The sequence below is a fragment of the Chryseobacterium angstadtii genome (assembly GCF_001045465.1).
GTDB classification, from domain to species: domain Bacteria; phylum Bacteroidota; class Bacteroidia; order Flavobacteriales; family Weeksellaceae; genus Chryseobacterium; species Chryseobacterium angstadtii.
The window spans coordinates 346,030-403,700 of the sequence record NZ_LFND01000003.1 but is presented as its reverse complement, the minus strand read 5'-3'; the positions used below and the strand labels follow the sequence as shown (position 1 = coordinate 403,700).

General features: G+C 37.6%; 53 protein-coding genes (2 of these 53 only partly in view). 20 read left to right on the top strand and 33 right to left on the bottom strand.

Going from position 1 to position 57,671, the window contains the following annotated elements; all coding sequences use genetic code 11:
• Nucleotides 1-49, bottom strand: the 5' end (the start) of a protein-coding gene (locus ACM46_RS09965; RefSeq protein ID WP_048506500.1) for a hypothetical protein. The gene continues 323 nt to the left of window position 1, outside the view; only the first 49 of its 372 coding nucleotides appear in the window; it begins with the start codon at nucleotides 47-49; the stop codon falls past the left edge of the window.
• A gap of 233 nt (nucleotides 50-282) precedes the next feature.
• On the bottom strand, nucleotides 283-435 hold the full coding sequence (locus ACM46_RS23345; RefSeq protein WP_157859441.1) for a hypothetical protein: 153 nt from the start codon (nucleotides 433-435) through the stop codon (nucleotides 283-285).
• A 728-nt stretch (nucleotides 436-1,163) separates the two neighbouring features.
• Between ACM46_RS23345 and ACM46_RS09955 the strand changes: the two genes are divergently transcribed.
• Nucleotides 1,164-1,712, top strand: a complete 549-nt coding sequence (locus ACM46_RS09955) for a BfmA/BtgA family mobilization protein (protein ID WP_048506498.1) — start codon at nucleotides 1,164-1,166, stop codon at nucleotides 1,710-1,712.
• 3 nt (nucleotides 1,713-1,715) lie between these two features.
• On the top strand, nucleotides 1,716-2,675 hold the full coding sequence (locus ACM46_RS09950) for a DUF5712 family protein (protein WP_048506497.1): 960 nt from the start codon (nucleotides 1,716-1,718) through the stop codon (nucleotides 2,673-2,675).
• Between the two features lie 106 nt (nucleotides 2,676-2,781).
• On the opposite strand, the gene ACM46_RS23870 is transcribed toward ACM46_RS09950, so the two are convergent.
• Nucleotides 2,782-2,883 (bottom strand): PLDc N-terminal domain-containing protein, encoded by a 102-nt coding sequence (locus tag ACM46_RS23870; RefSeq protein ID WP_083997369.1) that lies wholly within the window; start codon nucleotides 2,881-2,883, stop codon nucleotides 2,782-2,784.
• A gap of 397 nt (nucleotides 2,884-3,280) precedes the next feature.
• Here ACM46_RS23870 and ACM46_RS22960 point away from each other — a divergent pair, with 397 nt between their 5' ends.
• The 6 genes from ACM46_RS22960 to ACM46_RS09915 all read left to right on the top strand — a co-directional run bounded on the left by ACM46_RS22960 (nucleotide 3,281) and on the right by ACM46_RS09915 (nucleotide 8,340).
• The gene (locus ACM46_RS22960; RefSeq protein WP_083997368.1) at nucleotides 3,281-3,592 is read left to right on the top strand and encodes a helix-turn-helix domain-containing protein; all 312 of its coding nucleotides are present in this window, start codon (nucleotides 3,281-3,283) and stop codon (nucleotides 3,590-3,592) included.
• On the top strand, nucleotides 3,576-3,866 hold the full coding sequence (locus ACM46_RS09940) for a helix-turn-helix domain-containing protein (RefSeq protein ID WP_048506496.1): 291 nt from the start codon (nucleotides 3,576-3,578) through the stop codon (nucleotides 3,864-3,866). The genes ACM46_RS22960 and ACM46_RS09940 overlap by 17 nt, the downstream gene beginning before the upstream one ends.
• A 210-nt stretch (nucleotides 3,867-4,076) precedes the next feature.
• A complete protein-coding gene (locus tag ACM46_RS09935) occupies nucleotides 4,077-4,742 on the top strand; it encodes a nucleotidyl transferase AbiEii/AbiGii toxin family protein (protein WP_048506495.1) in 666 nt (221 codons plus the stop codon).
• Between the two features lie 46 nt (nucleotides 4,743-4,788).
• On the top strand, nucleotides 4,789-5,106 hold the full coding sequence (locus tag ACM46_RS09930; RefSeq protein ID WP_048507128.1) for a DUF6922 domain-containing protein: 318 nt from the start codon (nucleotides 4,789-4,791) through the stop codon (nucleotides 5,104-5,106).
• Nucleotides 5,107-5,549: 443 nt separating this feature from the next.
• Complete coding sequence (locus ACM46_RS09920; RefSeq protein WP_048506493.1) at nucleotides 5,550-7,106, top strand: type I restriction-modification system subunit M; 1,557 nt, start codon at nucleotides 5,550-5,552, stop codon at nucleotides 7,104-7,106.
• Nucleotides 7,107-7,152: 46 nt separating this feature from the next.
• Nucleotides 7,153-8,340: a restriction endonuclease subunit S gene (locus ACM46_RS09915; RefSeq protein ID WP_048506492.1), complete on the top strand. Its 1,188-nt coding sequence runs from the start codon at nucleotides 7,153-7,155 to the stop codon at nucleotides 8,338-8,340.
• Nucleotides 8,341-8,405: 65 nt separating this feature from the next.
• Here the strand turns inward: ACM46_RS09915 and ACM46_RS09910 are convergent, their stop codons facing one another.
• Nucleotides 8,406-9,560, bottom strand: coding sequence for a restriction endonuclease subunit S (locus ACM46_RS09910; protein WP_048506491.1), 1,155 nt, complete (start codon nucleotides 9,558-9,560; stop codon nucleotides 8,406-8,408).
• Nucleotides 9,561-9,641: 81 nt separating this feature from the next.
• Between ACM46_RS09910 and ACM46_RS09905 the strand changes: the two genes are divergently transcribed.
• Nucleotides 9,642-10,568: a tyrosine-type recombinase/integrase gene (locus tag ACM46_RS09905; RefSeq protein ID WP_048506490.1), complete on the top strand. Its 927-nt coding sequence runs from the start codon at nucleotides 9,642-9,644 to the stop codon at nucleotides 10,566-10,568.
• A gap of 96 nt (nucleotides 10,569-10,664) precedes the next feature.
• A complete protein-coding gene (locus tag ACM46_RS09900; RefSeq protein WP_048506489.1) occupies nucleotides 10,665-13,541 on the top strand; it encodes a type I restriction endonuclease subunit R in 2,877 nt (958 codons plus the stop codon).
• Between the two features lie 81 nt (nucleotides 13,542-13,622).
• On the opposite strand, the gene ACM46_RS09895 is transcribed toward ACM46_RS09900, so the two are convergent.
• The 20 genes from ACM46_RS09895 to ACM46_RS09800 form a co-directional block, all read right to left on the bottom strand.
• On the bottom strand, nucleotides 13,623-14,873 hold the full coding sequence (locus ACM46_RS09895; protein ID WP_048506488.1) for a site-specific integrase: 1,251 nt from the start codon (nucleotides 14,871-14,873) through the stop codon (nucleotides 13,623-13,625).
• Between the two features lie 258 nt (nucleotides 14,874-15,131).
• Nucleotides 15,132-17,072: a S9 family peptidase gene (locus ACM46_RS09890; RefSeq protein ID WP_053082689.1), complete on the bottom strand. Its 1,941-nt coding sequence runs from the start codon at nucleotides 17,070-17,072 to the stop codon at nucleotides 15,132-15,134.
• Nucleotides 17,073-17,150: 78 nt separating this feature from the next.
• A complete protein-coding gene (locus tag ACM46_RS09885; RefSeq protein WP_048506487.1) occupies nucleotides 17,151-17,765 on the bottom strand; it encodes a PH domain-containing protein in 615 nt (204 codons plus the stop codon).
• 33 nt (nucleotides 17,766-17,798) lie between these two features.
• On the bottom strand, nucleotides 17,799-19,187 hold the full coding sequence (lpdA, locus tag ACM46_RS09880) for a dihydrolipoyl dehydrogenase (RefSeq protein WP_048506486.1): 1,389 nt from the start codon (nucleotides 19,185-19,187) through the stop codon (nucleotides 17,799-17,801).
• 352 nt (nucleotides 19,188-19,539) lie between these two features.
• Nucleotides 19,540-19,800, bottom strand: coding sequence for a hypothetical protein (locus tag ACM46_RS09875; RefSeq protein ID WP_048507126.1), 261 nt, complete (start codon nucleotides 19,798-19,800; stop codon nucleotides 19,540-19,542).
• Between the two features lie 207 nt (nucleotides 19,801-20,007).
• Nucleotides 20,008-22,677, bottom strand: a complete 2,670-nt coding sequence (locus tag ACM46_RS09870) for a glycoside hydrolase family 3 N-terminal domain-containing protein (RefSeq protein WP_048506485.1) — start codon at nucleotides 22,675-22,677, stop codon at nucleotides 20,008-20,010.
• The gene (locus ACM46_RS09865) at nucleotides 22,677-24,119 is read right to left on the bottom strand and encodes an alpha-L-fucosidase (RefSeq protein ID WP_048506484.1); all 1,443 of its coding nucleotides are present in this window, start codon (nucleotides 24,117-24,119) and stop codon (nucleotides 22,677-22,679) included. The genes ACM46_RS09870 and ACM46_RS09865 overlap by 1 nt, the downstream gene beginning before the upstream one ends.
• Before the next feature lie 118 nt (nucleotides 24,120-24,237).
• The gene (locus ACM46_RS09860; RefSeq protein WP_048506483.1) at nucleotides 24,238-26,964 is read right to left on the bottom strand and encodes a reprolysin-like metallopeptidase; all 2,727 of its coding nucleotides are present in this window, start codon (nucleotides 26,962-26,964) and stop codon (nucleotides 24,238-24,240) included.
• A 124-nt stretch (nucleotides 26,965-27,088) separates the two neighbouring features.
• Entirely contained in the window at nucleotides 27,089-27,979 is an 891-nt protein-coding gene (locus tag ACM46_RS09855; RefSeq protein ID WP_048506482.1) for a TIGR01777 family oxidoreductase, read from the bottom strand.
• 51 nt (nucleotides 27,980-28,030) lie between these two features.
• On the bottom strand, nucleotides 28,031-28,735 hold the full coding sequence (locus ACM46_RS09850; protein ID WP_048506481.1) for a YqjF family protein: 705 nt from the start codon (nucleotides 28,733-28,735) through the stop codon (nucleotides 28,031-28,033).
• Between the two features lie 258 nt (nucleotides 28,736-28,993).
• A complete protein-coding gene (locus ACM46_RS09845; protein WP_048506480.1) occupies nucleotides 28,994-29,776 on the bottom strand; it encodes a fatty acid desaturase in 783 nt (260 codons plus the stop codon).
• Nucleotides 29,777-29,787: 11 nt separating this feature from the next.
• The gene (locus tag ACM46_RS09840; RefSeq protein ID WP_048506479.1) at nucleotides 29,788-30,600 is read right to left on the bottom strand and encodes a hypothetical protein; all 813 of its coding nucleotides are present in this window, start codon (nucleotides 30,598-30,600) and stop codon (nucleotides 29,788-29,790) included.
• Nucleotides 30,597-30,965, bottom strand: a complete 369-nt coding sequence (locus ACM46_RS09835; protein WP_048506478.1) for a hypothetical protein — start codon at nucleotides 30,963-30,965, stop codon at nucleotides 30,597-30,599. Before ACM46_RS09835 ends, ACM46_RS09840 begins: the two co-directional genes overlap by 4 nt.
• A gap of 76 nt (nucleotides 30,966-31,041) precedes the next feature.
• Nucleotides 31,042-31,443, bottom strand: a complete 402-nt coding sequence (locus tag ACM46_RS09830; protein ID WP_048506477.1) for a hypothetical protein — start codon at nucleotides 31,441-31,443, stop codon at nucleotides 31,042-31,044.
• 7 nt (nucleotides 31,444-31,450) lie between these two features.
• Nucleotides 31,451-31,786, bottom strand: a complete 336-nt coding sequence (locus tag ACM46_RS09825) for a hypothetical protein (protein WP_131707569.1) — start codon at nucleotides 31,784-31,786, stop codon at nucleotides 31,451-31,453.
• Between the two features lie 77 nt (nucleotides 31,787-31,863).
• A complete protein-coding gene (locus tag ACM46_RS09820; protein ID WP_048506475.1) occupies nucleotides 31,864-32,367 on the bottom strand; it encodes a GbsR/MarR family transcriptional regulator in 504 nt (167 codons plus the stop codon).
• Between the two features lie 246 nt (nucleotides 32,368-32,613).
• Nucleotides 32,614-33,534 (bottom strand): hypothetical protein, encoded by a 921-nt coding sequence (locus ACM46_RS09815; protein ID WP_048506474.1) that lies wholly within the window; start codon nucleotides 33,532-33,534, stop codon nucleotides 32,614-32,616.
• Nucleotides 33,534-34,967, bottom strand: a complete 1,434-nt coding sequence (locus tag ACM46_RS09810; protein ID WP_048506473.1) for an MBOAT family O-acyltransferase — start codon at nucleotides 34,965-34,967, stop codon at nucleotides 33,534-33,536. Before ACM46_RS09810 ends, ACM46_RS09815 begins: the two co-directional genes overlap by 1 nt.
• Before the next feature lie 234 nt (nucleotides 34,968-35,201).
• Complete coding sequence (locus ACM46_RS09805; protein WP_048506472.1) at nucleotides 35,202-37,682, bottom strand: vWA domain-containing protein; 2,481 nt, start codon at nucleotides 37,680-37,682, stop codon at nucleotides 35,202-35,204.
• A gap of 11 nt (nucleotides 37,683-37,693) precedes the next feature.
• Complete coding sequence (locus ACM46_RS09800) at nucleotides 37,694-38,212, bottom strand: RNA polymerase sigma factor (RefSeq protein WP_048506471.1); 519 nt, start codon at nucleotides 38,210-38,212, stop codon at nucleotides 37,694-37,696.
• 220 nt (nucleotides 38,213-38,432) lie between these two features.
• On the opposite strand from ACM46_RS09800, the gene ACM46_RS09795 reads away from it, so the two are divergent.
• The 3 genes from ACM46_RS09795 to ACM46_RS23335 all read left to right on the top strand — a co-directional run bounded on the left by ACM46_RS09795 (nucleotide 38,433) and on the right by ACM46_RS23335 (nucleotide 40,216).
• Nucleotides 38,433-39,635, top strand: a complete 1,203-nt coding sequence (locus ACM46_RS09795; RefSeq protein WP_048506470.1) for a C1 family peptidase — start codon at nucleotides 38,433-38,435, stop codon at nucleotides 39,633-39,635.
• 170 nt (nucleotides 39,636-39,805) lie between these two features.
• Nucleotides 39,806-39,964: a bacteriocin-like protein gene (locus ACM46_RS23340; RefSeq protein ID WP_157859440.1), complete on the top strand. Its 159-nt coding sequence runs from the start codon at nucleotides 39,806-39,808 to the stop codon at nucleotides 39,962-39,964.
• A gap of 90 nt (nucleotides 39,965-40,054) precedes the next feature.
• Nucleotides 40,055-40,216, top strand: a complete 162-nt coding sequence (locus tag ACM46_RS23335) for a bacteriocin-like protein (protein WP_157859439.1) — start codon at nucleotides 40,055-40,057, stop codon at nucleotides 40,214-40,216.
• A gap of 226 nt (nucleotides 40,217-40,442) precedes the next feature.
• Here the strand turns inward: ACM46_RS23335 and ACM46_RS09790 are convergent, their stop codons facing one another.
• Nucleotides 40,443-41,504 carry an NADH:flavin oxidoreductase gene (locus tag ACM46_RS09790; protein ID WP_048506469.1) on the bottom strand — a complete coding sequence of 354 codons (1,062 nt, stop codon included), beginning with the start codon at nucleotides 41,502-41,504 and terminating at the stop codon, nucleotides 40,443-40,445.
• Nucleotides 41,505-41,626: 122 nt separating this feature from the next.
• Here ACM46_RS09790 and ACM46_RS09785 point away from each other — a divergent pair, with 122 nt between their 5' ends.
• Nucleotides 41,627-42,013, top strand: a complete 387-nt coding sequence (locus tag ACM46_RS09785; protein WP_048506468.1) for a winged helix-turn-helix transcriptional regulator — start codon at nucleotides 41,627-41,629, stop codon at nucleotides 42,011-42,013.
• Between the two features lie 92 nt (nucleotides 42,014-42,105).
• Here ACM46_RS09785 and ACM46_RS09780 read toward each other — a convergent pair whose 3' ends face one another.
• A complete protein-coding gene (locus ACM46_RS09780; protein WP_048506467.1) occupies nucleotides 42,106-44,538 on the bottom strand; it encodes an alpha-ketoacid dehydrogenase subunit alpha/beta in 2,433 nt (810 codons plus the stop codon).
• Nucleotides 44,539-44,671: 133 nt separating this feature from the next.
• Here ACM46_RS09780 and ACM46_RS22955 point away from each other — a divergent pair, with 133 nt between their 5' ends.
• Both ACM46_RS22955 and ACM46_RS09770 read left to right on the top strand, forming a co-directional pair.
• Nucleotides 44,672-44,968 (top strand): hypothetical protein, encoded by a 297-nt coding sequence (locus ACM46_RS22955; RefSeq protein WP_241485987.1) that lies wholly within the window; start codon nucleotides 44,672-44,674, stop codon nucleotides 44,966-44,968.
• A 160-nt stretch (nucleotides 44,969-45,128) separates the two neighbouring features.
• Entirely contained in the window at nucleotides 45,129-45,920 is a 792-nt protein-coding gene (locus ACM46_RS09770; protein ID WP_048506465.1) for a hypothetical protein, read from the top strand.
• Nucleotides 45,921-46,490: 570 nt separating this feature from the next.
• Here the strand turns inward: ACM46_RS09770 and ACM46_RS09765 are convergent.
• The 5 genes from ACM46_RS09765 to queA all read right to left on the bottom strand — a co-directional run bounded on the left by ACM46_RS09765 (nucleotide 46,491) and on the right by queA (nucleotide 51,844).
• Complete coding sequence (locus ACM46_RS09765) at nucleotides 46,491-47,468, bottom strand: polyprenyl synthetase family protein (RefSeq protein ID WP_048506464.1); 978 nt, start codon at nucleotides 47,466-47,468, stop codon at nucleotides 46,491-46,493.
• Between the two features lie 73 nt (nucleotides 47,469-47,541).
• The gene (locus tag ACM46_RS09760; RefSeq protein ID WP_048506463.1) at nucleotides 47,542-48,420 is read right to left on the bottom strand and encodes a hypothetical protein; all 879 of its coding nucleotides are present in this window, start codon (nucleotides 48,418-48,420) and stop codon (nucleotides 47,542-47,544) included.
• A gap of 271 nt (nucleotides 48,421-48,691) precedes the next feature.
• Nucleotides 48,692-49,612 carry a sterol desaturase family protein gene (locus ACM46_RS09755; protein WP_173426475.1) on the bottom strand — a complete coding sequence of 307 codons (921 nt, stop codon included), beginning with the start codon at nucleotides 49,610-49,612 and terminating at the stop codon, nucleotides 48,692-48,694.
• A 76-nt stretch (nucleotides 49,613-49,688) separates the two neighbouring features.
• Complete coding sequence (gene rlmN, locus ACM46_RS09750; RefSeq protein WP_048506461.1) at nucleotides 49,689-50,723, bottom strand: dual-specificity RNA methyltransferase RlmN; 1,035 nt, start codon at nucleotides 50,721-50,723, stop codon at nucleotides 49,689-49,691.
• Between the two features lie 71 nt (nucleotides 50,724-50,794).
• A complete protein-coding gene (gene queA, locus ACM46_RS09745) occupies nucleotides 50,795-51,844 on the bottom strand; it encodes a tRNA preQ1(34) S-adenosylmethionine ribosyltransferase-isomerase QueA (protein ID WP_048506460.1) in 1,050 nt (349 codons plus the stop codon).
• A gap of 181 nt (nucleotides 51,845-52,025) precedes the next feature.
• Between queA and ACM46_RS09740 the strand changes: the two genes are divergently transcribed.
• The 4 genes from ACM46_RS09740 (at nucleotide 52,026) to ACM46_RS09725 (ending at nucleotide 56,194) form a co-directional block, all read left to right on the top strand.
• Nucleotides 52,026-52,718, top strand: a complete 693-nt coding sequence (locus tag ACM46_RS09740; protein ID WP_048506459.1) for an AIM24 family protein — start codon at nucleotides 52,026-52,028, stop codon at nucleotides 52,716-52,718.
• A 155-nt stretch (nucleotides 52,719-52,873) separates the two neighbouring features.
• On the top strand, nucleotides 52,874-54,271 hold the full coding sequence (locus ACM46_RS09735; RefSeq protein ID WP_048506458.1) for a Gfo/Idh/MocA family protein: 1,398 nt from the start codon (nucleotides 52,874-52,876) through the stop codon (nucleotides 54,269-54,271).
• Nucleotides 54,261-55,166: a sugar phosphate nucleotidyltransferase gene (locus ACM46_RS09730; protein ID WP_048506457.1), complete on the top strand. Its 906-nt coding sequence runs from the start codon at nucleotides 54,261-54,263 to the stop codon at nucleotides 55,164-55,166. Before ACM46_RS09735 ends, ACM46_RS09730 begins: the two co-directional genes overlap by 11 nt.
• Nucleotides 55,157-56,194, top strand: coding sequence for a phosphotransferase enzyme family protein (locus ACM46_RS09725; protein ID WP_048506456.1), 1,038 nt, complete (start codon nucleotides 55,157-55,159; stop codon nucleotides 56,192-56,194). The genes ACM46_RS09730 and ACM46_RS09725 overlap by 10 nt, the downstream gene beginning before the upstream one ends.
• A 360-nt stretch (nucleotides 56,195-56,554) precedes the next feature.
• Here the strand turns inward: ACM46_RS09725 and ACM46_RS09720 are convergent, their stop codons facing one another.
• A complete protein-coding gene (locus ACM46_RS09720) occupies nucleotides 56,555-57,049 on the bottom strand; it encodes a DNA-deoxyinosine glycosylase (protein ID WP_338151991.1) in 495 nt (164 codons plus the stop codon).
• Nucleotides 57,050-57,173: 124 nt separating this feature from the next.
• Nucleotides 57,174-57,671, bottom strand: the 3' end of a protein-coding gene (locus ACM46_RS09715) for a S9 family peptidase (RefSeq protein WP_048506454.1). Its footprint extends 1,497 nt past the window's final position; the window shows 498 of its 1,995 coding nt (coding positions 1,498-1,995); its start codon lies off the right edge, out of view; the stop codon is at nucleotides 57,174-57,176.

Below are 57,671 nucleotides of genomic sequence, written 5' to 3'. Positions count from 1 at the left end.
CTTTGGACATATCCATTTCCTTATGGTCTTTATTAATCTCCTGTTCCATAGCCTTTTATTTCAAAATAAGGCATTTGGGGATATTTCCCTCACACTAGGCATTGGCTGGCATTATTTGGCATTCGTTAGTATACTTAGGCCTAATTCTATAAAAAAACACAGTTTTCACTCCCATTTTAGATGGATATAAAGGGAATAAATAGTCCCAAGAGATTTTTATATGCCGTGCCTGATGATTGTTTGCCTTTTGGCGGGTCTTAGCGCGTGGAGGGTAGCCAAGCTTCATACTTCCGGGCTGTCGGTCATCCATACTTCCATATGAGCGTATATTCTTGAAGACTGCTTTTCCAGCCTGCAGGCCTGATCGACCTCCTGCTGACATTCCTGCCCGATCTTCAAAAAGGAAGCATGCTGGAAAGCAGACCTCTTTACCATTCATCTCAGCTATTTTTATTAGAAGTCAAACTCGAAGCCTTATAAAAGCACTTAACAGACTTATTACTGGTCTTATAAAAGCAGGCTACAATACAGATATTAACTTATATATTTTTATACTTTTAAAAGTACATACATAAGTAGCCACGTAGCTACGACTATTTCCTCAGATAAAAGTAAATAGATACTCGTCGCAGCAGCCTTGGCTCCTTACCCTCTCGAATATAATTTTGTACATTCGTACCAAGGTTTCTCTTTTGTAATGTCTTTTTTATCTGCTTTTACCAATTATTAGGGAAATTCCATTATCCTTAGGAGGGGCTTATTTATATCTGACAGACTAGACTGATTACTAAGTGATTTTTTCAGCAGATATAGACTTTCCTTTAAATAGCCTGATGCACAATACTTTCTTTTTAAATTCCCAATAGCTTACCTTCCAAAGCCAAATACTGCCTTTAAATTCCAACCGTATATCTCATCATCTTGTAAAAGATAATATTGCCTAACAGTTTTTATGGGTATCCAGTTAGGTTTTGAAAAAAGCAAGCGGGAGTTGGGCAGTGGCCCTACTCGCTTGCCCCCGGCTGGTGCCAGGAGAATTTATGGTATACGCTGGGTATACTGGCCTTCATTGGAACGGCCTACGGGAACGAAACGGGTATACCGGGGGGTATACAGAGATCAAGGATTAATGGAAATATAAGGTTAACCACAAAACAGCGACGATGGTAGAGAAAGACACCAACAGCATACGCTATCCAAAGGAAACGGACGTTAAAATGGACAAGCTTGCAAAAAGCCTCCGAAGGAGCAAAAAAGAAGTGTTCTGCCAGATGGTGGATTATTTCTACCGGAGCACAAAGGACCCTTCAGATCCGGGAGACGAGATGCTCAAAAGGGAACTTTCATCGGGAATCAGCCGTATACTGTCTTTTATCCGCCAGCAGGAGAAGGATTTCTTCCTGCCGCTGTTTACAGATGTTGGTACTCTGAAAACAATATCGTCCGAACATAAGAAACTATTGGAAGGGGTAGCAAGGCATATTCTGGCCGAAAGTGAAAAAGCCGCTATTATTGACAAACGCAGTGAAAACCTAATGTCAGGAATCAAGCTTGTTCTTTCAAAACAGAAAGAGAAGGATGTTCTAAAACAGCAGTTCAGCGAAGTTTTGGAGTATTACATTGCACAACGGGAAGAAATGGGCTGGACGACCACAGCCGTAAAGAAAGAGGAGCTTATGACCCATGTGAGGCAATCACTTAAAAACCTGTAGCCCATGTATATCAATATCACGGATTCGGAAACGGGCGACAACAAAGGAAGCTGCGCCAGGTTGGTGGAGTATCTGGAAAAGGAGAACCAGCTGCTGTCTAAAGAAAACAGCGAACCGGAACGATGGTTTAACGGCGGGCGTCTGGATATTATCCCACAGGAGGTCAGGATAAAAATCGACAATAATATTGCCAAGCTGGGGAGGGACGATCCAAAGTTCTTTCTGGTCAATATCAGTCCAAGCGAAAAGGAAACTGTTTTTCTTAAAGAAAGGTTTGGGGAAAAGGGAGCGGAAGACCTATTGAAAGATTTTGTGATGAGGGTCATGGATGCCTATGCCCAAAACTTTAAACGTGCAGGCATTAATAATAACGAAGACCTCTTATGGTATGGCAAGCTGGAACATTACCGTTATTACAGCCATAAAGATCCGGAGGTTGGGCAGGGACTGGCGAAAACTGGCCAGCGAAAAGAAGGGGAACAGATGCACGTACAGGTCATTGTAAGCCGAAAAGACATCACCAATAAGATTAAGTTAAGCCCCATGAACAACTCCCGCGGAAAAAATGAGACCCATTCTGCCAAATTGGGACAGTTCGATCGAGTAACTTTTAAACAGTCCGGAGAATTGCTCTTTGAAAAAATGTTCAGCTTTGACAGGGAATTGAAAGATACCATGAACTATGCGCTGGCCATGAAGAATGGCAGCATAGAAGAAAAACAGAAGCTTTATCTGTTGGAGCAGGCAGAAAACAAAAGTACTGATATTGGCAAAGCTCCAGATTCTGTTAAAGAGGCTAATATTTTTGATTCGTTAGGGGTTGGTCCATCGGTAGATATTAGCAGCTCTTCTTTGAGCGGGCTTTTCGATATTATTTCTCTATCAGATCCATTTGCGACTGAGCAAGCAGATGAATTAATTCCCGTTCAAAGAAAGAAAAAGAAACGAAAATACCCAAAATAATGAACTACGATTTGTTTTAGAATATAAAATAAAATATAAAAGGTGTTACCCAGAGGTAACGCACTTTTATGTTTATGTCAATCCATCCCTCAGGGCAAAAAACTGCTTACCTAATTTTTGTTCCGAATAAGAAAACATACCTGCTATAAACTAAGTATATTACAGAACCCAAGAAAGGAAGTAGCACAATCAGAAGAATCCAAACCATTTATTTAATATTGGATTAAGATACTTTCCATTACAAACCGGGAAAAAGACCGCTAAGGTGCAGCAGACTGGCCCTAAGCTCCACCCCTCGCATACTTCCAAAAGCTTCCGGCATAAACACATGCCGATTCCCTTTACTCTTCCCCAAGACATCGGCATTTTCCCCCTCCTCTGTCCCTCATTTATTCCATTTCCTTTTGGAAGTATTGTCCGTCTGCCGCTTTGTACTGCTTTCTTTTTTCCGGTTTTTGTTTTGGAAAATATTTGGCGGGCCTTCTGTATGAATAGAGTACAGAGTACGGCTATACATCGCCAAAAGAGGCCAAATAACGACTTAAAAGGCCATTATAGGAGAAAAAGAGGATGTAGCGTCTAATTTGCATTTCAAACAGAATGCTATGGGACTCGTTTTTTTTGAAAAAGTATTGTTCTCCGCCCTTGGGAAAGAGCTGGGAGAACTCACAGAGATAATGAAGGAACTTATCGAGCCGTATGGCTTTTTGGCCTGTAGGACAACATGGCTCGATCATCAGGAAGTATGCCAGATACTTGGGGTCAGCAAGCGAAGCTTGCAGTCACATAAGGACAAGGGGCTTCTGCCCTGTACGAAGCTTAACAGGAAAAACTATTTTAAGCTTTCGGACGTGCAGCTACTGTTGGAACAAAACAGAAAAACAAAAAAAAACAAAGATTATGGAACAGCCGACTGAATCCTCAGGCGAAATTATTTCATTGCTGGAAACCATTGTACAGCTCAAAAAGCAATTGCTTGTCATCAAGGAAAGCTTTCGACCTGTCCTTGGTGGGGAAATATACCTTTCAGGGGAAGAGCTGTGTGGGCTTTTGCATATTGGCAGACGTACCCTTCAGCAATACCGTGACGACTGCATTTTGCCCTATGTTCAGATAGAGGGCAAGATACTATACAGGGAATCCGATATACTGAAGCTGCTAGAGGAGAATTATAGAAAGAGACGGAAATAGGCAAATCAATTACTAAAGCTAATACAGTTCATCTGTAACACCGAGGCTTTCTTTTGCTACTTTTTTTGATACCGTATCCCAGTACGAAAAAGCAGTTCCACAGGCATTCCCGTGCCTTCAACGGCCAAAGAACGCCACGGAGGGCCAAACCACCAGCTCCGGCATAACAGGCAGATATCTTCGCAGTTCACACAAAAAACACTGCTAGTTATGCTGTACAAAGAAACCGTAAGCCGAGAGATGTGGGAATTGCTGCAAAGGCTGATGAACGACGAGGAATTTAAGGACTTCAGTCTAGTGGGAGGCACTGCCCTTTCCCTGAGAATAGGTCACAGGCTGTCCGTTGACATCGACCTGTTCACAACCAGAGACTTTGATGTCAATGCCCTTTCAGAATATCTGAAACGATCCTACGGTGCCCAAATAGAAGAACAGTCCAACAACACCATAATTTCATTTATCGGTGATATCAAGGTGGATGCGATTGCGCATAAATATCCAATACTGAAGCCTGTTGAAACCATAGAAAATGTCCGCCTGGTTTCAAACGAAGATATTGGTGCTATGAAACTTCATGCAATTCTACAGAGTGGAGAGAGATTAAAAGATTTTGTAGACATGTACTTTCTGTTGGACCATCATCCACTAAAAACCTACCTTCAGGCCTATGAAAGAAAGTATAACATGAGCGTAGCAATGGCTGTATATTCACTTACGCATTATAACAATATCAGGAAAGAATACGGTGTTTCGTTGATTAAAGGAAAAGAGAAAAGCTGGCAAAAAATGACAGTACGCCTGAAAAAGTCAGTTTTGAACCCTCACCAGACCTTTGAACCGGGTGTTTCTTCAAAGAACAAAAGAAGAGGAATTTAACAAGTGTATTTCTTGTCTATTCCCACAAAATTCATTAAATTTAGATATGAAAAGAAATTGTGCAAACAAACGTATTCCAAACCTTCATCCAAAATTCTTTTGGGATACTAATGTTGAAATGCTGGATTGGGAAAAGGCCTACCATTCTGTTATTGCACGGATAATCGAGCGTGGCGGCCAGGAAGAGATTGATGAGATTGTCTTCTTTTATGGCTACGAAAAAGTCATTGATACACTCCGAAATAAGGTATACTTTCTTCCCAATTATGCCATAGACAGGGCAGTCAGATTTTTTCCCGAACTCAAGAAAGAGGAAATGTACTGCTACCTGAACAGAAAGGACAAACCCTACCACTGGATCTGATTTCAGTATGGTGCCTTCCGCATTTATTCGGTAATGGGAAAAGGAGCGGAGGATTTTCAGAATCCATTATAAAGACGGATCAAAAAAGGAAACGGAACCAATCGTCCCGTTTCCTTTTTTTTGTCAATCCACTATTCATATAAACAGCTGAAGTATACTGCATGTTTTTGGGAATTTTTTCATTTCGAGTTTGGCAGGGGCAAGGTTGGTGCAAAAATACTACCTGAAGAGTAGGGATTTTTGCGCCTTCTTCAAGATCCTTACCTTTACTCTGCACAAAAACCTGCAAATATCTTTGCAATAATATGCTCGCCTTGTCTAGATGCTTTAATAATATTCAAATCAACTCAGTTTTGGTTTTAGGGTGATTATATAACCAAAAAGAATTATTTTAGCATTTTTTTAAGATTATTAATCTCTAATCTAATTCAACGAAATATCAAATGTCAGAAGAACAAAAAAAGATGCTGGAACAACAGCTTTGGAATATAGCCAATACTTTGAGAGGAAAGATGAATGCTGATGAATTTCGGGATTATATCTTAGGTTTTATATTCTATAAATATTTGGCAGAAAAAATGGAAATCTATGCCAACTCCATTCTAAAACAAGATAAAATACAATTTAGGAATATACAAGAAAATACTGTAAAAGGTAAAGAATATATTGAAGCAATCAGGGAAGAAGCTCTCGAGACATTAGGTTATTTTTTAAAGCCCTCGGAACTTTTTAGTGAAATTGCCAAAAGAGGGAGCAGTGATTCAAATACTTTTATTCTGGAAGATTTACAAAAGATTTTGATAAATATTCAGTTGAGTACAATGGGAACACAAAGCGAGGAAGACTTTGATAATCTATTCGAAGATATGGACCTCAATAGTACTAAACTTGGTAAAACACCTGAAGCAAGAAATACAATCATAGTAAAGGTACTTGTGCATTTAGATGAAATTGATTTTAAGTTAGAACATACCGAACTAGATGTACTAGGTGATGCTTATGAATATTTGATTGGTCAATTTGCCAGTGGTGCAGGTAAGAAAGCTGGAGAATTTTATACTCCTCAAGAAGTTTCCAAAATTTTAGCAAAATTAGTAACAACGGGGAAAAACAAGCTTAAATCAGTATATGATCCTACATGTGGCTCGGGTTCATTATTATTAAGGGTTGCCAGAGAAGTCAAAGATATAAACAACTTCTATGGTCAGGAAATGAATCGTACTACATATAATCTCGCTCGTATGAACATGATATTACATGGAGTACATTATCGAAAATTCGATATTAAGCAAGAGGATACATTGGAACATCCGCAACATCTTGGCCTACAAGCAGAAGCCATTGTGGCCAATCCTCCTTTTTCAGCAAACTGGAGTGCAAATCCTTTGTTTATGAGTGATGATCGCTTCAGTCAGTATGGAAAGTTAGCCCCTTCTAGTAAAGCTGATTTTGCCTTTGTACAGCACATGATTTTTCATTTAGCAGAAAATGGAACTATGGCAATAGTATTACCGCACGGTGTCTTGTTTCGGGGATCAGCAGAATTACATATACGTAAATACCTGATAGAGCAAAAAAATTACTTAGATGCGGTGATTGGATTACCTGCTAATATTTTCTATGGTACAAGTATTCCAACTTGTATTCTGGTGCTCAAAAAATGCAGAGAAACACCAGACAACGTTCTATTTATTGATGCAAGTAAAGAGTTTGAAAAGGTGAAAAACCAGAATATACTGAGAGAAGAGCATATAAATAGAATTGTTGATACTTATCGTAATAGAGTTTCAGTAGAAAAATATAGTCATCTTGCATCCTTAAAGGAAATAGAAGATAACGAATATAATCTAAATATTCCTCGATATGTGGATAGTTTTGAGGAAGAGGAAGAAGTTGATATCCAAGCCGTAATGCAAAGCATAAAAGAATTGGAAGCAAAACGTACAAATCTTGACAGGGAAATTAATGTTTTTCTAGCTGAATTAGGGCTAGTTTTTTAATTTTTGGAATCCCTAATGTTTTTAGTTAAGAAATAAAGTAGTCAAGATGGCAAATAAAAAATTAAAAGTTAGCAATGTTCCTAATTTGAGATTCCCAGGGTTTAATGAAGAATGGGAAACAAAGAAATTGGTTGATATTACTATTAAGGTTAATAGTGGTAAAACACCCCTTGGTGGCGAAAAAGCATATAAAGCAAGTGGTGTGCACTTTATTCGTAGTCAGAATGTGAACAATGGCAGATTGCAACTAGAAAATTCAGTGTTTATTTCCGAATCTACCAATGCTGAAATGAAAAACAGCGTCGTGCAAGCCAATGATATTTTATTGAACATTACAGGAGCATCATTAGGGAGAAGCTGTGTTGTTCCTCGGAACTTTAAAATTGGTAATGTTAATCAACATGTTTGTATTATACGATTCAAAGATAATTATGACCCGCGGTTTGTTGAACCTATTATGGCATCAGAAAAGGGACAGCTGACGTTTAAGAGTTTACAAACTGGGAGCGGAAGAGAAGGATTGAATTTCGAAAGTATAAAAGGTATCAGCTTGGACCTTCCAGAAATTAAGGAGCAAAAAAAAATAGCATCGTTTTTATCATTATTGGATGAACGTATAGCAACCCAAAGCAAAATAATTGAGGAGCTAAAAACTCAAATGCAAGGTTTCCATAAAAAATTATTTTCCCAACAGTTTAGATTTAAGGATTCTAATGGGAATTATTTTCCAGATTGGGAGAATAAAAGTTTATTAGAAGTCTGTCAAAAGAAATCCTCGAATCTTTCGGCAAACAAAATTGAAGATAATTTTGGAAAATATATTATTTATGGTGCTGCAGGAGTTTTGAAAAAAATTGACTTCTATGAAGAAGAAAATGATTATATAGGTATTGTAAAAGACGGTGCAGGTGTTGGACGGCTTTTTTACTGTAAAGAAAAATCTTCCGTTTTAGGAACTATGGATATTATCAAACCTCTAGCCAATACTGATGTTTATTTTTTGTTTTACCTATTAAGCAATATTGATTTTACTAAATATGTAACAGGAAGCACAATTCCGCATATATATTTTAGAGATTATAAAAATGAAAATATTGAAATTCCTTCCATAGAAGAGCAAACCAAAATCGCTGACTTCCTTTCATCTGTTGATACCAAAATAGATAATGAAATTCATATTTTACATAAATTAGAAGAGCAAAAAAAGTATTTGCTTCAAAACTTATTTATTTAATTTTTGCGTCTATTGACAAGAATTAAATAATTTAAATGAAATTTTATATTTCTTGCGGATAGATTTTAAACAAACATATTTTGCAAGAAATATTTTTTCTGATTTTCATACTGTTGTAACAAAGTCATTTCGACTTTAATTTTTTCATCTATTGAAGTAAGAAAATTGGCAATTTTGGTTTGTTCTCCGAGTGCTGGAAATGGAATTTTTAATTCAGAAAATACAGAAATCCAATGCCTTCCATGTCCACCAATTTTATAATTAATCATTTGCATTGCTTCATAGATAAATTTTATATTATTACCGTCTTTTCCATTTAAAATTTTCATTGCAGATGATTTTGCTTTAAACTGAAATTCAACATATTGACTTGCAGTTGTAAAATCATCAAAAATAATAACAGGTAATCTTTTCTTTTCAAAAACACCCTCAATTTCATTTGTATAACCCAAAATGAAAGTTTTTCCTGCAGTAACAACTGGTATTTCAAAATTATCATCATATTCCGTATTTGACACCAAATAATTGGTTGGTTGTTCATAATCTAAAACTTTTCCCAATTCTCTTGTTTCCCAATCAGAAAAATAATTCCCATTAGAATCCTTAAATCTAAACTGTTGTGCAAAAACACTTTCACTAGCCGTATTCTTTAATAACTTCAAACCCTCAATTATTTTGCTTTGGGTTGTTATCCTAATGTTCAACAATGAAAGGAATTTAGCTATTTTTTGTTGCTCTGAAAATGATGGAAGAACTATTTCTAACGTTCTCAGGTCAGAATTATATACATTACTAATACTCACACCTTTTGCTAAAGTTGAGATTTTTTTCTTCAATTTTTGATTAATATAATACGACGCATACGTGTGAGAATATACATTTATATTCATTGGTCGTAATATGTTTATTGTTCTTCCAATTGCCACACCCTCTATAGTAAGAGCTGAAGCCGAACCTATATCTAAAGGGTCTTCTCCTGCCGATGGAAGTAGAATCTCATTACCTTTACTAAAAACAAGTTCTGATTTATCAAGGTTGGTTTTATTAATAACCTCGTTAATAACTTCATTATACAAATGATACAACTCACCATACCTAACACACGGAGTTTCAAATTCCGGTGATGCTTCACTTTGCTTTATGTTTTTTCCTGTTGAAAAAAGAAAAATATCTTCAAAGGAATATGATCTGTATTCTCCCTCAAACCCTGGGAATCTCAAATTAGGAACATTGGGTATTTAATGTTTCAAATCCTTTTTAATACCTTTTGAGATTAATAAACAATTTTAAAATTAAATTTCATGAGTGAACAAAAAAGAGTTTCAGAGGTAATAAGTCTATGGATAATAGATAAAAAGCAGTATGTGAAAAGATCAAGTTTATCAGCCTATGTACTCTTGATAGAGAACCACCTGGAACCATCATTTGGCAATAAATATCGAATTGAAGAATCTGATGTCCAAACGTTTGTATTTAAAAAATTAGAACTGGGGCTTAGCCAGAAAACAATTAAAGACATTTTGATTGTTCTAAAAATGATACTCAAATTTGGGGATAAAAACAAATGGCTGGAATACAAGCCGTTTGAAATACAGTTTCCAACAGAAAGAGAGCGCCATAATATTGAAGTACTGTGTCGAACAGATCAAAAAAAGATAATGAACTATATCCAAGAGCATTTTACTTTTAGAAATTTAGGGGTTTATATTTGTCTAAGTGCAGGAATAAGAATTGGCGAGATCTGCGCACTTACATGGGATGATATTGATATAGACAATGGTATTATTAGTATAAGAAAAACCATTCAAAGAATTTATATTATTGAAGATGGACATCGAAAAACTGAATTAACTCTCGATAGCCCCAAAACTAAAAATTCGATTCGGGACATTCCAATGAATAAAGATCTACTTAGAATGTTAAAACCTTTCAAAAAAGTTGTCAACAGTTCTTTTTTTGTTTTAACCAACGACCTAAAGCCAACGGAACCAAGAACCTACCGCAGCTACTATAAGAAACTTATGAAAGAGCTGGACATGCCCGAACTTAAATTCCATGGGCTTCGTCACAGCTTTGCAACGCGCTGTATTGAAAGCAATTGCGATTACAAAACAGTAAGTGTATTGCTTGGCCATTCCAATATCACTACAACTCTAAACTTGTACGTACATCCTAATTTAGAGCAGAAAAAAAAGGCCATTGATCAAATGTTTAAGGGATTAAGATAAATACATTATGAATTAGAGGCAGTTTCAAATCGGATTCTTTATTTTATTAAATTTGTTTCTAGATTAAAAATCAATAACCTCTAATTCATAATCATTTTGAGTAAACAATCAGAGCAAATTTTAGAAGAGCAACTTGTTATCAAGTTGCAAAAATTAGGTTACCAATATGTAACGATTAATGATGAAAAGTCGTTATTAACCAATCTTAAAATTCAATTAGAAAAACATAATCATATTCAGTTAAGCAATATTGAATTTGAAAAAATTCTGAATATCCTGAACAAGGGCTCCGTATTTGATAAAGCGAAGATACTTCGTGAAAAACAGCATATATTAAGGGATAATGGCGATAATCTTTATTTTGAGTTTCTAAACGTGGAACATTGGTGCCAAAATGAGTATCAAGTTGCCCAACAAATAAAACAGGAAGGAAAATATGAAAATCGCTATGATGTTACCCTGCTTATCAATGGACTGCCATTGGTCCAGATCGAACTTAAACGTAGAGGACTAGAGCTAAGGGAAGCATTCAATCAAATCAACCGTTATCAAAAACACAGCTTCGGTGCTGGAAAAGGTTTATTCCATTTTATACAGCTATTTGTAATAAGTAATGGCATCAATACCAAATATTTCAGCAACTTTGGCACCCATCCACAAGAGTTTTTACAAACGTTTCATTGGACAGATGAGAATAATAAGCCTCTTAACAATATTCTTAACGAATTTACCGATACTTTTTTAGAGCCATGCCATGTGAGCAAAATGATCTGTAAGTATATTGTACTGAATGAAACAGACAAAAGGTTAATGGTACTGCGCCCATATCAGTATTTTGCTGTAGAAAAAATCATAAAAAAAGTCACTGAAAATGAAATACTAAATGGTTACAACATTGAGAAAAATGGTTATGTATGGCATACGACCGGTAGTGGAAAAACGTTGACAAGTTTCAAGGCAAGCCAGATCTTATCTAAAATTCCAGCAATAAAAAAAGTAGTTTTTGTAGTAGACAGAAAAGATTTGGATTATCAAACAAATCAGGAATATGATAAATTTAGCAAAGGCTGCGTAAGCTCGGCGGAAAATACAGATGATCTTATTCGAAAATTCAACGACCCGAATGTAAAGATCATTGTTACTACGATCCAAAAGCTCAATAATACTATTTCTGGTAGAAATATTACCAAAATGAAAAATATTGAGCATCAGAGAATGGTCTTCATTTTTGACGAATGCCATCGTTCACAATTTGGAGACACCCACAAAAATATTGTAGGTTTCTTCTCCAACATACAATTATTTGGTTTTACGGGAACTCCTATCTTAGTCGAAAATGCAAATGGTGAGAAAACAACAGCAAGCTTGTTTGGCAAATGCCTACATAAATATGTGATTACCGATGCAATAAGAGATGAAAATGTACTCAGGTTCTCGGTGGAATATATCCGGACCTTTAAACAAAAGGAACATATTATTGATTTAAAAGTAGAACAGATTAACGAGACAGAAGTTTTCGAAGCCCCTGAGCGAAAGAATGCTATTGTGGACTATATCGCACAGCATCACAATCAGAAAACACAAAACAAAAAATTCTGTGCTATGATGTGCGTACAAGATATTGATGCAGCTATTCAATATTATGAGATTTTTAAGGCTAAAAAAATGAATGGAGAGCACAATTTGAATATTGTTACCATTTTTAGCTTTGCTCAAAACGAAGAAGAAATGGATGATATAACCGCGTCTTTTTTAGATACAGTAACTGAGTTTCAAACACAGCAGGGATACAGACCACAACGCCGCGAATTATTGGAAAACTATGTAAGTGATTATAATAAAACTTTTGGCACAGCAGAAAATATAAAAAACACTCAGGGATTCTATAGTTACTATAATGCAATTGCTAAAAAAGCAAAGTATAATGAAATAGATATACTTTTAGTGGCCAATATGTTCCTGACAGGATTTGATAGCAAGTATGTTAACACCTTGTATGTTGATAAAAACTTGCAATATCATGGCTTAATACAGGCTTTTAGCCGTACCAACCGTACATTCGATAAAAATAAAACCCAGGGCAATATTGTTTGTTTCCGTAATCTTAAAGACAAAACAGATGAAGCAATCACTCTATTTAGCAATAAGGAAGCAATTGATGAAATTATAGTAGAACCTTATGAGCAATATGTAAAAAAATTCAATGATGCTACTCAGAAATTGATTGAAATTGTACCTCAAGTTGATTCAGTTGATGATTTATACACAGAAGAGGATAAACTGCAATTTATTCTGGCATTTAGGACATTGTTAAGGTTGCATAAAAAAATGAGCCATTATACTGAGTTTGATTGGCATGATTTAACTATCGAAGAACAACTCTTTACCGACTATACGAGCAAATACTTGGATATAAGAGATCATATATGGCAGAAACAACCTGGTGAGGGAAAAATTTCGATTCTTAACGATATCGACTTTGAATTGGAATTAATAAGGCGTGATACTATTAATGTAACCTATATCATTCAGTTGTTGATACGGTTTAAATCTAAGGGTAACAAAAAAGATAAAGAAGATCTTGAAAAAGAAATAATAAACCTTTTAAATAGTGAAGTTTCTTTAAGGAGTAAAAAAGATCTGATCGAGAAATTTATCGAACAAAATTTACCTGCCATTGATGACACAGATGCAATTCCTGATGAATTTGAAAAATTTTGGTCCAAAGAACAAGAAAGTGCATTGAAAGAATTGGTAAAGGAAGAGAATCTATCTGAAGAAAAAACGGGAAAACTGGTAGAGAATTATCTGTTTGCAGAAAGGGAGCCTCTACGAGATGAAATATTGGATTTAATTATAGGAGAAAAGCCATCTATATTACAGCGGAAAAGAACGGGAGACAGGATAATGAGCAAAATTTTGAATTTTGTAGATACCTTTGTAAATGGGGTTACTGGAACAGGTAACGATTAGATACATCAAAAATCAGGAACAAGAAATTAAGTTCCTGATTAAAAAGGTATAGATAAACGAGAATAACGTTATTTTAGTGATTTATAAGCCACCGTTCAATGATGCCTCTAATCCCTTAAAATTTTGTGAAACCTTGGCCATGTCCCTGCCAACCTTCTCATTGAGGATCTTGGCATATATCTGTGTTGTAGCAATATTCTTGTGTCCCATCATTTTGCTGATGCTTTCCAAGGGTACACCTTCAGTCAGAAACAGGGTGGCAAAGGTGTGCCTTGCCAAGTGGAAAGTAACCCGTTTGTGCTTTAGGCATTCGATGTTCTTGCACATTTCCTGAAGAACGTCGTTGCAATGGCTGTTGGTGAGCATTGGAAACAATTTTCCGTTTCGTGCTATACCTTCATATTTGGCAATGATCAGCTTCGGAATATCCAAAAGCATGACATTTGAGGGAACGACCGTTTTCTTTCTCCTTGTAATGATCCACGTATTGCCATCAAAAAAATCCTGTATGTTGCTTTTGTCGAGTAGCCTGATGTCACTGTATGAAAGGCCAGTAAAACAGCTGAACACAAACATATCCTTCATGAACTCCTGGTTCTTTTTCAGGGGCTGGTATTCAATAAGCTGTTCCAGTTCTTTTCTCAACAGGTAACCTCTGTCCCTGTCCTTCTTGGTATTGCGGTATTCATCGAAAGGATTGGAGGCCAGATGTTTTCTTCTGATGGCAAGCTTTGCCACCGTTGTCAGGGCAATCATGTACATCCAGATGGTGTTATGGGAAAGTCCAAGGTCATTACGCAGATAGAAATCAAATTCCTGAACAAAACCGCAGTCAACTTCGTTAAAAGAAATATCATCTTTTGAATATCTGTGTTTTGAGAATGCTTTAAGGTGGTTGAAAAGACAGACATATTTCCTGTAAGTATTATAGCTTTTAAGTCCGCTTTCTTTTTTCTTCTCAAAATCGGAATTGAACTTTTCCAAAAAGGAAAACAAGGTCATTGCCTCGTCATCCGTGCCCAATAAAGCGTTCTTTAGCTTCTCTGCGGTAACGTACCCTTGTTTTTCCAATATCTGTCCATAGCATTGGTCTATGCGAAGCCTTATCTTGTCCAGCTTCTGATTGGCCTCTGTTGCTTCACGGCTTTTTCCGCTTACCCTACCAAATTTTAGATCCCATTGCTCTGCTGTAATTTCCAGTTTGGTGCTGAATTGTGACACTTGCCCATTGATGGTAATCCTTCCCATGATCGACACCGTTCCGTTTTTTTTGACCGCATTCTTTTTCAGGTAGAACAGCAGTTTGAAGGTTGATCTTTTTGTCTTTTCCATAACTCTAAAGGTTTTGATTAAAATTAATTTCCTTTGAGTTACAAGGAACTATGAAAAACAATGCAATTAATTGAATTATAGGTATTTGTTGTCATTCAGCCAAACGGGAACAGGTAACGATTTGGTAATCTGAAATCAGGGTTTTGCCTGCTTTGAACCGCTTTTCTTTGCACTTCTTAATACCATCATTTTATCCAAAAAGTCCCTTTTTATGCCTATCTTCGCCCTCTTGCGCTTTTTTACTATTTTAGCGTAAGTTTATTTTAAAAGATATTCCTGCATAAATCTGATCACTGCAAGCCGCTGGAAATCCACATTTTCTTTTTTCCTGAATCCGTGGCCTTCATTTTTAGCTTCCAGATACCAAACCGTTTTTCCCTGAGCTTTCAATTTATCTCTCATCTGAACAGCTTCAGTTACCGGAACTCTCGGATCATTGGTTCCCTGAATGATAAACATTGGTTTTTTGATTTTGTCAATATTATTCAGAGGGGCTATTTTAGTGAAAAATGCAGCCATTTTAGGGATTCTTTCATCGCCATACTCTACTCTTCTCAGATCTCTTCGGTATTCTTCGGTATTTTTAAGGAACGTATTAAAATCGGAGATTCCGACAATATCTACGGAACATCTGATTTTATCCGCGTATTCGTAGGCAGTAGCGAGGGTCATAAAACCACCGTAACTTCCGCCCATGATCATGATTCTGTCTTTGTCCAGCTCGGGCTGTTTGGCGATCCAGTCCAGAAGGCTTCCGATATCCTTTACGGAATTCATTCTCAGATCCCAGTTATCTGCCGCAATAAATGTTTTTCCGAAACCTGAAGATCCTCTTACATTAGGATAAATCAGAGCCACACCCATTTCATTCGTAAAATAGTTGGAAGAACCCAGTGAAGAAGCCATAGATTGCCCCTCCGGACCTCCGTGGATGTTAATAATCACAGGTCTTTTTCCTGTAAATTTCGATGCAGCAGGATAATAAAACCCTGATATTTTCATCTGATCAAAGCTTTTCCATTCGATAAGCTTTGGAACAGACATATCAGAAGGCTGCATTTCTCCCTGCTCACTTTCCGTCCATCGTTCTATATTTTGGCTTGCCACATCCATTTTATAAATATCGGACCCGGAATCTGCTCCGGATCTTGAGAAATAAAGTGATTTCCCGTCATTTGAGAACTTCACACCTCCCATCAAACCTAAAGGAATTTGGCTTACAGGTGCAAATTTTTTGGTGGCTGCGTCTAAAATATACAGCTTATTGATTCCGCTCTCATTGGTTACAAAAGCCAGTTTGGATTGGTCTTTGGAAAGATCATAATTTTCTACATTCCAGGGAATAGAAGACGTAATATATTCCGTTTTCTTTGTTTTTAAATTTAATATGGCCAATCTGCTGAATTCATTATTACGGTCTGTGACGTAAAAAATTTCATCGGGATTTTTACTGAATGTACCTGCGACCTGCACCACTCCTTTTTCTTCTCTGTCAGTAATAGGTTCCAGTTTTTTGGTTTCCAGATCAAAAAGGTACAGATAAGAATCATTGGCAGAAACATATTCGGAAATCAGAAGTTTTTTTCCGTCCTCAGACAGATCAGAAATTCCCCAGCCGCCGCCTTTCAATTCAAGAACGAGTTGTGTATCTTCCGGCTTCAAAGGGTTCATATAATAAATATCTCTGTCCCCTCCGTTTCTTTTCGTAGATGAAAAATAAAATCCGGAACCGTCTTTCTTCCAGGTCACGCCTCCGTTCTGAGACCTTCCTCCATCGGTAAGAAGCTTAGATTCCAGTGTTTTCAGATCAAGCTTAAAAAGCTGCCCGAATTCATTTCCGCCCGTATCTTTGTTATAAATTACATATTCTCCTTTTACAGGTTCGTAAGAGGCTGTACTCACAGGTTCATCAAAGAAAGTCAGCTGCTTTCTGGCTCCCATAGGTACAGAGATCTTATGAAGCTGGTTCGTAGAGGCAAAACGCGTCACCGCTATAATTTCTTTTCCGTTAGGATGCACTCCGGCAATACCCGCATTTCTGCTTTCGGAATATTTTTTAATGGCCTGGCTCAGGCTCTTTGGAATCGGCAGAATATTTTCGGCGATAAGGTTTTCATTGGGACTTACAAAATCGTTCTTCCCCTGTGCAGACCACATTCCGGCCATAAAAAGTGCCAGAATTATAGGCGTATTCTTCATTTCTAAATTTTTGACTGAATTTACAAAAAAACCACAGACAAAAGCCTGTGGTTTCTATATAAAAGATTTTTGATCTTCTTAATTATTGATATACTTCTCGAAAATTGCTGAAAAGTCCTTTTGATTATATTGATCAAAACTTCTTTTAGTCCAGCTGAAAATATATTCATTCACGTTCTGCAGCTCCTGGCTTTTAGATACATTTTCCTGCTTTCCTGCAGCCACAGTCGTAATTGCTTTCTGAAGGCTGTCCGCAGAGAAACCTAAAAGCGACTGGTTGTGGTGCACTTCCTGCTGGATGGCTAAAAGCGCTTTGTAAAGATCTTTTAACTGATCTATCTGGCCTTTACTCACACTGATCATTAGGGGAATATTCCCGATATGAAATGAAATTTCCACATCAAGGTCTATCGTTCCTGCTGTCTGCAGTGCGATGTTGGAGAAAGGAAACTGGTAATATTCGTATCTTCTTAAAATCCTTTTTTTATCCAGAGCACTTGCTCCGTCGATATGAATTAATGCTCTGTTGGTAAAGCAGTATTCATCTCTTTTGGATTTGATTAAGAAGAAAATTTTCTCATTATCCTCTGATAAAATATAATCATCCGAATCTACTTTATCGTAATCCTGAGAAGGAATAATCTTTCCGATATCCCCAAGTCCCAGTGCTTCTGCAGCTAATTTTTTAAACATCTTTTATTGAATGGTATTAGTTATATTGATTGTTTAGATGTGAATTACTTCTCCATAAGCTGCTGCTGCCGCTTCCATGATAGCTTCAGAAACAGTTGGGTGCGGGTGGATAGACTTGATGATCTCATGACCTGTAGTTTCCAGTTTTCTGGCTACTACGGCTTCTGCAACCATATCTGTAACTCCGTCTCCAATCATATGACATCCTAGCCACTCACCGTATTTAGCATCGAAGATTACTTTAACGAAACCGTCTGTATTTCCGTTAGCTGTAGCTTTACCGCTTGCTGAAAGAGGGAATTTACCCACTTTGATTTCGTAGCCTTTTTCTTTAGCCTGCTTTTCAGTAAGACCTACAGAAGCTACTTCAGGGTGGCAGTAAGTACATCCCGGGATATTGCCATAGTCGATTTTCTCAACATGCAGTCCTTTGATTTTTTCTACACAGGTAATTCCTTCAGCAGAAGCAACGTGTGCCAACGCCTGAGTTGGAATAATATCACCAATTGCATAGTAACCAGGAACAGAAGTTTCGTACCATTCGTTAACCAATACTCTTCCTTTATCCGTTTGGATTCCTACTTCTTCCAATCCTATGTTTTCGATATTGGCAGCAATACCAACGGCAGAAAGTAAAATATCAGCTTCAAGAGTAATGGTTCCGTTTGCTGTTTTTACGGTAGCTTTTACACCTTCTCCGCTTGTATCAACACTTTCTACAGATGCATTGGTCATGATCTCGATACCTGTCTTTTTCAGAGATTTCTCTAAGTGTTTAGAAATTTCCTCATCTTCTACAGGAACAATGTTTGGCATAAATTCTACAACCGTTACTTTGGTTCCCATTGTATTATAGAAATCGGCAAATTCTACCCCGATAGCTCCTGAACCTACTACAATCATAGATTTCGGCTGCTCAGGAAGAGATAGTGCCTGTCTGTATCCAATTACTTTTTTACCGTCCTGAGGAAGGTTCGGAAGCTCTCTTGAACGTGCTCCGGTAGCAATAATGATGTGCTGACCTGCATATTCGGTTACTTTACCGTCTTTATCTGTAACCGATACTTTTTTACCTTTCTGAATAGTAGCCGTACCAAGAATTACGTCAATTTTGTTCTTCTTCATAAGGAATTCAATTCCTTTGCTCATTTTGCTGGCAACGCCACGGCTTCTCTGAATCACATTAGGAAACTCAAAGCTCGCTTCTACTTTATTCAGACCATAATCTTCAGCATGGTTGATATAATGAAAAACCTGAGCAGACTTTAATAAAGCCTTCGTAGGAATACATCCCCAGTTCAGGCAGATACCTCCTAAGTTTTCTTTTTCGATAATTGCAGTTTTGAAACCCAATTGTGCTGCTCTGATCGCAGTAACATAACCGCCAGGACCGCTTCCGATGACAATGATATCGTAATTCATTATTTTAAAAATTTTTATGCGAATTTAAGGAAAAATATTGGATGTTTAATGCTCTGCCGGGTCATATTTCACTGAACACAAACCCTGTTTGATTTATCGGAAAGGAATAAGATCTTCTGCCTAACTTATATTTTGAGTCAAATATTAGCGATTAATTAAAAAATAGCACGACCCTAGTAGTGAACTACACCTAACATCATAATATAGTTAATGATATAGAAACGGATGCCTGACGTTAAAACCTCGGCAACGCAGCTTACGCAGCAGGATATTTTACAGAATAAAAAAGCCGTTTTACATTCAAATAAAACGGCTTTGATACTTTTAGGTATTATTTTTATAGAGCTCTGAACTACATTTTTTTCAGTAATCTTTTCTGGCTTTGGTATTTTTCATTTAAAGCCTTCATCTGATCTCTCTTCATCTTTTTGGTGGCTAAAGGATGTCCCATAATCAGTTTCTTTTCCTGGTTATATCTTTTATCCAGCTCACGCGATTTTATATTAATCAGTTCCGCTTTGGACGGATGTGGAGGAACAGGTGGACTTTTCTGTGCATTCACACTCATTGACAGGCCTAATAACAAGATTGATGATATTAAAAACTTTCTCATGACATTTATTTTTTTGAATGATTTTAAATGATTGATTTTATCCGTTAAATCCATTCAGGTTTCAATAAATATTACACATATCATACCAAATACGCCCATTGCATTTATCCAATTACTCCAAAACAGTCCAGAACACCGGTTTTTATCAACAATAATCTATTTATTTTAAAGATGAATTGAAGTAGAATTTTATAGCGGAACAAAGAATTATTCAATCTCAATATTCTTTTTCAAAGGCAGATTTTTAGAAGAATTTCCCACCATAATTCTGTAGGTTCCTTTTTCTACGGTCCATTTCATATGTTCATCTAAAAACTGAAGCTCTTTTACCGGAACTTCAATGGTTACCTGTTTTGATTCTCCTTTGTTTAAATGAATCTTTTTGAGTCCTTTTAATTCCAGAATCGGTCTGGACACGGATGAAAGCAAGTCTTTTACATACAACTGAACCACTTCACTCCCCGATTTTTCACCTGTATTTTTCACCTGTACGGTGGCCACAATCGTATCATTACCGGTATATCTGCTTTTATTCAACTGTAAATCTGAAATCTCAAAATTTGTATAGCTGAGTCCGAAACCAAAAGGATACAAAGGTTCTCCGCTAAGGTCATGATAGTCATTTCCCCTTCCCGTCGGGTGATGATTATACGTCAGTGGAAGCTGGCCTTCTTCAGCAGGAAATGTAATGGGCAGTTTTCCGGACGGATTTTCTGCACCAAACAGAACTTTGGCAATTGCGTTTCCACCTTCTTCACCGGGATACCAGACCTCTAGAATAGCACCTACCTCATCCTTCCATCCGCTTGTTTTTATAGCAGAACCTCCCACCAGAAGAACGGTAACAGGTTTATTTAGTTTCGCCGCTTCATGGATAAATTTTTCCTGATTTCCCGGAAGGCTGAGAGAAGAACGGTCCTGAAATTCTCCCTCATGAATTCCCGCTGCTATAACAATCTGATCTGCATTCTGTATTACTTTTAAAGCCTCATCAAAATCCTTTTGGTACGTTTCAATTCCATAGTTCCAGACCAGTTCAATATTACCTTCTCCTCTGCTTTCACGAAACTCAATAACGAGATCATCCTGTTGATTTTTCACAAAATCTATGGCCGTTGTTTTCGTCGTATAGCCTATCTTTTCCCATTGATCTACAATTATTTTTCCATTGAGGTATAGTCTGAAACCATCATTTCCGCGCAGTCCAAGCTCATATTTCCCACTTTCAGGGGCTTTCAGTTTTCCGGTCCAGCGTACACTGTAATTGTCCGGATCCAGTTTTGCAGGGTCCGGCGAATATAAAGTCCATTTAAAATTAATCTGATCATCCTGTCTTTCAAGCACAGGAGTATTTTGTAAACCGCTGTTGGAGAAATAATTTCCTTTCAGTCCTTTTTTATTCTCAAAAGATAAAAAATCGGCAGGAACGGTTTTGAATTCCTTTACATTCCATGTAATCCCTTTTGCATAAAGAATTTCGATATTTTTATTCTTAGTGAAATTTTTAATTCCCTGCAGAATACTCACTTTATTATTTCCCGGCCCGGAATATCCACCCAGTCTTGCATCAGCAGCATCCGTCCCAATCACGGCAATCTTCTTTGCATTCATGGAAATAGGCAGCGTACTGTGATCATTCTGTAACAGGACAAAAGATTCAACTGCGGCTTTTTCTGCAAGGGGTTTAGCATTCAGCTTCTTCAGTTCCTGAATATCGTTTTCGGAAACATAAGGATTTTCAAACAGTCCTAATTCAAATTTGGCTCTGAGTACTCTGCCTACCGCATCATCTATTCTTTCTTTGGGAATTCTTCCGTCCAGAAATGGAGGAATAAAGAGTTTATAATGCTGATATTCTGTCTGAAATATAACATCAAGCCCTGCATTAATGGCTTGAGCAGAGGCATCATCATAATCCTTCGCTGTGAAATGCAATACATTAGCCCCACCTACCGCACTCGCATCGCTGATGACAAAACCTTCGAAGTTCCAGTCTTTTTTCAGCTTTTCTGTAAGCAGCCAATGATTGGCCGTTGAAGGCCTTCCGTCTATAAGGTTATAAGCTGTCATCACGGATCTGCTTTTCCCTGTCGTAAAGGCTTTATAAAAAGGAACGAGATGGGTTTCCTCCAGATATCTTCTGCTCCAGTGGATCGGATAAGAATCTCTTCCGCCCTCTCCTACATTGGCCAGAAAATGTTTCGGGGTAGTAATAATTCCTTTATTTTCGAAAGAACTTACAAAATTAACCGCCATTAAAGAAGTCAGAAAAGGATCTTCACCATAGGTTTCTTCTGTGCGTCCCCATCTCACATCGCTGGCCAGATTCACAACCGGAGTAAGAATCTGACGGATTCCCCGTAATCTGGATTCTTTCGCTATCGTTTCAGACACTTCTTTCATCAGATCAGGATTGAATGAAGCCGCCAGACCAATCGCCTGCGGAAAAGCGGTTGACCCTTCACGCATAAGCCCGTGCAAAGCTTCATCAAAAGGAATAACAGGAATTCCCAGTCTGGATTCTTCCACAAAGTATTTTTGAATGGCATTGATCTTTTTTGCCAGTTTTTCTGCATTTTCACCCGCATTATACTTCAGGAGCTGCCCGGCTGCACCACCACCCTGATTTTCTGCACTTACCTGCAGTCCGAAAATCCCATGTCTGTATTGATTTACCGGGACGTTATCGAGATCTCCGGGAATCATAAAACACTGCCAGAATTTCTCTTCGGGAGTCATTCTTTTCAAAAGGTCCTGAACTCTGGCCTCAACAGGCTGCTTTGGATCTTTGTACAGTGGTTTATCTTTCTGGGCATGTATAAAAAACGGACTTAATGAAAATGTAATCACCGTAATTTTAATAACACTCAGTTTCATTAGTTGGTCATTTGAATTACGGTAGCATATTGTAGTTTTGTTCTTTCTTCAGGAAGCTGTATTTCAATGCTGTTTCCTTTCTGTTTCCATGATACTTTTGAATTAAGACCCAGAACTTTCAGTGATTTTAGTTTAAAATTTTCAGGAATTGAAAAAGTAAGCATTTGTGGCGCTTTATAAACAGACTGATCATCTATATGAAAAACATTAAGCGTTTTACCGTTTTTAGCCTGAGTATAATAAAAACTCCCTTCGTGGTAAGGCGCTGCGCTTCTCGTTGCAAATACAGCCGACTGGTTTTTCTCCATCCAGCCGGAAATTTCCTTTAATCTTTCATATACAATAGCGTCATAATCTCCGTTGGGTCCGGGAGCAATATTCATCAGATAATTTCCACCTCTTGAAATAATTTTAATAAGGGTTTCAATGATTTTTTGTGAAGATTTGTACTTGTCATTAGGGACATAAGAGAAAGAATTCCCCATCGTAATACAGCTCTCCCACGGAATGGAAAGTGCATGTTCGGGGACCGTCTGCTCCGGGGTTACGTAGTTTTCCCATTTTCCTGACACGGTACGATCTACAACAATAATTCCCGGTTGGTTTTTCCGGGCCATGGTTCCAATTTTGTCCATATCAATATCCTGTTCCAGTTTGATGTTTTTTTGCCATTCTACCGCAGGATCTATGGTTTTAAAAGGGCGTACCCAGCCTCCATCCAGCCACAGGATATCAATCTTTCCGTAATTGGATGTGATCTCATTCAGCTGGTTGAAAGTAAATTTTTTAAAGTTTTCCCACCTTTCGGGATATTTCAGCGGATCGTAATTCACATTCCGGTCTTTAGGCGGAAAATAGGGCCACCAATAGTTTTCGGAATGCCAGTCCGGTTTTGAAAAGTAAGCTCCAATTTTAAATCCGTCTTTTCTGAAAGTGTTGAAGATTTCTTTGGTAACGTCTGCTTTGGGATTCTTCGAGAAAGGAGTTTTGGCAGAAGTAATTTTATAATCTGATTCTTGGGTATCAAACATGGCAAAGCCGTCATGATGTTTTGTTGTAAATACCACATACTTCATCCCTGCTTTTTTTACGGCATCAGCCCATTTCTGAGGATTGAAACCTACAGGATTGAAAGTGGTCTGAAGATTTTCATAGTTTTTTACATATTCGTTGTAGGATTTTCCATGTTCAGGCCTTCTTTTGGTCCAGGATTCATCTTCCGGGCAAAGGCTCCAGCTTTCCACAATACCCCATTGGCTGTAGGTTCCCCAATGCATAAACAGTCCGAATTTCAGATCCTGCCACTGTTCCAGATTCTGAACAACAAGCGGATCATCCGGCTTCTGATAGCCTGCTGAGACGTTATGTGCCTGAGAAAAGAAGGCTGAAGATACCAAAAAAGAGGACAGGAAAAAGGCTTTAGTTTTCTGTTTAATGAGCATACAAGGTTCGTTTTTGCTAATTTAATCATCATTTGTGAATCTGCAATTTTTGGCATCAATAAAAATGGATAGCCTTGTTGCCAAGACTATCCAATCATAATTAATGCGGAATAAAATATTACTTGATAATGATTTTCTTAACCAGTTTTTTAGTATCTGTCTCAATCATCAGGATATAATTTCCTTTGGCAAAACCAGTAAGGTTTATTTTACTGTCATTAGCCACCTTCTCCTGTGTGTGAAGCAGTCTTCCGGACATATCAAAAACATGGGCTGTTCCGGAAACCTTATTTTTCATCACAACATTAAATCTTCCATCAGATGGGTTTGGATAGATCTGGAAATCATCTTTCCCAAGCTCCAGGTCATTTACAGACAGGTTAGAAGCAGTAGCTACTCTGGTACAAAGCTCAATGGCAGCTGCATTCACATTTCCTGAAGCAGTAGAATTGGTTACGGTATCCTGAGCTCTTATGATCCAGTTCCCGTTAGGATTTTGTCCGTAATATCTGCTGAGATCAAGTCTGATAGGCTCTATTCGTGTATTTGGCGTTGCATTGAGATTATTGCAGTTCATAGGTAAAGACTGTCCTTCCTGATCAAAAGTTGCCTTCAACACACTTATTCCAGGGCAGTTTTGATACCAGAATATCTGATTTTGCTGATCAGTCGGGGCTCTGAGGGTCATTCCCAGATTTTTTAAATCAGTATATGATACATCCATCAGAAGGTTGATATCTTCAATGGCATTTGTTACCGGAACATTGATGGTAATATTGGCTGGTGCATTGGGAGCTACAGCAAATACTCCATCCGCAGGGTACTGATTACAGCTTAGAGTTACATTATGATTGATGGCAAAAGCCGGACTTGCTGCAAAAAATATATTTCCTACAGATTCTACAATGATGTACGCTTTTGGAGAAGGAGTGGCAGGAATGATAATGCTTTCTTGACCATCATTCGGAGTGTTAGTGACCAGTGTAGTGAATGTGGTTCCCCCATCGGTTGAGATAAGAATGTTAACGGATTGTGTATTAATCGGTGCTGCATTCGTTCCACTTACATTCCATTGAAGCTGATGAGTACTTCCTGAAGCATAGTTCTGATTCAGCGAAATGGAAGTTACTTTAAACGGTCCTGTACTGGCATCAACACTTACAGTTGTTTCATCTGTAGCGGTCTGGCCGCCTTCTGTAGAATTGTCTCTTACCAGACTTATGAACTTCATATTCCGGGCTACATCAGAGACCATATTCCAGGTGTTATAAAGGCTTCCGTTCAAAACTTCATTCAATGGCGGGAAATATCTTACCGGACCTGAAACCGGCGGATATACTCTGAAATTGGGAGTTGTTGTAGAATTCCGATCCGGAAAACTATAGCTTCCGGATACAAAAACAGGATTAGGAGCAGAAATATCAGCTTCCTCCCATGAATAGGTAATAGCATTGTTGTCCGGATCACTTCCTACAGCTGTCAATTTAAAAGCTGTTCCTTTAGGGACTGTGTAGTCTAATCCTGCATTAACGGTGGGTGGATTGTTCGCTAAATTTACTATTGCTGCACAGGTAGTCGTTTTCACATAATTATTGATCTGGCTTATGCTGTAGTGCAAGAACTGATCACTGTGTTTATCCATCACATCATATGTTCCCGTCACTCCGGGGTAGCCCATAATGGTTGTTCCGCTTCCAGGTTCTCTGTTGGCTCCTGTTTCGGGTAAAGTAATGAAAATATAATCCAGGTTTTCGGGTCTGGAAAAGGTATGGTTGGCTCCATATTGATGTCCCATTTCATGAGCAATCACCATTGCGTAAATAAATCCCTGAGGCCCGGTTCCGTTCACAGGTCCGGCATAGGCACTTCCTTTTTTCTTATCAGGCTGGCCATTTACCATTCCCTGGCTGTTCTGGCATACCGAAGCAATCATTCCTGCATTTCCTCCTCCGGTCTGATTGGTGAAAACAATTCCTATATCATAATTAGCTTCTCCAATGGTATTCGTAAGGGTGGTCTGAACTTCATTATTAAGGGTATTGGCACTTGTGTATGGATCAGCTGTTGCATCCAGAAAAACAACAGCCTCATTATTATCAATCAGATTCATATGGATGGACAGATCTCTTTCGTAAACCGGATTGATGTAACTCATCAAATCATTAATTGCTGCTATAGAATTAGCGACAGTTCCGCCGTGGTAAGCACTGAACTCTCCATCTACGGAAACCGCAAGACGATACGTTCTGAATTTCCGGTCATCTGTATTATCCGTAACGAAGGCTGTGTTTTTATTTGCCGGAATATCTTCTGTTTTGCAGCTTAATCCATTTTCCAGGGGAAGATGAGCCGGAACAGCCGGACTTACCAGATATACTGATCCGTCAGGCGTTACCGGTTCTACCACAATCACTTTTTTATCTCTTGAAAACAGGATCAGCTTGATGCCTTTCTGTGACATTCCGAAGCTGATTGTTTTACCGTCACCTTTTACCGATACTCCTCTGTAAGATTTAATATCCGGGAATTTTTCGGCAAGCTTGGGAGACATATTGGATGTCTCATATACGGTATACTTTTCAAAATTTCCTTCCAGTGTCGGAATTTCAATAATCACATTCGATGAAACTGCCATTCCCGTTTTTGATTGGGGAGCAGCTTTCAAAGCCAGTCTCAATTGATTAATATCTAAACTATAGGCATTGGAATAATCCAATCCGATATTTTTCTTTGATTCAATGACTGACTTTTCGTTGATTTTTACTCTTTCCCAGAGACTCTGGCTATAAAGACTTTGTATTCCCAGACTTATTAAAGCCCAGAATAAGTAAATTTTTCTCTTCATACTATATTTTTTGATTCAAACTGTTAGTAGAAAAAAAAGAAAAATGTTACATTATATTTAAAAAAAATAACGAATAATTTCCAATAACATCTTAAAATAACCTTAAAAACAATAAAATTATCAATTATAGACTCAAAATAGCCAAATCCAGATCCGAAAAAGAAAACACAAAACCACTTTCCATCAGTTTTCCGGGATAAACATTTCTGCTTTTGAGTAGCAATTCGGTTTCCGTGTTCAGAAAGAGGGAAGCTATTTCCAGCTGCCAGACCGGAGTATTCAATCCAAAAGGAATTTTCTGATTTTTCCTCACGGTTTTCATAAGCTCTTCATTAGACACAGGATGGGGAGCTGTCACATTAACTGCTCCGGATATATTCTTATGTTCAATAATCCATTCAACTGCTCTGCAGAAATCATCAATATGGATCCAGCTCACTTTCTGGCTACCACGCCCCTGTTTTCCACCCAGTCCGAGTTTTGTAATCATCCGCAGTTTCGGAAAAGCACCTCCATTATTTCCCAAAACAATGGAAGTTCTCAAAGCAACTTTTCTTACTTCTTCATCATTGCCATTAAAAAATTCTTTTTCCCAGCTTTTACAGATATTCATTGAAAAATCGTCGCCGATGATTCCGTTTTTTTCTGTATTCATATGAGTTTCAGAATGAATATAGATGGTTGCCGAAGCTGCATTAAGCCATATTTTGGGTTTAACGATGCATTGATCTACTGCCTGTTGAAGTATTTGGGTACTGCGGATTCTAGAGGCATATATTTCTTTTTTATTTTTTTCAGTATATCTGCAGTCTACAGATTTTCCCGTCAGATTAATCAGAATATGAGCTCCGTCAATGCTATTCTTCCATTCTCCCAATGTGTGAGCATCCCAGTAAATATCGTTATCGCGTTTGGGCTTGCGGGTTAAAATATAAACTTGGTCACCTTTTCCTTCAAAATATTTTTCAAGGCTTTCTCCTAAAAATCCGGTTCCGCCGGCTATTATTATTATCATTGTGGTATTTTTTAGCTTAATATTACAACGTATCTGAAACGGTCATCTTAATTATACCACCTCTTTTTTTGTTTTCACTTCAATTTCAGAGCCTTCTGCCAGCATGACGGAAATGGGTTCCTGTCTGTTGAGAAATTCAAAGCTTTTTCCGTAGAGCCTTTCAAATTCAATATCAAGCTGATACTCTTTAACAGGATAATACTCCCATTGTGGATGGCAGACTTCATATTCTGAAGTTTTATTTTCCCTTTTGGTAAAACCGAAATAATGTTCTGTGATGAATTCAAATTCAGAATCAGTTTTCATAGGCTGCGCCCGACTGTCTGCTGTCACCTGAACAGAATGCCAGCTTTTATCTTTCCAGGAATATTTAACATTCAGTCTATCATCATTCTCCTGAATTGCGTTGTTCATAGGCATTGTTTTATAATTTTCCTGATAAAACAGGTTAGCTACAAAACTAAGAGCGTATTTCGGTACAATCTCCCTGATGAAAACAACTCCTCTTTTCCATGTATCCTTCTCTTTCTTTTTAACGTAAAATCTTAAATTCACTTCTTCAAAATTCCGGTAAAAAGGAATTGAAAGACCCAATAATTTTGTATTTAAAAACATAAATCCAACCAGGCTTAGATAGCATTTTCCATGATACAGATCGATTTCAGTTCCTTCGGGAATATACTGTTCTAAAACAGCGGGATCAATTTCGTAATTGATGATGACTAGTTTTCGCCATTCGGCTTTCAGGAAGTTCATTGTGTTGTTTTTTTGGGATTCGGGGTGCGAGTTTCGGGTTGCGGGGTTGGAGAGTTGGAGTGTTTTAGGGTTTCGGGGTGCGAGTTGCTGGTTGCGGGATGGGGGTTTCAGGATTTAGGTTACTAGGCTAGAAAATTTAGATTCAAATGGTTTTTTACTATCACTGCCAGCCTTTACCTTTACCTTTACCTTTACCTTTACCTTTACTTTTACATTTACATTTACATTTACATTTACCTTTTCTGATGTTTAATATTTTTAAAAAGTCTGTTTTTTGTTCAGATCCGGTAGTGCTTTATCTATTCTTTTGGCTAATTCGGGGAGTTTGATGGTGGGAACGGCGGGAAAAAGATGATGCTCCATATGGTAAAACATGCTGAAAGTAAGCTTATTTTTCCAGGATCCACGCTGTGTTCTGGCAATATTGGGATGGTCGTGGGTATCGTGATGAACGGTCCATACCGCAAAGAATGCCATTAAAAATTCTCCGAAAAGCATGACCAACACATGATACATCAGGAAATGGATCTGAAAAAAGAAAACTGAAAAAGTAAAAACGGCAATTGAGGCAAGTTCTATCATCATATTTCTTTTGTAGTTGGTATTGGCTTTTTTAAAGGTAATCCAGTGAATCAGGAATATATGTTTCGGGCCGTACAGAATGGCTTCATACCATTTCATAGATGCTGATTTCCCTTCATAATCTTCTTCTGAAAGACAAAATTTGTGATGTCTGATATGGTTGAATTTTACAGCATGAATGGAAGCCATCATTAAAATACTGTTGAGATACAGAGAAAGCCATGTGAGAGCTTTTCCCGTTCCCAATGCATTGTGAAAACCATTATGTACCTGTCTTAGTGCTGTCAGAAAATAAAATCCTGAGAAAGGAAGTGCCAGCCAGTAATATTCGTAATAAGCCAGCAGGATCGAAATGAAAAACCATGGCAGACTGATATTATTTTCAATCAATACTTCTTTACAGGAAAGGGTTTTGAGATCTTTCCATTCTACTTTTCTGATGAGTTCAAGATGGTTCATTTTTTCAAGTTTTAAAGGGTTAACCAGATGATAAGAGCCAAAGCTGTCATTCTGAAAACAATCCAGGAGATGGTAGGAAAATAATTCAATTGTAGAAGTTTACATCGTCTCAGATGTTCGAAAAACATAATCAATACAACAAAACCAAAATAAATAAGGTAGAAATCCGCTGTGAAATTTGTCCACAGGACAGGGATAATAAACAGCGTTCCAATCAGAGAAACGGTCATCATATTTCCGAGATAATTCCAGATTCTTTCTTTTAAATATCTTCTCAGGAAAAGGGTCTGCCAAAGAATCTGAGCGGCACATAGACTAAGTTCTCTTGGAAAATGATCACTTAAATTCAATCCCAGTTTTCCTGAGAACAGGCTTAGAATGTAAGCTGAAAATACAGCTCCAAATATCAGGTAGGCCATTCTGTATTTAAGATTAAAATCAGGAATACAGGCCTGCTCATCGTGATCTTTTCCTGAAGGAATAATCTGCTTCCGGTTGTAGGAAACCAATGAATAGAGTTTTTTAAAGAACCAGTACAAAGGCTTTATTCTGGCTGTTTTTTCCAGTAAAGGAAAGGAATTGCCGATGACGAGAAGGAGGCTGTCCAATCCATAAACAACTTTATTTTTGTTGTGATCTATTAATGCAATTTCGTTTTTTGCCCGATTAAAATCTATGATGGATTTATGATCCGGTGAGATTTCTGTAAAGGCCTCTCTTCCGTTTTCATCAAGCATTCCACATTTTGTAAAACCTTTGGAATAGATAGTACACATCGGACATTCATTGTCGTAGATCAGCGTGTGGTTTTTCAAGGTTTTCATGGCAGTTGTTCATAAGATTTGTAAACTCTGTAATTATCGTAAATGTAGACCACAGCCATCACCGGACTGTAGAATAAAGCAGCTATTAAAACAGGCATCAAGGCATGAGAAATATTGTAATCTGCATCGGATGAATATATCAGTAACATAGAAATCCAGACAGGCACAATCAAGAGTCCGTAGATGATATAAAACACCGATTTTTTTATCGGCAGAAACAGTCTGATCAGGAAGCTTATCAGCTGTGCACCTCCGGTTACATAGTAGAATAAAAGGAAAATATAGCCTCCTAAACTTGCAATAAGAACTCCAATGACCAACATTGTCAACTGGATATAAAAGTCATATACCGCAAATGTTTTCATGATAGTTTATTAAAAGGTTAAAAAATCGTTCCGGGTTCTTTTGTGGGAGGATCTGAAGGTAAGATACATCCAGATCTTAAAGAGGAGTGTTTTCATTTTCAATGAGTTTTTCTTTATTCATGGCATGTTTACGACCTTTTAGAAACAGAAGAAGATTCAGAAGCATCATCAGTCCCAGATACATAGAGAAACCTCCGATTTTTTTGCTTAGAGAGACAACGAGCATTTCTATGGTTTCAATCTGAAAAAATTCAATAATGCAAAGGGCAAAACCTATATTCAGAAGATAGAAGCCAATCTTGAACAGGGCGTTGGTAGCCATTGCAATATCTTTTTTATGATGAAAAATATCAATCATAAATGCCTTTGAATTTTTGAACAGAAACTGGGATACCAATACGGTAAGGGCAATGACAACAGGCAGATAAATCATGTACGCTGAAAAGTTGTACGTTGTGGTTAAAATAGTAGCGCTCATAGTTGTATTATTTTAGGATTAATTTTTTTCTTAAAAAGTAAAGCGTAAAAATGTTGATATAATGCAGTACACATAAGATCAGAACGATGTTTCCGATGCGGATGGCTGTAACTGCAATCATTTCTTCAACAGAGCTGACACGGTCCCAGAATGCAAGATTAACAGCGATATAGCCCAGATTCAACAGGTAATAACATCCAAGAAGAATCCTGTTGATGGTAAGACACATTTCCTGATCATGAATAAGATATTCCAGATAAGACTTTCCTGCCTGAAAGCATCTTCTGCCCACATCTACGGTAATGTAAGAGCTTACCGTAAGGAAAATGATATATGAGATCATATTAAACATCTTATAAATATTATATTTTCAGTAATTTTTGAAAATTAAATTCAAATAAAAAAGGAATAAATCCTCTTCTATTTTAACAGGTTGGTTATTTTTCCTACCAGCCAGTGATCATCACTTTTAATCGCCAGATCCATAATATTGTTGATCTTTCCAGTTACCGAACTGAAATCGTCCATCAGTTTTACAAATTCTTTGGCTTCCTGGGAGTCGTTGTCTTCAATATTTTTCAGCTCTTCCAGAAAGGAGATTACGGGTTCTATTTCCCTCTTTCTGCGTTCTTTTGTAATCTGCTTAAACAGATACCAAACATCTTTCTCTGCTACAAAATATTCTTTCCGGTCACCTTTAATGAATTCTTTTCTTACAATTCCCCAGTCTATCAGAGCCCGAAGGTTCATATTGGCATTTCCTCTTGAAATTTCCAGCTGCTTCATCACCTCATCCGTAGAAAGTGGCTTTCCGCTTGCCAGAAGCAATGCATGAACCTGCGCCATCGTACGGTTGATTCCCCAATTGGTAGCGAATGTTCCCCAGGTCTGGATGTACTTTTCTTTTGCTTCTGAAAGTTTCATTTGTTGCTATTTTATTTCTGTAACAAATGTAATTATATTTTTTGAATTTTCAATAATTTTTGAAAATTAATTTTAAAATATTTCTTTAAAAAAGAACAATCCTTGTCAAGGTTCAAAACCTTGACAAGGATCATATTAGGAAGAATAGGAATTACCAACCTCTAGCTTCTATCTGCAACCTATTAATTTCCTTAATCCAAATTCAGGTTGATTAAAATTTTATTTTGAAAAATGTTTTAATTGTTTCTATTTACCCAATTGGCTTTCTACCAGTACAGTCAGTTTTTGGGCTCCACGGTTATTAAGATGGTCTCCGTCATAGAAATCAGATTCATTAAAATAAGAACTTTCCATGTAATTAAGGTGAGAGCAGGTTTCAGGATATTTTGCAAGCAAGTCGCTGTATACTTTCATGGTATTGGAAAGCTGGGTTTTGTCACAGCCATCAAAATATTTTTTACATACCGGAGATGAAAGGAAAACGACTTTGATGTTTTTCTTCTTTGCAAAAGCGGCAAGATCATACAGCGCTGCTTTGTTTATTTTGAAATTGTTCTGATACTTATCGGACCGGATGTCAAATGTATGTAGTTTAGCAGCCTCTTTCGAGGTTTTAGCAATATCAAGAGGTGAAGGATATCGGTATGCCGTCCCGAATCCAAGATCATTACTCTGTATATTTTTCTGATTTGCTATATAAAATTCATCAATTCTTTTGACCTGATCCTTGATTTTCCCGGTAAAAATCTCTGTGTAATTGATCGGGTTGTACCCTATCCTGAAATGGTAATAGACATTGTAATTTTTAATTCTCCATTTATCATTGGCGGTTTCCAGCGTGTAATACATGGATACATAATCGGCAGGAATAATGATGTACTTCAGGTCTTTCCAGTTGTATTTTCCGACAATCATCCAGTCCAGATTAATGGATTGTGATATGTAAGCTGCATTATACGATTTATGTGTTGAATATTCCGGATTGATTCCGAAATAGACATGGGAATTTCCGAGATAAAGCGCCTCTACCGTATCCGAATTTTTCTCCAGATAATCATTTTTGATGCTGTATTCGTTGGGAATATTTTCCGCCAGATATTCTGTTGCCACTAAAACTGCCACAACGGGAAATATAAAGTAGACGATATTTTTTAATAATTTTTTCATTAAAACTGGAAATAAATAAAAACTTGTTCTTCACCTGAAAAATAAATAATGGCCCCGATCAGTATATAATAAAAAGTCCATCTAAAGAAGCGGTTCTTGTCGAGATAAATTTTTTCTATCGCAAAATTGTCTTTTCTTCCAAACCATTCTATCGACATAAAAAACAGGATCACAGCCACCAGCCACAGAACGTCTTTCTGCGGGTATTTCAATAGTGAAAAGCTGAAGATTCTGCGGATATAGGCCAGTGCGTCTCCAACACTATCAGCCCTGAAAAATATCCATGCAAAAACGGTGAGGGCAAACGTAAAGCCCATCATCAGGATTTCCTTAAAATTGGGAAATAATGAGTCAGCAGCAACAACATTTAAGTTATTTCTGTTTGTTTTAAAAATAATTGAAGGCATGATAAACAAAGCATTAAGCAAGCCCCAAACAATAAACGTCCAGTTAGCACCATGCCAGAATCCCGAGACGAGAAATATGATAAAGGTATTCCTGATTCTCATCCAGTTGCCCCCATTACTTCCTCCTAAAGGAATATAAAGATAGTCCCGGAACCATGATGAAAGTGAAATGTGCCATCTTCTCCAGAATTCAGCAATATCACGTGAGAAGTAAGGATAATTGAAGTTTTTCAATAGATCGAATCCGAGCAGTCTCGCCGTACCTAGAGCAATATCCGAATACCCTGAAAAATCTCCATAAATCTGAAATGCAAAAAGGATGGCCCCAACCACCAAAGTACTTCCATAAAGTCCGTGGTGGTGTGCAAAGATCTCATTCACATAAATCGCACACTGATCTGCAATAACAATTTTTTTGAACAGCCCCCAAAGAATCTGCCGCAATCCGCTTACCGCATTTTCATAGCTGAACTTTCTCTGAACCTTGATCTGAGGCAGTAAATGGGTCGCTCTTTCAATAGGGCCCGCTACCAGCAAAGGGAAAAAGCTAACAAACAAACTGTAATCTACAAAGTTACGTTCCGCTTTTATTCTTTTTTTATAGACATCAATCACGTAGGAAAGCCCATGAAAAGTGTAAAACGAAATTCCTACAGGAAGTATAACGTTGAGAAGCCAGATGTTCACTTTCAATCCCATATTGAGCAGGAAATCCGAAAAGCTTTCAATAAAGAAATTGTAATATTTAAAGAAGCCGAGAAAGCCTAAATTGATAACAATACTCAATACCAGCCAAAACTTAGCTTCCCGGTTATTTTTACTGTTTTCAATTTTGATTCCGGATACATAATCCAGTCCTATGGAAAACATCAGCAGAAAGAGAAACCGCCAGTCCCAACATGAGTAAAAATAACAGCTGGCAATTAAAAGAATAGTGTTTTGCCATTTCAGATTTCTATTGGTAAGCCAGTAAAGGCAAAATACAATCGGAAAAAAAATGGCAAACGAGAGGGAATTAAATAGCATCTATATTTTTCAAATTTGTTTTGGCAAATATAGAAAAAGAAGTTGTTTATAATTATTGAGAAATTAATTTAATTTATCAAATTAAACTTAAACAAGAGCGTATCATTTCAATAAAAATCAATTTAACATAATAAAATATACAAATTTGAAAAAAACAGCGCCGGCTTCATTTTTTAACAATGATACCTCTTTAATGAAAAAGGAATTTCCGTGGAAATTCCTTTTGTATGAAAATTATTTTGAAATGGCTTTATAGCTTTCCACAAGTCTTAAAAACTCAGATCTGTAACCTTCTTCATCGTTCCCCTTTCCTTCCCTTGCGAGCTTTTCAATGTCGGAGAGCTCTTTCTTCCTGATCAGATCAGATTTTCTTAGGACGAGACCAAACCAGGCAATGGATGAAGCAAACTTAAAGTCCGGGCTTACGGATACCTTTGAATTATTTTCATTCTTTACCGTCTGAATGATTTCTTTACTTTTATCTCCGTCAGGATTTTTATAGCGGAATTTAATGGTTGCCAGTTCATCGCTGAAATTTTCAGAAGGGGAAGTTTTGTTGTATTTCAACTTATTTTCTTCAGGCAGAAATTCAGATTTCGTATGAGCGGGAATCACCTCGTATAAAGCGGTTACCGTATGTCCGCTTCCTAATTCGCCGGCATCAATTTTATCATTCGTAAAATCTTCATTTCTCAGTTTTCTGTTTTCGTATCCGATAAGGCGGTAAGAGCTTACATATTCAGGATTAAATTCAATCTGGATCTTTACATCTTTTGCAATGGCGTACATGCTTCCTGCAAATTCTTTTCCCAGAAATTTATTGGCTTCCTGAAGATTATCAATATAGGCATAATTCCCGTTTCCTTTATCTGCGAGGGTTTCAAGCATATTGTCTTTATAGTTCCCCATCCCGAAACCGAGGCAGGTAAGGAAAACTCCGGATTTCCTTTTTTCTTCGATCAGTGTTTTTACATCCGTAGTTGAAGAAGCTCCTACATTGAAGTCCCCGTCTGTAGCAATCACCACACGGTTGTTTCCGCCTTTAATGAAATGTTCCTGGGCCAGTTTATAAGCCAGTTCGATTCCTTCTCCTCCGGCTGTGCTTCCGCCCGCCTGAAGATTGTCAAGAGCATTAATTATTGTGGTTTTCTCCTTTGCAGATGTAGGAGATAAAACCATACCTGCACTCCCTGCGTACACCACAATCCCTACTCTGTCCTGCGGTCTGAGCTGATCCAGAAGAACCTTGAAAGAAGATTTCAGAAGAGGCAGCTTATTAGGAGCATCCATAGACCCTGAAACATCTATCAGAAATACGAGATTAGATGCAGGAAGCTTATCCATCGTCACATTTTTTCCCTGAAGGCCTATCTTTAAAAGCTTATGACCCGGATTCCATGGAGCATCGCTGTATTCTGTATTGATGGAAAAAGGATCGTTATTTTTAGGCTGCGGGTAGCTGTATTTGAAATAATTGATCATTTCTTCAATTCTTACTGCATTTTTATCTACCGTCTGCCCATTATTGATCATTCTTCTGATATTGGAATAGGCTGCATTGTCTACATCAATGGAAAAAGTGGAAAGCGGCTGGCTCTTTGTGAGTTCAAAAGGATTTTCTACAAATTCATCATAACCTTCATTATCGGAAACAGGGTTCTGTTTGTACTGGCTGATGGTCTTCTGTATCTCCTCCATTCTTCTTTTTTCCTTTCTGGAAAGTCTTTTGGTGCGGACAATAATGACCCCGTTGGCTGCCTGACCTCCAAACAATGCAGATGCAGCAGCTCCTTTTACGACGTCAACACTTTTAATTTTTTTAGGATTTAATGCCCGGAAAAAATCGTCTTTTACGACTTCACCATTAACAATAAATAATGCTTTATTGCCCTCATTTAAACTGGACATTCCCCTTATGCTTATTGGAGCCTGACTTAAATAACCGTTATTAATGCTATTGAAAGTATTGATAGCCTGATCTTTTTTTCTTATTCTTTTAGTTCCATAAGCCTGCACCGCAACACCTGCCACCTTTCCCTGAAGTGCCTGGGTAGCTGTATTGGAGGCAATATAATTTGACTGCACACTTACGGCACTTGATGTATAAGCCACTTTTTTTACCGGCATAACTCCCACTAGAACTACTTCATCAATGCTTTGAGTCTTTAAAGTATCTTTCCACTGTCCTCCTCTTTTCTGCGGAGCCGGAACTGCTGCTTCCTGCTGCTTTCTGATATTATATTCATCTGTTGTGTAATCTGCTTTTCTTAAAGTATAGATCTCATCATACTTTTTCCCAACAGCTGCTTTACCATTATGATCTGGAATTCCAGTATCTTCATAAGCTAAGGCAGGTGACTTTTGTGGTAATTTCGAAGCTTCAATTTCTTTTTTAATATTGGATTGAATGGTACTGTCTACAGCCTGAATATCATTCTTTCCGGAACTTATCCCGGTTCTGTTTTCTACAATTAAAGGCTTTTGGGTTTCTGCTATTGTATCTTTACTGATAAAATAAAACGCCCCAAGACCTATTATTAAACTGGCAGCTATTCCATAGGGAAGCCATACAGGAAGCATTCTTTTTGTTTCCTTTTTTTGCTCTAATTTTTCTTCAACCTTCGCCCATACTTTTTCAAAACCCGGAAAAACAGGTTCTTCCGAAAGCCTGGAAGCGTCATTGAATCTTTTATCTATATCGTGATTATTTTCCATTTCTCTAAAGTTTAAATGTTCTGATTAACCAAAAGTTCCTGTAATTTTTTTCTGGCAAAATTCAGCTGTGATTTTGATGTTCCCTCGCTGATAGAAAGCATGGTTGCAATTTCCTTATGCGGATATCCTTCAATGGCAAACAGATTGAATATGGCTCTGCAGCCTTCTGGAAGGAAGTTCAGCAAGTTCAGGATATCTTTTTCAAACGAAATGCTTTCTGATGAAGCACCGGATGTTTCTGCAAAATCATCATCCATAGAAACGAACTGCGCTTTAGCAGCTCTCAGCTTCTGAAGGCATTCATTGACTGCAATTTTTTTTGCCCAGCCTTCAAAGGTGTCCAGATTCTGGAGTTGGGTAATTTTTGTAAATATTTTATAAAAAGTATCGGCCAATACTTCTTCAATATCTTCATCATTTTTCAGATAGCGTCTGCAGACTGCGTACAGCTTGCCGGCCATTTTCTCGTAAACCCTCCGCTGTGCACTGCGGCTGTTACGTTGGCATTCTATTAATAATTCTCTTTCCATAGTCAGGCTTTATACTGTTATAGATGCATCAACTTTGAGATAGGTTGGAAACATTTGTTTTTTTTTAAATAAAAGGCAAATAGGCTGATTTACAAATTGGCTTTCTTAGCCTTCTTTGCTTATTAGCCTTTTCACTTTTTCCCTATTCAAATTTAACTTTTCCGTTTGTAACAAATCTTTAATAACAACGACTATTCATATAAATAATCTTTTTATAGTAATGAAAAATACCAAAATGGCCTCATTACTTTTTGTTTTGTCTGCAGGAAGTATGATGTTTGCCCAAGATGACTTGATCAACAAATTAAAAAACAATCAATCTCAAAATGCTAATTTTCAGTTCACAGCGTTAAAAGACGTGGGTGCAACTTCAGTAAAAAACCAGGGTTCATCAGGAACATGCTGGAGTTATTCGGGAAATTCTTTCCTTGAATCTGAAATGCAGAGAATGGGTAAAAAACCTGTAGATCTTGCTGAAATATTTACGGCAAGAAATTCTTATCATGACAAAGCTAAATTATATGTTCTTAACAACGGAGCCATCAGCTGGGGAGACGGAGGTGAGCTGCACGATGTTGTGAATATGTACAAAAAATATGGTGCTGTACCTCAGGACGTGTATACAGGATTGAAATCCGGACAGACTCTGAACAACTTTAAGGAAATGCAAGGGAAATTAAAACCGGTTCTGGACAGTCTTGTTCAGGCAGGTTCAAAAGGACAGCTTACAGATAACTGGATGGATTCTGTAGATGCTATTCTGGATGAATACCTGGGAAAAGTTCCGGCTAACTTTACCTACGAAGGAAAAAACTATACGCCTAAAACATTCGCTAAAGAAGTGGTAGGAATCAATCCTGAAGATTATGTAGAAATTTCGTCTTACAAAGATTACCCATATTATCAGAAATTTGTAGTTCCGATTCCTGATAACTGGAGCCATGATTCTGACTGGAATGTTCCGATGAAAGATTTGACAGCTATTATTGATAACGCAGTCAACAAAGGATATTCTGTGGGATGGGCCACTGATGTTTCCGAGCCTTATTTCTCTTACAAAAACGGAGTAGCTTATGTTCCGGATATGGAGCTCAATCAAATCACGGCTGAAAATAAACAGACTTTATTTACAGAGCCAAAAAAAGATAAGACCATTACGGAAGATATGCGTCAGAAAGCCCTGAACAACCTTTCTACAACGGATGATCACGGGATGCATATCGTAGGATTGGCAAAAGATCAGACCGGAAAAGAATATTATATGGTTAAAAACTCCTGGGGTGTAACCAATGATTTCGAGGGTTATTTGTATGTGACAAGACCTTATGTAGAATATAAATCCACGGCTATTCTGGTTCATAAAAATGCGATTCCAAAAAGTATTCTTAAACAATTAAAGCCTACCAAAAATATTGGTTTATAATAAAAATCACTGTTACCGGTCACTACGGTAATTTTAGATATTTAAATCTGTTAAAACGGCGCTCCATGCATTTGGAGCGCTGTTGTTTTATATGATTGATAATTTTTCGGAAAAACATTTCGCTATGTAGTGAAAATATCCTACTTTTAGTCATCAACAAATTATTACATATGAAAAATCTAAAGAAATTAGAAAAATCAGAACTGAAAAAAATCAATGGTGGAAATGCACCTGTATGTGAAGGCGGACAAATTGCTTGCCGTTATAAAGAGCCGGGATTCCCTGCGTATTGGAGCTGCGAGCCAGCCGAATTCGGATGTAGACATTAAACCTGCCGAAACCTGCTTTTTAAATTTCTGAAAGCGGGTTTACCTTATGTCTTTTAAATATTATTTGTATTACCAAACCTATTTTTTTCTATGAAAAATCTAAAAAAATTAACAAAACCTGATTTAAAAAAAATCAATGGTGGAAATGCACCGGAATGTCCGGAAGGAACCACAGCATGTTATATTCCGCCTAAAAATGGTTTCCCATCCCGTTGGAAGTGTATTTCCAACACGATGGAATGTCCAGACTAATACCTATTAAAACCCGCTTCCAGAACATCTGAAAGCGGGTTTCTTAAAATAAATAGGTGAAAATTATATATAAAAATAAAGAAAAATAGAGTTTGGGAATAGTGAAAAGTCAATGGTGAATGGTCTATTTTGCTACACAAGTGAATACTTAATCCATATACCTCCGGAATAAAAAAATTCACTGCGAAGCAAATTCACTTTTCACTTTTCATTATTCACTATTAGTTTAATACAGTTTCGCCATGCTTTCTGCTGAAAAATCCAACAGCTCTTCCGTATTTCCTGTTTTTATTTTTTGAACCCACTGAGGATCCTGTAAAAGTGCGCGTCCTACAGCCACGAGATCAAACTCTTCATTGTCCAGTCTCTTAATCAGTTCGGTAAGGTCCGTTTTTTCGGTTCCCTGACCTGCAAAAGCACTCATAAAGTCTCCTTTCAATCCTACAGAACCTACCGTGATTGTTGGCTGTCCTGTAATTTTTTTAGCCCATCCTGCAAAATTTAAATCAGAACCTTCAAATTCAGGTTCCCAGAAACGGCGTTGTGAACAGTGGAAAATATCCACACCTGCTTCTTTTAAAGGCAATAACCATTCTTCCATTTCTGCTGGAGTGGAAGCCAGTCTGCTGCTGTAATCCTGCTGCTTCCATTGAGAAAGACGAAGGATAATAGTAAAGTCCTCTCCTACCGCAGCTCTTATCGCCTTGATGACGTCTACCGCAAAACGGCTTCTCTCTTTGATTGTTTTTCCTCCGTATTCATCCGTTCTGGTATTGGTTACTTCCCAGAAAAACTGGTCGATAAGATAACCGTGTGCGCCATGAACTTCAACCACATCAAATCCTAAATCTTTTGCGGATTTTGCAGAAGCTGCAAACTGTGCAATGGTATCCTGAATATCTTCTGAAGTCATTGTAGAAGCTTTCTCCATCGGTGCCAGCGGATAATCCTCGGTCATTCTTGTATCTCCTACATGCCAGATCTGTGGTCCCATTTTTCCTCCGTTCTGGTGTACGGCATTGATCACATTTTTCCAGCCTGCCAATGCTTCATTCCCGTAAAAATCAGGGATATTCTGCATATTTTTTGAAGCAATTCTGTTGATCACTGTTCCTTCGGAAAGAATCAAACCTACTTCAGCAGCAGCTCTTCTCGCATAATATTCTGCAATATTCTGGGTAGGAACTCCATTATCAGATTGTGCTCTGGTCATAGGAGCCATTACTATTCTATTTTTAAGTTCAAGATTTTTGTAAACAAATGGTTTAAATAATGATTCTGTACTCATTTTTAAATTGGTATTTTATAATTGTTACACAAAGTAACTAATAATAGTTTGTTTTTGTATCTTTTATTGAAAAAATAGTGGTAACTTCGCAGTAACTTACATTAGTAACATAAAAGTAACGCATGGTAAAGAATGAACTGATGAAATACAGCTGTCCTTTAGGCAAAGCAATGTCTGCCTTAGGAAGCAAGTGGAAACCGATTATTGTACTGGTGATCAAGGACCGCAAACTTCGTTTTGGAGAGCTTGCCGTACGTATTCATGTGATCTCCAGAAAAGTACTGACCGATCAGTTGAAAGAAATGCAGACTGATGGCCTGGTCATCCGAGAAGAGTTTAAAGAACTGCCGCCAAGAGTGGAATATTCGCTTACAGAAAAAGGATTGGCTTTGCTGCCTATTTTGTATCTGCTGGAGGAGTGGGAAGCGAAGTTTACTACAGAAGATTTCCATTCTGAGAAAAGCTGTGCTGCATTGGCTAAAGAAGCAGAAAAGAAGGTTAAGGCCTGATTGCTTTTTATCTGAATTATTTTAGAAATTAGTCATTATAAAAAAAACCGCTTCCCAAAAGAAAGCGGTTTAATTTTATCTAAAAACCTCCATTAAAATATCGCAGGATATTTCTGAGGATTTGTTTCATTGAACATGGCGTAGATTCTTTCTACCATATCATCTGAAGACGGCTTGCTGAAGTAATCTCCGTCACTTGCATAAGCAGGTCTGTGATCGTTGGCTGCAATCGTCAGCGGATCTGAATCCAAATATCTGAATGCTTTCTGCTTTTCAAGGATTTGCTGAAGGATAAATGCTGAAGTACCTCCCTCCACATCTTCGTCAATCACTACCAATCTGTTGGTTTTTTTCACGCTTTCAGCAATTTCATTTGTTAAATCGAATGGAATTAATGACTGAACATCAATCACTTCTGCAGAGATTCCTAATTTTTCCAGTTCTTCAGCTGCATCCATAACAATTCTCCAGGTAGAACCGTACGTTACCAATGTAACATCTTTTCCTTCCTTCGTTACTTCAATTTTCCCGACAGGAACCGTGAACTCACCTAAGTTATCAGGCTGCTTTTCTTTTAATCTGTATCCGTTCAGACATTCAACAATAACTGCTGGATCATCACTCTGAAGCATTGTATTGTAGAATCCTGCGGCTTTCGTTAAGTTTCTTGGTACCAATACCAGAATTCCTTTGGAAAGGTTAAGAATCCCTGCCATTGGAGATCCTGAGTGCCATACTCCTTCTAGTCTGTGACCTCTTGTTCTGATAATTACAGGTGCTTTCTGCCCTCCTTTTGTTCTGTACTGAACTGTGGCAAGATCGTCACTCATTCCCTGTAAACAGTATAAAATATAGTCTAAGTACTGAATCTCAGCGATAGGTCTCAAACCTCTCATCGCCATACCGATCCCCTGACCAAGAATTGTTGCTTCACGGATACCTGTATCTGCTACACGTACTTCACCGTATTTTTCCTGCATTCCTTCCAATCCCTGGTTTACGTCACCGATATTTCCGGCATCTTCACCAAATACTAAAGTTTCAGGATATTTTTCAAAAATTTTGTCGAAGTTATTTCTAACCACAACTCTTCCGTCTACTTCTTCAGAGCTTTCAGAAAAAACAGGCTTGATTTCTTTTATATTTTCAGCTTTCCACTGAGACTGTGAATATAAGTGGGAAGAATAGTTGTCTTTTTCTACTTCAAAAACTTCATTGTACTTCTGCATCAATTGAGTTCTTTCCGCTGAACTGGTTCCTCTTGTAGCTAACAAAGCCTTTCTTGTAAGGTGGAAAATATCTTTTTTGGCTTTAGAAACCAATTTTTTGAACTGTCCGATATATCCTTCAATTTCAGCATTCTGACCTTTAAGGTTTTCCACTAACGGAAGAACAGACTGAATAAGATCTGTAATGGTCTTCTGGTAGTTTTCCCAGGCATTTTTCTGTCCTGCTTTTACTATTTTTTTAGCTTCATCGTCTATAGCATCCAATTCTTCTGCTGAAGCGATGATTTCTTCTTTTCCTTCAATTTCTATCGAATAGTTAAGGATCCATTCTCTGAACTTCACCAATCCGTCGAAGTCTGCTTCCCAGGAAAGACGATCTTCATTTTTATATCGCTCATGAGATCCGGATGTGGAATGTCCCTGAGGCTGCGTAACTTCAATTACGTGAACTACAACAGGAATGCTTTCCGTTCTTGCGAAATGCTCTGCTCTTGCGTAGGCATCCAATAATGCAGGATAATCCCAGGCTTTTACCTGAATGATTTCACAGCCCTGGTTTTCACCATCTTTTCTTTGGAACCCGCTTAACATTTCAGCAATATCCGCTTTTGCTCTCTGGTTTTTTGTTGGAACTGAAATTCCGTATCCGTCATCCCAGATAGAAACAATCATAGGAACCTGAAGTGCACAGGCTGCATTCAATGTTTCCCAGAAATGTCCTTCTGCTGTAGATGCATCCCCGATTGTTCCGAAAGCAATCTCATTACCTCCATTGGAAAACTTCTCGGATCCGTCAAATTTTACACTTTTATACACTTTAGAAGCCTGAGCCAAACCTAAAAGTCTTGGCATCTGACCTGCCGTAGGAGAAATATCAGAAGAAATATTCTTCTGCTCCATAAGATTTTTCCAGCTTCCGTCTTCATTTAAGCTTCTTGTAGCAAAATGCCCGTTCATCTGTCTTCCGGCCGATGCAGGCTCTCTTTCCACGCTTGTATCTGCATACAGCTGCGCAAAAAAGCTTTCAACCGTTAAAGCATCTGCTGCTAATGCAAAAGTCTGATCTCTGTAATATCCTGAACGGAAGTCTCCATTTCTGAAAACCTTCGCCATGGCTAGCTGAGGAAGCTCCTTACCATCCCCAAAAATTCCGAATTTAGCTTTTCCTGTAAGCACTTCTCTTCTTCCAAGATAAGACATCTCGCGTGAAATCCTTCCCAATCTGTAATCATCAAGTATCTGATTTTTAAAATCCTGGAAGGAAATTTGCTGTGTTTCAATATAGGTTGTCTGCATAGCTAGATATAAAAGTTTTTATTCTTCAAGTAGGGTGCTAATATACAATTTTTAAATTAATTTTAATTTTCAATAATTTTTTTTAAAAATTTGATAATAAAAAAAATGTGTTTTATATTGTAAAAAATTGTAAATGATGGAAAAAAAATCGCCCCACATCCTTAATGCATCCAGCAATCTTTTGGGATTTTCCCTGCTTATCATTACTTCGCTGAAAATCACTAAAATGAGTGGGAATACCCATTTGGATGAATTTGCCGGGCTTGCCTGTATTCTTTTTGCGTGCAGCTGTTTTTTCTCTTTTTTGGCCATCAGAACAAGAAGCGAAAAGCGGGAAATCAAATATGAGACTATTGCGGATTATTTATTTTTAATCGCTTTATTTTGCGTCGTCTTAGCCGTTATTATTGTCACTATAAAGATATTATAGCTCTGAAAATTGCTTCATTAACCTTTTCATTGATTACAACAGAAATAATACTAATTAAAGAAAATAGAAGTTATTCGATTTTTCAACATTTTCATTTTTATGGTATAGTATTTGAAATTTGAAGTTTTTGAAAAATTATTTCATAAAAAAACAAATTCAAATGACACGAAAATTATTAACGGCTGTTAGTGTTTTTACACTATCATTTCACGCTTTTGCACAAATTGGTATTAACACCAGCAATCCACAAACCTATTTCCATATTGATGCAGGAAAAGACAACCCCACTTCCGGAGCTCCTTCTGCAACACAGCAGGCTAACGATTTTTCTGTAACCAATACTGGTAATGTAGGCATTGGAACTATCACCCCTTCTGAAAAACTCGATATTGGTACCGGAAACATACGGGTCCGGGATATCAATACCAATGTTGGGATAGGAGGTACCGACAGAGTTGTAGTAGCCGATGCAACAGGAGTTCTAAAGACTATTAATTTTAATTCTTATTCATTATTTCATGCCCGTCTTGCCGGTAATCAAAATTTAACGACTGTTACAGCTACTACTTTGGTATTCTCTGCTCCGTTGGCTACTTCTGCCTACTACAACTATAATACTTCAACGGGTGTTTTAACGTTTAATCAGGCAGGCAATTATCTTGTTACTTTACAGGCCAGTTTCACAAATATGGCGGCAGGAACACAATTGCTGCTGGGGATAAGACCGGTTCCGGATGCAGATTATTTAGGAAGAGGAAGTCATTATAATGCTGTTGCGAATTCGGGAACCATTGGGGAATTAATGAACTATACAACGCTACTGTTAATCCCTACAGCAGGTTATCAGGTTCGTTTTACAGCTGCTCCGAATCAGAGTGCTACTGTTTTGGCAACTGAAACCGGAAGTACGGGAAGTGGAAATGTAACCAACGTTACGGTACAAAAAATATAAATTAACCAGAGCTAAGAATAAGAATTAAGATTAAAAGATTGGAAGATGGAGGATGGAAGCTACTATTGGACGGTAAGTATTTAACAATTTCTTTTACATGTATTGAAGTAGTTTTAAAAATATGAATAAAAACACCCCTGTATTTCTATCTTTGGACTTCAATAACTTCCCTCTTCGAGCTTCTGACTTCCTTATATCATGATAAAAGCTGAAATGTTTTATCTCGAACTAAGGTTAAATGAACTTTTTATATCAAACTTGTTTAAACTTTTTTGCAGGACATTAAAAGTATAAAATAAGTCTGTTAAACACATTTTAAGCTTAACCACAAAAGAGACAAAAGCTATTTGCACAGATGTTAGATCTGATAAAAGCTCTCAAAAGAATAAAAATCAAAGATTTTTAAAGGGTTATGTGAACTTCTATACGCAAAGTATTTAAACTTAAAAGTCACTAAAGTGTTTAAAATAAAACTTTTGTGACTTTTGTGGTTTAATAAAAAAGGTTAAACAGCTTTATCAAAAAAAAATCTGAATGCCGGAAACATTCAGATTTTTTTTTATTGTTGTTTTAAAATTTTCGTTGAATCACATAATCCAGCATGCTGTGTAATGATTTTTTAGCTTCAGAGTCCGGAAATTCATTGAGAATGTCTTTCGCTTTCTGCTGGAAATCTTTCATCACCTTGATGGCATAATCCATACCTCCTGAACTTTTTACAAATTCTATAAGCTCTTTTACCCTTTTCTGGTCATTATTATAACGCTTAATGGTATTGAAGTAGTATTTTTTATCTTTTTCAGAGGCATTCTTCAATGTATAGATCAGAGGAAGTGTCATTTTCTGCTCTTTAATATCAATTCCGACAGGTTTTCCGATCACATTGGAACTCAGATAATCGAAAAGGTCATCTTTAATCTGAAAGGCCATTCCGGTATAGGTTCCGAAATCCATCATCTTTTTGGCAAGTGTTTCATCAGCATTATTGGAAAGAACTCCTATCTCGCAGCATGCCGCAATTAAAGTAGCTGTTTTCTGGCGGATGATCTCGTAGTAAACATCTTCCGTAATATCCAGTTTTCTGGCCTTTTCCAGCTGCAGAAGCTCACCCTCGGACATCTCACGGATCGTTCTTGAAATGACGCCTAAAAGGTCATAATCTTTATGGTCCGTAGACAGCAGTACCGATTTCGATAAAAGATAATCCCCTACCAGCACCGCAATCTTATTTTTCCATAAAGCATTAATTGAGAAAAAATTACGTCTTTTGAAACTTTCATCCACCACATCGTCATGTACCAGAGTTGCGGTATGAATCAGTTCGATCATGGAGGCTCCGCGGTACGTTTTTTCATTCACCTCACCCACTAGTTTTGCACACAGAAATACGAACATTGGACGCATCTGTTTCCCTTTAGTAGTAACAATAAAACGGGTTACTTTATCTAATAAAGGCACTTTACTCTGCATCGATTCATAAAACTTCTGCTCGAAAAGTTTCATTTCCTCATTGATTGGTCGTTTGATTTCTTCTACAATGTTTCCCAAAATCTGTGAATGAAAGATAAATAACTATTAATTCTCACAAAGATAATTTTTTTCACGCAATTTTAAGACAAAATTAATCTTTGAGTTCTTTCTTTGGAATAAAATAAAGCGCGGGCTGCGCACTTCCCAACCTTGATTTGAATTTTTCCCCGGAAATATAAATTCCGGCATCATTCACGGTAATTCCCTCAATCTGCCCTACCGTCAGGGCACCACCGAGATAATAATGTTTAGGGGCTTCCTTAAAAAAGATTCCAGGTTCCGTTTCTGTAAAAATATTCAGGAAGACTTCCGTTTTCTTTGTATATCCTACCAAATAAAGTTTTTTCTCAAAATAAGCGGCATCGGTTACAACAAAACCGGTTTTGTAAAATTCTATTTTTTCTGCTTTCTGTTTTTCAGTAACTTCAGGATCAATGATATAATGAGAGGTTGATTTAGATTTCCATTCTTTGGTAAACAAATGCAGTTTTCCGTTGAGATAGATCATAGCTTCAGCATCAAAATCGTTGTTGGTATACTGAGGAATAAACTCCGTCTGCTCAGGATAATAAAATGTTATTTTTGCGATAGAATCATTTTGGGGTTCATTATTTTGAAAAGGGAGTTTATAGATTTCCAGATCTCTTCTTGTACCGCCATTATTTCCAAAATCTCCAATGTAGAAATTCTTTCCGTCGTTGGTCAGAGCTTCCCAGTCTTTATTTTTAGCATTGACGGTTACTGTATTTTTTATACTGCCGGAAGTTTCATCCAGTTCAAAAAGTTCCGGAGCATTGCCGCTGTCATTGAATGTATACAATTTTCCGTTCAGAATGCTAAGTCCTGATGTTTCCTGAATCTTATCATCTAAATAACCTACTCTGAATTTTCTGATCTTAAAAAATTCTGTCTGCTGCGAAAATGATGACTGGAAAATAAGGACTGCTGTGAAAAGAAGGATTTTTTTCATGAAACAAAAATAAGGGTTTAGTGGGAATTAGAGCTCACCTTAATATTCTTAAAAGCTTAAAGAAACTTAATGGTTCAATTATTTTAAACTCTCGCAGATAAAAGAGATTTAGCAGATTTATTCCACAAAGAATAAAAATCTTTGATTTTTTTAAAACTTATAAGCACTTCTCTCCTCATTTTATTCAACTTCAAAATAGCTAAAGCGTTCAAAAACTTTTGTGACTTTTGTGGTTTAATAAAATAGTAAGCATTTAAAAACCAATAAACTTTTATTTCTGCTCCCGTTTTTGCGCCTGCTTCTTTAAATAGTCTTTCTGATACTGTCTCACCGTTTTTCCTGTACCATCATGTCTCCAGCCAGGAGAATTGAAGATATAATTAATTCTATCCGATATTTTCAAGCCCGGTTGTCTGATATCTTTCCAGATCTTTCTCCATTCATACAACAGAACCGTATCCGGTTTATTATCCGGCATTTTGGGGTATATTCCGTATTTTACAGGAACATTGGGATCTTCTTTTTCAAAGGTTCCGAACATCTTATCCCAGATAATGAGGCACATTCCCATGTTTCTATCCAGGTATTTGATATTACAGGCATGATGTACTCTGTGATGGGATGGCGTCACCAAAATATACTCCAGAATACCCATGGTTTTTACGGTCTGTGTATGTACCCATGTTCCATATACCTGCCCTATTGCGTAAACGACCATAATATGCCATGGATTAAAGCCTAAAAAGGCCAGAGGGGAAAAATAAAGATACCGGTACAGAGGTTGTAAAACAGGACTTCTGAAACCTGTTGTCAGATTGAAATATTCTGAATTGTGATGGGTAATATGGACTGCCCAGAACGCTCTTGAATGATGGTCTACATAATGAAGAACATAATAGGCGAAATCTGTAATAACGAAGCAGATCAGCCAGTACCATACCGTAAAATCCCAGGTAAAAAGCCGGTGATGATAAAAGAAAAACATGACTCCCATGGCAAAAGCCTTCATGATCAGATCTAGACCGAAGTTCATCAAAGCAAGATAAATGCTTGTAGCAACATCTTTCCCGTTGTACAGTTTAGCTTCAGAAACATGGCTGTAGATCATTTCCGCCAAAATAACGGCAGCATGAACCGGAATCGACCATGCATATACATTTTCCAAGCCATCCTCGCTCATAAAGAAGTCCATAATAACTTTTTACTTTATGTAAAGGTAGGGCTTTAGTGAATTTTTAAGAAAAGTTTTGGTTTTTTTTAAGGAAATTTTAATCCGTCGTTTTATTGGCGAGCTGTCCGCAGGCTGCATCAATATCTCCGCCACGGCTTTTTCTGATCATCACGGTAATGCCTGCATTCTCCAGCTGGCGTACATAATTATCTTCTGCCTGCTTGTTACACTGGTCATATTTTCCGTCACCGATAGGATTATACTGGATAAGATTCACTTTGGAAGGAACCTGTTTACAATATTTGATAAGGGCTTTAATATCTTCATCCCCATCATTTATTCCTTTCCATACGCAGTATTCAAACGTAATCACAGAACCGGTTTTCTGATACCAGTACTGAAGTGCCTCCATAATATCCGTCAGTGGAAATTTATCTGAGAAAGGCATAATTTCGTTACGTTTGGACTCTATTGCAGAGTGAAGAGAAAGTGCCAGTTTTACCCGCAGCTCATCGTCTGCAAGCATTTTAATCATTTTGGGAATTCCGGATGTGGAAACGGTAATTCTTCTTGGAGACATTCCGAGACCTTCCGGCTGGGTAATTTTTCTGATGGCTTCCACTACATTTTTGTAATTCATCATAGGCTCTCCCATTCCCATAAAAACGATATTGGAAAGCGGTCTGTTAAAGTACATTTTGCTCTGGCTGTCAATCAGGGCTACCTGATCTACAATTTCCGCAACTTCAAGGTTTCGCATTCTTTTCAGCCTTGCCGTTGCGCAGAATTCGCAGTTTAAGGAACATCCTACCTGTGAAGAAACGCAGGCTGTGGTTCTTGTCTCTGTAGGAATAAGAACAGATTCTACCAGAAGTCCGTCGTGAAGTTTCACCCCATTTTTAATGGTTCCGTCCGTACTTTTCTGAAGTTGGTCTACAGATACGGGGTTGATGGTATATTCTTCAGAAATTTTTTCTCTGAGAGACTTCGAAAGATTCGTCATTTCATCAATCGAATGGAGGTTTTTACTCCACAGCCAGTCATAAACCTGTTTCGCACGAAACGGTTTCTCTCCTAAAGTCACAAAGTAATCTTTAAGCTGGTCCAGTGATAATATACGGATATCTTTCATTGTAAGGTGGCAGATGACAGGTTTCAGGTCGCAGATACTATTACCTGCAACCTTTCACCTTATATCTTTTTTTATAGAATTAACATTGCGTCACCGTAAGAATAGAATTTATACTTTTCTTTTACGGCTTCTTCATAAGCATGCATAATAAAATCTCTTCCAGCAAACGCTGCAATCATCATCAATAATGTTGATTTTGGCGTATGGAAGTTGGTAATCATAGAGTTTGCTACTCCAAAATCGTGAGGCGGATAAATGAATTTGTTCGTCCAGCCGTTGAATGCAGAAATCTTTTTGTTTGAAGAAACAGAAGTTTCCAATGCTCTCATTGTAGTGGTACCTACTGCACAAACTCTTCTGTGGGCATCTACCGCTCTGTTGATGATCTCAGCATTTTTCTCGTCGATGATGATTTCCTCAGACTCCATTTTGTGCTTAGAAAGATCTTCTACCTCAATCGGGTTGAACGTCCCTAAACCAACGTGAAGAGTTACTTCAGCGAAATCAATTCCTTTGATCTCCAATTTTTTCATCAAATGCTTAGAGAAGTGAAGACCTGCTGTAGGGGCAGCTACTGCTCCTTCCACTTTTGCATAGATGGTCTGATATCTTTCAGCATCTTCCGGCTCTACAGCTCTTTTGATGTATTTTGGAAGCGGAGTTTCTCCTAATTCTTTCAGTTTTGTTCTGAATTCGTCATAAGAACCATCGAATAAGAATCTTAGCGTTCTTCCTCTTGAAGTGGTATTATCAATAACTTCAGCTACCAAAGATTCATCTTCAGTAAAGAACAATTTGTTACCGATTCTGATTTTTCTTGCAGGATCTACAAGTACATCCCATACTCTGGTTTCTTTATCAAGCTCTCTTAAAAGGAAAACTTCGATTTTAGCTCCTGTTTTTTCTTTGTTTCCATAAAGACGGGCAGGAAAAACCTTAGTATTGTTGAATATGAACAGATCTTTCTCGTCGAAATAGTCAACTACATCCTTAAACAGTTTATGCTCAATAGTTTCTGTTTTTCTGTTAAGAACCATTAATCTGGCTTCGTCTCTGTGTTCAGATGGATGTTCTGCTAATAATTCCGCAGGAAGATCAAAATTAAAATCTGATGTTTTCATTTTTTTAAATTACGGTTTAAAAATTACTAAAATTACGTTTGCAATTTTCGGAGTGCAAATATACGACATTGAACACCCCTTTGTCAAGTATTATTTAAAATCTAATTTAAAACCGTGATTTTACGGATATTTATAAAGCCTAAAAAGATTATTTTTGGAAATATTTTAAAACTTTACACTTATGAGCAAATATTCATTAGAAGCTTTCGTGAACGAAACCAAAGAAAATCCACAACAAAAAGATTATTTCGAACTAGAAACTCCGCATTTATTGGAAATTAATCTTAATAATCAGGCGGTATGGACCAAAAGAGGAAGCATGGTAGGCTATGTAGGAGGTATCAACTTCGAAAGACAGGGAATGCTGGCTGGAGGTATTGGCAATCTTTTAAAGAAAGCGATCAGTGGTGAAGGAACAAAGCTGATGAAAGCAGAAGGAAGCGGAAGGCTGTATGTAGCAGATTCCGGTAAAAAAGTACGTATTCTTTACCTTAACAATGAATCCGTATGTGTAAACGGAAACGATGTACTGGCTCATGAACAGAGTGTAAAAAGCGATATTACCATGCTTAAAAGTATTGCGGGAATGATGGCCGGCGGTCTTTTCCAGGTAAAACTTTCCGGAACGGGGCATATTGCAATAACTACTCACGGCGAACCGCTTACATTGATGGTAACTCCCGATAATCCGGTTTTCACAGATCCTAATGCTACAGTAGCATGGTCCGGAAATCTGAGCCCGGATCTGAAGACCAATGTTTCTTTCAAAAGCCTTATCGGAAGAGGAAGCGGTGAAGAGTTTCAGATGAAATTTTCAGGAAACGGATGGGTATTGATCCAACCTTATGAAGAAGTATATTTCACAGAGAAATAATATATTAAAAATTGATCATTGTAAAACGGCTGCTTCCTATTTCAGAGGGTAGCCGTTTTTTTATTTTTATTCCAAATTTCAAATCCCATCCTGTTAAACCGGAGTCCAATACCCTTTACCTCGCAACTTTTTAATATATTTAAAAAAAAATTTGAATGAACACCACCACTTCACGCAGAAACTTTATTAAAACCGCAACCCTGGCAAGTTTTGGGGCATTGGTTTTACCGAATTCTTTATTTGCTTATTCCAATGATTTTAAATCAGATAAAAAAGTCCGTGTCGGTTTTATCGGCGTAGGTCTACGAGGGCAGGAACATGTAAAACTCCTGGCCAAACGTAATGACGTAGAGATCGTGGCTTTTGCAGATCCCGATAAAAGAATGCTTGCCGCTTCTCAGAAAATACTGAAAGACAATAATAAATCGGCAGCTCAGGAATTCTCAAACGGCGATTACGATTACAGAAATCTATTAAAGCTAAAAACCATAGACGCGGTAGTTATTGCTACTCCATGGGAATGGCACCTTCCGCAGGGTACAGAGGCTATGAGAGCTAAAAAAATTGTAGGAATGGAAGTTTCGGGAGCTATCAAACTGCAGGACTGCTGGGAGTTTGTAAAAGTATACGAAGAGACGAAAGTTCCTATTTTCATGATGGAAAATGTATGCTACCGCAGAGATATCATGGCTATTTTGAATATGGTCCGTAAAGGAATGTTCGGAGAATTGGTTCATGGAAGAGGCGGCTATCAGCATGACCTTAGAGGGGTTCTTTTCAATGACGGAGTTACCCCTTACAATTCGGGTGCTGAATTTGGAGAAAAAGGGTTCAGCGAAGCCCATTGGAGAACAGAACATTATGTAAAACGCAACGGTGAGCTTTATCCTACCCACGGATTAGGTCCTGTAGCCGTGATGATGGATATTAACCGTGGAAACCGTCTGACCAGGCTTTCCTCATTCTCTTCAAAATCGGTAGGACTTCATAAATATATTGTGGAACATCCGAAAGGCGGAGAAAATCACCCTAATGCAAAAGTTAAATTTAACCAGGGAGATATCGTTACCACACAAATTGCCTGTGCAAATGGCGAAACCATACTTTTAACTCACGATACCAGTTTACAGAGACCTTATGATCTTGGATTCAGGGTACAGGGAACGGAAGGTTTATGGCAGGATTTCGGCTGGGGAGATTTCAATCAGGGGAATATTTACTTTGAAAAAACAATGAATCACAGCCACCGATGGGAAAATACAGAAAAGTGGATGAAAGAGTTTGATCATCCAATGTGGAAAAAGTTTGAAAATACAGCAGCCGGTGCTGGCCACGGCGGAATGGACTTCTTTGTCATGAACACCTTCATTGAATGTATCAAGCGAAATATAGAATTCCCGATGGATGTGTATGATCTTGCTCTATGGTACTCTATCACTCCACTCAGCGAGGAATCTATTGCGAAAAACGGTCAGGTGGTAGATATTCCTGATTTCACCAACGGAAAGTGGAAAACCCGTAAACCTGTATTTGGAATGACCGATGAATTCTAAAAAAACACTGCTCATATTAGCCGGAGGCCTGGGAAGCCGTTACAAAGGACTGAAACAGGTAGACGGAATCCTGGAAAACGGTTCTCCTATTCTGGAATATTCTATCTATGATGCGCTGGAAAGTGGTTTCAGCAAGATTGTTGTGATTGTGAACAGGCTTATTCCTCAAAGCTATATTGACAGATTAAATACAATATCCAAAGAAAAACATTTTGAACTTCACTGGGTATATCAGGAAAAAGAAAGTTTCCTTCCCGCCGGCTTTGACTTCTCTCAACGGGAAAAGCCGTGGGGAACGGGACATGCCGTGCTTTGCGCCAAAAACGCAATACAGGAGCCTTTTGTCATGATTAATGCCGATGATTTTTACGGAAAAGAAGCCTACCAGCTTGCTTCTGAAGAAATAGACCTTCATATTTCAGGATCACAGTTCGGAATGGCTGCCTATCCCTTAGAATCTACTTTGAGCGGAAACGGAAGTGTTGCCCGGGGAATATGCACCTTAAATGAAGAAAATTATCTGATAGAAGTAGAAGAACAGACTTCCATCCGCAGAAAAGGAGATTCAATTGTTTATACCGAGAACGGAAATGATATTAACCTCGCTCCCGACGTGCTGGTGTCTATGAACTTCTTTATTTTTCATCCAAATGTTTTCGATGCGCTTGAAAACCATTTTGATGATTTTTTGAAATCGGAACCGGAACTATCGGAGGAATTTTACATTCCTTCTGCCGTACAGAGAATGATTGATGAGAAAAAGGCAAAAGTATTAGTGAAAGCTTCTCCATCTCAATGGATGGGCGTTACCTATGCAGACGATAAAAGCAGTATTAAAGATTTTCTGACTGCAGAGACTGAAAAAAACAGATATCCCGACAATCTATGGAACTAAAACAAATTGTAACCGGATTTACCGGAACTGAAAACTGTACACTCACTCCTATCACCAACGGATTGATTAATGCAACCTATCTGGTGGAGAACAATGAATCGGGAGAAAAGTTTATTCTTCAAAAAATCAATACCAGTGTTTTTAAGTTTCCTGAAATCATCACCGATAACCATCTGTTAATTAATGAAATGCTGGAAAATGGAAACTATCCGTTAAAAATGACTCAGCCGAAGAAAGCTTTATCAGCAGAAACCTATATCCTAAAAGATGAAAACGGAGAATCATGGAGAATGGTAGATTTTATTGAAGATACGAAGACTTTCTTTAAAATTCCTGATATAAAAACAGCTTATGAATCGGCAAAAGCTGTCGGATGTTTTCTGGATATGATCAATCCGGAACATCTTCCCGACATTCAGAACCCGATTCCTGATTTTATTAATTTTGAAAAAAGAATTTCAGATTATCAGATCTCCTTGCAAAATGCCCGCGAAGATTTGCTAATGAATGCCCTAGCAGAAGTCGAAATGATGAACGAACTCCTTTTTCTTCCCGAAAAATGGATTGATATGGAAAAGAACAATCTGCTTCCCAAAAGAATCATCCACGGAGATCCAAATATCAGAAATATACTTTTCGATGAAAATTCAAGCCCTCTAGCGGTTATAGACCTCGATACAGTAACGGTTTCTACAATCCTGTATGATTTCGGTGATATGGCAAGATCATATACCAACACCCTGGATGAAGACGACGGAAGTGCTGAAAATAATTTCAATCCTCATATTTACCGAACTGTAAAAGATGGGTTTTTATTGAATTTAAAGGAAAAACTGACCTTTGAAGAGCTGGAAAATCTTGATTATGCTGCACAAACTGTTATTTATATTCAGGCTGTCCGTTTTCTTACTGATTATCTGAACGGAAGTACTTATTATTCAACAACATATAATGAACATAATCTGGACAGGACCAGAAATCAATTACAGTTACTGAAGAGTTTGAGAGAGTATCTAAATATTGATTAGATAATACTTTACAAAAAATAATTGAACCATTAAGGTTTTTATATTAACCACAAAAGGCACAAAAGTCTTTACGCGCTTTAGTTATTTTGAAGCTGAATAAAATGGGGAAAGAAGTGCACATAAGTTTTATAAAAAATCCAAGATTTTTATTATTCTCGCAGATGCCGCGAATTGAGCGGATTTTTCACAAATAAGAATTCTGAGATCTTCTGGAAATTATCGGATCAAACCTTATAGGTTTTAAAACTCATGCATATTAAAAACCTATAAGGTTTAGTCCTTTATAAAATCAGCGTCATCCGTAAAATCAGCGAGAGAAAAGTCTCCGCGAACATCCGTGAAATTTGTGGTTAAAAAACTTCAAATCAGGAATTCCAAAATCTTTTTCCAGTCTTCCAGTTTTCTGTCGAAAGATACCGTATGAAGAGGGCTTGTGGAGGGTAACTGAAATATAGGCAGTCTGTAATTTTTTCCTAAAAGTTTCTGCAGGCTTTTGTATGATTTTCCTCCGTTACAAAAAACAGCTTTGATGTTGGGATATTCGTCCAAAAGTTCTGCTATTGGATTGGCTTCTTCGTTTTTGATCTCGGTATCGAGGCTTCCTTTTCTCTCGCAGGAGTCGATGACATCCCAGACTGCTATATGATTTTTCTTTAGGACATTCAGGCGTTCCATATAATCGTCGGTAGGTTTTTCATTCAACAAATGAAAGATAAGAGTCCAGAATTTATTTTGTGGATGAGCATAGTACTGCTGCTTCTCCAAAGATTTTACTCCGGGGATTGAACCTAAAATTAAAATTTCAGCCTGATTATCAATGACCGGGGGAAATGAGGAAATTCTGTTTTGCATCATCAAATATATAAAATTTGGCTAAAGCCTTCGGATAACGGTATAAAAAAAGCGGGCTAAAGCCCGCTCCTATTGATTTTTTGAATAGTTAAAAATACATTTTCATCTACTCATTATACATTTCTAATTATAGAGTTTCCTTCAACCAGTCAAAGAATTCTCTCTGCCATACCAATCCGTTTTGCGGATGAAGTACCCAGTGATTTTCGTTCGGGAAATAGACTAATTTAGACTTCAATCCTCTTAATTTTGCGGCCTGGAAAGCTTCCTGCCCTTGCTCATAAGGTACACGGAAATCTATTCCGCCCTGAATAATCATAATGGGCTTATTCCATTTTTCAACAAAATTGCTCGGGTTGAATTCTGTATATGCTTTTGGAAGAGGCTTTTCCCACGGAGAACCAAGATCCCAATTTGCAAACCAAAGTTCTTCTGTAGTCAGGTACCATGATTTCATATCAAATAATCCATCATGTGCGATGAATGTTTTGAATCTGTTTTCGTGAATTCCTGCCAGCATAAATACGCTGTATCCTCCGTAACTTGCTCCTACAGCAGCGACTCTTTCACCATCTACATAAGGTAGTGTTTTTGCAAAGTCTGTTGCTGCCAGATAATCTCTCAT

Bases quoted from the DNA above. Each gene is read 5' to 3' on its own strand.
- ACM46_RS23345 (WP_157859441.1), bottom strand. From the start codon at position 435: ATGGTAAAGAGGTCTGCTTTCCAGCATGCTTCCTTTTTGAAGATCGGG.
- ACM46_RS09955 (WP_048506498.1), top strand. From the start codon at position 1,164: ATGGTAGAGAAAGACACCAACAGCATACGCTATCCAAAGGAAACGGAC.
- ACM46_RS09950 (WP_048506497.1), top strand. From the start codon at position 1,716: ATGTATATCAATATCACGGATTCGGAAACGGGCGACAACAAAGGAAGC.
- ACM46_RS23870 (WP_083997369.1), bottom strand. From the start codon at position 2,883: ATGGTTTGGATTCTTCTGATTGTGCTACTTCCTTTCTTGGGTTCTGTA.
- ACM46_RS22960 (WP_083997368.1), top strand. From the start codon at position 3,281: ATGGGACTCGTTTTTTTTGAAAAAGTATTGTTCTCCGCCCTTGGGAAA.
- ACM46_RS09940 (WP_048506496.1), top strand. From the start codon at position 3,576: ATGGAACAGCCGACTGAATCCTCAGGCGAAATTATTTCATTGCTGGAA.
- ACM46_RS09935 (WP_048506495.1), top strand. From the start codon at position 4,077: ATGCTGTACAAAGAAACCGTAAGCCGAGAGATGTGGGAATTGCTGCAA.
- ACM46_RS09930 (WP_048507128.1), top strand. From the start codon at position 4,789: ATGAAAAGAAATTGTGCAAACAAACGTATTCCAAACCTTCATCCAAAA.
- ACM46_RS09920 (WP_048506493.1), top strand. From the start codon at position 5,550: ATGTCAGAAGAACAAAAAAAGATGCTGGAACAACAGCTTTGGAATATA.
- ACM46_RS09915 (WP_048506492.1), top strand. From the start codon at position 7,153: ATGGCAAATAAAAAATTAAAAGTTAGCAATGTTCCTAATTTGAGATTC.
- ACM46_RS09905 (WP_048506490.1), top strand. From the start codon at position 9,642: ATGAGTGAACAAAAAAGAGTTTCAGAGGTAATAAGTCTATGGATAATA.
- ACM46_RS09895 (WP_048506488.1), bottom strand. From the start codon at position 14,873: ATGGAAAAGACAAAAAGATCAACCTTCAAACTGCTGTTCTACCTGAAA.
- ACM46_RS09890 (WP_053082689.1), bottom strand. From the start codon at position 17,072: ATGAAGAATACGCCTATAATTCTGGCACTTTTTATGGCCGGAATGTGG.
- ACM46_RS09885 (WP_048506487.1), bottom strand. From the start codon at position 17,765: ATGTTTAAAAAATTAGCTGCAGAAGCACTGGGACTTGGGGATATCGGA.
- lpdA (WP_048506486.1), bottom strand. From the start codon at position 19,187: ATGAATTACGATATCATTGTCATCGGAAGCGGTCCTGGCGGTTATGTT.
- ACM46_RS09875 (WP_048507126.1), bottom strand. From the start codon at position 19,800: ATGAGAAAGTTTTTAATATCATCAATCTTGTTATTAGGCCTGTCAATG.
- ACM46_RS09870 (WP_048506485.1), bottom strand. From the start codon at position 22,677: ATGAAACTGAGTGTTATTAAAATTACGGTGATTACATTTTCATTAAGT.
- ACM46_RS09865 (WP_048506484.1), bottom strand. From the start codon at position 24,119: ATGCTCATTAAACAGAAAACTAAAGCCTTTTTCCTGTCCTCTTTTTTG.
- ACM46_RS09860 (WP_048506483.1), bottom strand. From the start codon at position 26,964: ATGAAGAGAAAAATTTACTTATTCTGGGCTTTAATAAGTCTGGGAATA.
- ACM46_RS09855 (WP_048506482.1), bottom strand. From the start codon at position 27,979: ATGATAATAATAATAGCCGGCGGAACCGGATTTTTAGGAGAAAGCCTT.
- ACM46_RS09850 (WP_048506481.1), bottom strand. From the start codon at position 28,735: ATGAACTTCCTGAAAGCCGAATGGCGAAAACTAGTCATCATCAATTAC.
- ACM46_RS09845 (WP_048506480.1), bottom strand. From the start codon at position 29,776: ATGAACCATCTTGAACTCATCAGAAAAGTAGAATGGAAAGATCTCAAA.
- ACM46_RS09840 (WP_048506479.1), bottom strand. From the start codon at position 30,600: ATGAAAACCTTGAAAAACCACACGCTGATCTACGACAATGAATGTCCG.
- ACM46_RS09835 (WP_048506478.1), bottom strand. From the start codon at position 30,965: ATGAAAACATTTGCGGTATATGACTTTTATATCCAGTTGACAATGTTG.
- ACM46_RS09830 (WP_048506477.1), bottom strand. From the start codon at position 31,443: ATGAGCGCTACTATTTTAACCACAACGTACAACTTTTCAGCGTACATG.
- ACM46_RS09825 (WP_131707569.1), bottom strand. From the start codon at position 31,786: ATGATCTCATATATCATTTTCCTTACGGTAAGCTCTTACATTACCGTA.
- ACM46_RS09820 (WP_048506475.1), bottom strand. From the start codon at position 32,367: ATGAAACTTTCAGAAGCAAAAGAAAAGTACATCCAGACCTGGGGAACA.
- ACM46_RS09815 (WP_048506474.1), bottom strand. From the start codon at position 33,534: ATGAAAAAATTATTAAAAAATATCGTCTACTTTATATTTCCCGTTGTG.
- ACM46_RS09810 (WP_048506473.1), bottom strand. From the start codon at position 34,967: ATGCTATTTAATTCCCTCTCGTTTGCCATTTTTTTTCCGATTGTATTT.
- ACM46_RS09805 (WP_048506472.1), bottom strand. From the start codon at position 37,682: ATGGAAAATAATCACGATATAGATAAAAGATTCAATGACGCTTCCAGG.
- ACM46_RS09800 (WP_048506471.1), bottom strand. From the start codon at position 38,212: ATGGAAAGAGAATTATTAATAGAATGCCAACGTAACAGCCGCAGTGCA.
- ACM46_RS09795 (WP_048506470.1), top strand. From the start codon at position 38,433: ATGAAAAATACCAAAATGGCCTCATTACTTTTTGTTTTGTCTGCAGGA.
- ACM46_RS23340 (WP_157859440.1), top strand. From the start codon at position 39,806: ATGAAAAATCTAAAGAAATTAGAAAAATCAGAACTGAAAAAAATCAAT.
- ACM46_RS23335 (WP_157859439.1), top strand. From the start codon at position 40,055: ATGAAAAATCTAAAAAAATTAACAAAACCTGATTTAAAAAAAATCAAT.
- ACM46_RS09790 (WP_048506469.1), bottom strand. From the start codon at position 41,504: ATGAGTACAGAATCATTATTTAAACCATTTGTTTACAAAAATCTTGAA.
- ACM46_RS09785 (WP_048506468.1), top strand. From the start codon at position 41,627: ATGGTAAAGAATGAACTGATGAAATACAGCTGTCCTTTAGGCAAAGCA.
- ACM46_RS09780 (WP_048506467.1), bottom strand. From the start codon at position 44,538: ATGCAGACAACCTATATTGAAACACAGCAAATTTCCTTCCAGGATTTT.
- ACM46_RS22955 (WP_241485987.1), top strand. From the start codon at position 44,672: ATGATGGAAAAAAAATCGCCCCACATCCTTAATGCATCCAGCAATCTT.
- ACM46_RS09770 (WP_048506465.1), top strand. From the start codon at position 45,129: ATGACACGAAAATTATTAACGGCTGTTAGTGTTTTTACACTATCATTT.
- ACM46_RS09760 (WP_048506463.1), bottom strand. From the start codon at position 48,420: ATGAAAAAAATCCTTCTTTTCACAGCAGTCCTTATTTTCCAGTCATCA.
- ACM46_RS09755 (WP_173426475.1), bottom strand. From the start codon at position 49,612: ATGGACTTCTTTATGAGCGAGGATGGCTTGGAAAATGTATATGCATGG.
- rlmN (WP_048506461.1), bottom strand. From the start codon at position 50,723: ATGAAAGATATCCGTATATTATCACTGGACCAGCTTAAAGATTACTTT.
- queA (WP_048506460.1), bottom strand. From the start codon at position 51,844: ATGAAAACATCAGATTTTAATTTTGATCTTCCTGCGGAATTATTAGCA.
- ACM46_RS09740 (WP_048506459.1), top strand. From the start codon at position 52,026: ATGAGCAAATATTCATTAGAAGCTTTCGTGAACGAAACCAAAGAAAAT.
- ACM46_RS09735 (WP_048506458.1), top strand. From the start codon at position 52,874: ATGAACACCACCACTTCACGCAGAAACTTTATTAAAACCGCAACCCTG.
- ACM46_RS09730 (WP_048506457.1), top strand. From the start codon at position 54,261: ATGAATTCTAAAAAAACACTGCTCATATTAGCCGGAGGCCTGGGAAGC.
- ACM46_RS09725 (WP_048506456.1), top strand. From the start codon at position 55,157: ATGGAACTAAAACAAATTGTAACCGGATTTACCGGAACTGAAAACTGT.
- ACM46_RS09720 (WP_338151991.1), bottom strand. From the start codon at position 57,049: ATGATGCAAAACAGAATTTCCTCATTTCCCCCGGTCATTGATAATCAG.